The organism is Stenotrophomonas sp. CFBP 13724, from assembly GCF_014841975.1.
In the GTDB taxonomy this organism is placed as follows: Bacteria; Pseudomonadota; Gammaproteobacteria; order Xanthomonadales; family Xanthomonadaceae; genus Stenotrophomonas; species Stenotrophomonas lacuserhaii.
Genome location: NZ_JACYUW010000001.1, coordinates 1,203,779 through 1,260,484 on the forward strand (window position 1 = coordinate 1,203,779; position 56,706 = coordinate 1,260,484).

The window sequence follows — 56,706 nt, forward strand, 5'->3', positions numbered from 1 at the left end:
CGTTGTAGTAATACGCGTTGTCCTGCGCCCGCATGGCGTCGAGCGCCTGGATGGCGGCGGCCTTTGCGGCCGCTTCGGTCAGTTCGCCACTGGCTGCCAGCTTCTGGTAGTGGCTGAGCACGCCTTCGGCCAGCTCCACCTGCACCGCCAGCGATTCCTTGCGGGTTTCGGTCAGGTCCAGGTACTGCATGCGCGCAGCGACGATGGACAGTGCGATGACGCCGATGGCGATCAGCAGGGTGAGCAGGTTGAGCTTGCGGCGAACCGGGAGGTTGTCGAAGTAGCGATGCCAGCGTTGCTTGAGCGTCATGGAGCGGGACCAGAACAGGGAAGGGGGCGCGGATCTGCCGCGTCATCCGTGTTATCGGCCGCGATGGCGGACAATTGAGCGGTGTAAAAGCGTGACGACCAACGGTCGTCACCCACAGGGGCGGCGGTCGTTGCATGACGGCCAGCGGCCGTCACTACCGCGACGGGCAAAAAAAAGACCGGGCACCAGGCCCGGCCTTATCCGAAGACGCAGTCGGATCAGAACTCCTGCCAGTCTCCATCGGCCAGCTCGGTCGCCGGCTGGCGGCTGGCCGGGCGGCGCGGTGCCGACGCGGTGGCCGTCGGTGCAGCCGCACGCGGACGTGCCGGTGCCGGGGTGTCGTGCTGCAGCTCGACCTCGTCCAGGGTGAACACCGACACCGCCTCGCTGAGGTGGCCGGCCTGTTCTTCCATGGCACGTGCGGCGGCGGTGGCTTCTTCCACCAGCGCGGCATTCTGCTGGGTGGTTTCGTCCATCTGCACAACGGTCTGGTTGACCTGTTCGATGCCGGCCGACTGCTCCTGCGATGCCGCGGAAATCTCGGCCATGATGTCGGTCACGCGCTGCACCGAGGCGACGATTTCGCCCATGGTGGCGCCGGCCTTGTGCACCAGTGCCGAACCATCGGCGACCTTGCCGACCGAGTCGTCGATCAGGCCCTTGATCTCCTTGGCCGCTGCGGCCGAACGCTGTGCCAGCGTGCGCACTTCACTGGCGACCACGGCGAAACCACGGCCCTGTTCACCGGCGCGTGCGGCTTCCACCGCGGCGTTCAGCGCCAGGATGTTGGTTTGGAACGCGATGCCGTCGATCACCGAGATGATCTCGGCGATCTTCTTCGAGGAGGTCTGGATGGCCGACATGGTGGTGACCACCTGGCCGACCACCTCGCCACCCTGCGAGGCCACGCCGGCCGCGCCGATCGCCAGCTGGTTGGCCTGGCGGGCGTGCTCGGCGTTCTGGCGCACGGTGGAGGTCAGCTCCTCCATCGAAGCGGCGGTCTCTTCCAGGTTGGCAGCCTGCTGCTCGGTACGGCGCGACAGGTCACTGTTGCCGCTGGCGATTTCACCGGCGGCCGAGTTGATGGCGCGGCTGGAATGCTTGATGCGGGTGACGATGCCGCTCAGCTGCTCGGCGGTTGCATTGGCATCGTCACGCATCTGCGCGAACACGCCCTGGTACTCGCCGTGCATGCGCGCGGTCAGGTCGCCGCGCGACAGTGCGTTGAGCAGCTGGGAGATCTGCTCGATGCTCGATGCGTTGGCATCCAGCAAGCCGTTGATCTGGTTGGCCAGCTGCAGGAAGAAGCCGTCCTTGCCTTCGCTGTCCACGCGGTCGGTGAGGTCGCCGGCGGCGGCGCGGGCGATGACCCGGGCCACTTCGGCTTCAACGGCGGCTTCCGGGGTGCGGTCGCGCCATTCGGTCACATGGCCGACCGTTTCTCCTGCTTCGTTGCGAATGGTGGAGATGACCTGGGCGAACTGTGCCTGGCCGTACTGCACTTCGCGGCGGGCCACGCCGTTGCGCTCCAGCTCGGACAGCACGGCCGCATCGGCCTTGCCGCCCACTTCCAGTTCGGCGACCGGGCGGCCGACCAGCGGCGCTTCGGCGTCGAATTCCGGCAGGTCCTTGCGCACTTCCGCGGCGTGCTCGACCAGCGACTGCGCCAGCGCACGGTTGGCATAGACGATCTGCTGGTTGGCATCGCTGAGGAACACGCCGGTGGAGCTGTAATCCAAGGCGGTACGGATACGCAGGTTTTCGCTGGCGACGGCCTGGTCGCGTTCGATGCGTTCGCGCAGATCGCGCTGCATGCGCTGCATGGCCTGCATCAGGTCGCCCACTTCATCCGAGCGCGAGGTGTCGATGTGGCCGTCCAGCTTGCCGCTGGCCACTTCGTTGGCCACGCTCACCGCGCCGCGTACGCTGCCGACCAGGGCGCGGGCAAACAGCCAGACCAGCACGAAGCCGATCGCGGCGCCGCCGAGCAGGGCGATGATGATCAGCGTCGCCGAGGTGGCATACGTGGATTCTGCCTGCTCGCGCGCCGCGCGGGCCAGACGGTTGTCTTCGGCGATCAGCGTTTCCAGTGCAGCGGCCGAAGCGCGGTGCTTGGTGCGCGTCTCACCGACGAAGGTATCGATTGCATCGTCGGGCAGCTGCAGTTCCAGCATTTCGCTGACCGAGTCGTAGGAGGCGAGCGCGCCGTTCCATTCCTTGACGAAGGTGTCGAACAGGGCCTTCTGCTGCGGATTGTCGACCAGCGCCGGGTAGGCTTTGATCGACGCATCCATCTGCTTGCGCAGGTCGGCTGCACGGGTGTGCGCCTCGGCCTTGACGTCGTCGCTGGCACGGATCAGCTGCTGGTAGGAGGAATTGCGGTACTCACCCAGCACGCCCCGCATCTCACCGGCCATGCGGATGCTTTCCATCCGCTTGCCGGCCAGGTCGGTGGTCACGTTGTTGAGCGAGTGCAGGCCACGGTAGGCCACGATGCCCTGAAGCAGCATCACCAGCAGCAGCACCCCGAAGGTGAGCAGCAGCTTGGGCATCAGTTTGAGGTTGTTGATCCAGGGCATGGGCGTTGCACTCTCCAAAGGCGGACGCGTCCGGGCCAGCATGGCCCGGGTGCAGCAGCCACGCCGGCCGTGCCGGCGTGGCGGGACGGGCCGGTCTTACTTGATGTCGGCCAGCTTCAGGCCAGCCGGCGAGCTGACTTCGATTTCAGCGCGCGAGGCGTCGCGCTCGATCCTGCCGATCACGCACACGGTCTTGCCTTCCAGCGATTCCAGCGGGAAGCTGAATTTGCCGCGGTTGGCGCCGGCGATGCGGGCCGAGAAAGTGTGGCGCGGGAAAGCGCCGCCCATGTACAGGAAGGTCGGCGAGCCTTCCGAGCCTTCGGCGAAGCGGGCCTTTTCGACCTTGCCGCAGACCATGCCTTCCTTGCCGACCTGGCGCGGGGCCATCTCCGGCGGAATCATGGCCGACTGGGCGGAGGCGGTCAGGGCGGTGGCGGCCAGCAGGGTGGCCGATGCAAAGGCGAACAGGGACTTCATCTACAGGTACTCCAGTAATGGGGATGGGGATCGGGTGGCCGGCCTGGTGCGTTCCGTCGCGGGCGGTCCTTGAATCCCCTATCGGCTGTTGCAGATGGAACTGAAGGATTTTGTTTCGATCCGCTGCAATCAGGCAGCGGCTTCTTCGGCCACGGCCGGTTGGCCCATGTCGGCGCTGTCGAGCAGGGTTTCGATATCCAGCAGGATCAGCATGCGATCGTCCTGGGTGCCGATGCCGGAAATGAAGCGGGTATCCACTGCGGCGCCGAACTCAGGGGTCGGGCGGATCTGCTCGGCCGCCAGCGGGATCACGTCGGAGACGCTGTCCACCACGATGCCGACCACGCGGTCTTCCACGTTCAGCACGATCATCACGGTGAAGGCGTCGTAGCGCGCGTTCTCCAGGCGCAGCTTCAGGCGCAGGTCGATGACCGGCACGATGGTGCCGCGCAGGTTGATCACGCCCTTGATGTAGTCCGGTGCATCCGGCACGCGGGTGACCGCATCGTAGCCGCGGATTTCCTGCACCTTGAGGATGTCCACGCCGTAGTGCTCGTCGCCGAGGGTGAAGCTGAGGAACTCGCCGCCGGTATCGGCGTGGGCCTGGTTCTTGTCGTTCATCGAGGGTGTCCTGGGTGCCGTGATTCGCGGTCTCAGGCTCGATATCGGCGGATCCGGGCGGGACTTTAGCAAAAGCGCGCGCGAGCAAGCTCGCGCCTACGACAAGGCGGCGCGCGCGGGTACGCCGCTACAGTTCGCCGTTCTTGCGGGCGCTGCGCTGGCGGTCGATGCGGAATATGTAGCGCTGGATGGCGCTGTCGGCACCGCGTGGCAGGCGGTCGAAGCGCAGGCCCACGCGGGTGACTTCGCTGCCGTTGGGAAGCTTCTGCATGCGCTCGTTGCAGGCGATCAGGCTGACCTGCAGGTCCGGCCCGTCGGGCAGGCTCAGCTCGGCGTCGTAGCGCTTCTGCAGGCCGAACACGGCGTACTCGGCGGGCAGGGTGACCGCCAGTCCGCCGCCGCTGATGTCCACCACCCGCATCGCGAGCCGCTCCGGGCGTCCGTCCACCGCCGGCAGTACCAGCTGCGGGGAGTCGGTGATCGGCGTCTCCAGCCGATACATCTCGCGCCGTTGCAGGTGCACCATCTCTTCCGGCAGGGTGGTCCGGAAGGCGACGTGGCGGCCGTTGTCGAGGCGCTCGATGTGGTCCACGCGGAAGCGCACCAGCACCCGGTCCAGCTGGGCAAAGCACAGCAGGTGGCCGGCTGCTTCGGCGGCACGGTTGGATGCCTCCTGCGGGCTTCCGTCGAGCAGCAGCTGGTCCTGGTCCTCGTCCAGTTCCAGCACCGCGGTGGGGAAGCTCTGGTCGCGTCCGCCGATGTGCGCGTTGATCAACGAGCGCTGGTCGATCAGCTGCCTGAGCAGCTGGCGGATCTGCAGCGGATTTCGCACCAGGAAGCGTTCATCGGCGCTGTCGTCGTGCGCGGAGGGGGGATCCTGTGCTGCATCGTGGCTGCCTGCGGACATCGGTTCTGCGTTCGAGTGCGGGAAAAACCGTGACGTAGGACACGGTGGCCTTCCAGCATATCGGCATCGGTGCAATTTCCTGAACCCCATGACACCGCCTTGCTGCAAGGCGCAGTCAGATCATGCAGCGGTAGCGCCGAGCCATGCTCGGCGAGCGCAGCGGCGGGGGTTGACGGTCAGCGGCCGTCACTACCGGCGGGCGGCGTTACCCAGCCAGCTCCCGCAGCCGTCGCAGCACGGCGGTGTCGCTGCCATCGTCATGCAGCCGGAAGCGCGCCACGGCCTCGGCAAGCCCTGCTGCCTGGGATCCCATGGCGTGGGTGGCCTCGGTGGACGCTTCGACCAGGGCCGCGTTCTGGCGGGTGTTGGCGTCCATCTGGGTGATGCTGTGGCTGACCTGTTCGATGCCCGCGCTCTGCTCCTGCGAAGCCGCAGCGATCTCGGCCATGATCTGGTTGACCTGCTGCACCGACTGCACGATCTCGCGCATGGTCGAGCCGGCGCGCTGCACCAGCGCCGAACCGTGCGCGACCTTGTCCACCGAGTCGTCGATCAGCCCCTTGATCTGCTTGGCCGCTTCGGCCGAACGCTGGGCCAGCACGCGCACTTCGGAAGCCACCACGGCGAAGCCACGGCCCTGTTCACCCGCACGTGCCGCTTCGACGGCGGCATTCAGCGCCAGGATGTTGGTCTGGAAGGAAATGCCGTCGATCACCGAAATGATTTCAGCGATACGACGCGAGGCATGTTCGATGTCACTCATGGTGGTGACCACGCTGCCGACCACCTCGCCACCGGAGGCCGCCACCTCGGCCGCGCCGCTGGCCACGCGGTTGGCGGTGCGTGCGTGTTCTGCGTTCTGGCGTACCGTGGCGGTCAGTTCCTCCATGGTGGCGGCGGTTTCTTCCAGGCTCGCCGCCTGTTGCTCGGTGCGGCTGGCCAGGTGCCCGTTGCCCTGGGCCAGGCCGGCGGCGGTGCCATTGATGTGGGTGGACGCGTCCTGGATGCTGCCGACGATGCGGGTCAGCTGGGCGATGGTCGCGTTGGCATCGTCGCGGATGCGGCCGAACACCCCGTGGAAATCCCCTTCCATGCGTGCCGTGAGGTCGCCCTGGGACAGCGCCGACAGCAGCGCGGAAATCTGTTCGATGCTGGTGGCGTTGGCATCCATCAGGCCGTTGAGCTGCTGGGCCAGCTGCAGGAAGAACCCCTCCTTGCCCTCACAGGCCACGCGGCCGCTGAAGTCACCGTTGGCGGCGGCCTGCACGATGCGTTCCAGCTCGGCTTCGACCTGGGCTTCCAGCGTGCGATCGGCCCACTCCACGACGAAGCCCTGGCGCTCGCCCTGGTCGCTGACGATCGGGTTGACGATCAGTCGCAAGAGGCGGCCACCGACGCTGATCTGTGCGCGGTACGTAGTGGCCAGCGTATCCAGCAGCTTGGCCTGGTGGGCTGGGTTGCGGTGGAAGATGTCGATGTTGCGGCCGATCAGGTTGTTCGCATCGAACTGCGGCAGGTCACGGCGCAGGTCTGATTCGGCGGCGGCCAGCATCTGCTGCAACGGCCGGTTGACGAACACGATGTTGCGTTCACGGTCGGCGATCATCACGTTGGTGGTGACATCGTCCAGTGCGGTGCGGATGCGCAGGGTGTCACCGAGTGCAGCCTGTTCGCGATCGCGGCGCTGCAGTAGCGCTGCACTGGTCTGCACCAGCGTGCGCGCCAGCGAGTCCGCCGGAAACTGTTCGGCATGGATGCCGGCGGGCAACGGTTGGTGGGCGGCCACGCCACGGGCCAGGGCCGCCAGCTGCCGCGGATCGTGCCCAAGCAGGAGCAGTTGGCGGCGCATCTGGATGGCCATCACCGAAAGCAGTGCGGTTTCCACCACCACGTAGCTGGCGTGCAGGGCGAGGATGCCGATGCCGCTGCCTGCGCTGAACACCGGGTAGGGCAGGCCGCGCTGTTGCAGGTAGAAGAACAGCACGTGGTGCACGGCAATCGCCGCAGCGGCCACCACCAGGGGCAGCCAGTCGCGGTAGTACAGCAGCAGTGCGATCAGCACGATCACGGTGAAATGGGTTTCCAGCAGGCCGTTGGTCTGATGGATCAGCGTGGCCGCCTGCACCATCCACGCCAGCGCCACGGTGCAGCGCGACAGTCGCGTGCCCGGCAGCAGGTGCACCTGCGCGGCGACCAGCAGCAGGGTGGGCAGGCTGATGGCCAGGAATGGGGTCCAGCTGCCGGCACGCAGCGCCAGCGCCATCGACACCAGCGCCAGCAGCGCGGTGACGGCCAGGAACAGGCGATCGGCCTCGGCCGTCAATGCCTGCAGGAAGGGAAGTTTTTCGTGACCCACGAGCGAATCAACGGTGCTTGGCGATGCGGACATGCGCAATGCTCCTTCTGGCATGAACAGCGGCTTGGAGATTCAACGGCGGTCGGTGGGGGCGACGCACAGGGGAATGGGAGAATCAGCGGTCTGGTACCACAGCGCCGGTGCGGCCCAGCCCATCCAAAGGCCGAGCAACAGCAGGCCGATCAGCGCGCGGGGGAGGCGCTGTCGGGGCACGGCGACGTCAGCGGAAGCGTCCATCGGAAGACCGGGCGGTGTGGTGAGAGCAGTAACGGCGCTGCCCGAACGAACTTGACCGGCGCGTGATCGGAGTGTGACGGTGCGCACGGATTGTCCCGAAATCACGGCGTTCGGCTGGCGCTGGGCCGGGCGGTGGGGCTGGTCGGGGGACGGCAAAAGCCGCATCCTGCGGGCCTCGTTTCGCGCCATCCATGGCGCTCAACGCCCCCGCCCAGCCCCACCACCCGGCCCTTGACAGGTTTCGGGGCCGCAGACGCAAAGCGGTAGCGCCGACCCATGGTCGGCGGATATCCATCAGCTCAGCTGACAAATTCCGCCGACCATGGGTCGGCGCTACCGAGGCGGTCCGCAGGGAGCCGGTCAGGACGACCGGCATACCCATGGTCGGCGGATATCCATCAGCGCAGCTGACAAATTCCGCCGACCATGGGTCGGCGCTACCAGAGCCGCATGTTCCCGGGCCGCCATGAACCTGACGAAGGCGGGGCGGGGTGGGTTGGCGGGGGCGTTGAGCGCCATGGATGGCGCGAAACGAGGCCCGCAGGAGCGGCTTTTGCCGTCCCCCGCGAACCTACCCCGCCCCGCCAGCCAGTGAACCGCTGTAGCGCTTAGAACTCCTGCCAGTCGCCGTCGCCGGCGATGACCGGCTGCCTCACCGTCGCGCGGCGGGTGGCCGGACGCGCGGTGGCCGCGGGCGCCTTGGTTACAGGCGGTGCCACTGTGGCACGTGCGGCGGGTACGGCGGGTGCGGCGGCGTTGGCCGACGCGCTTTCGGCCAGGCGGAACTGGGCCACTGCATCGGTCAGCTGCATCGCCTGTTCTTCCATCGAACGTGCCGCCGCGGTGGCTTCTTCCACCAGCGCCGCGTTCTGCTGGGTGGTTTCGTCCATCTGCACCACGGTCTGGTTGACCTGTTCGATGCCGGCGGACTGTTCCTGGGAAGCGGCGGAGATTTCGGCCATGATGTCGGTCACGCGCTGCACCGAGGCGACGATCTCGCCCATCGTCGCGCCGGCCTGGTGCACCAGCGTCGAGCCATCGGACACCTTGCTGACCGACTCATCGATCAGGCCCTTGATCTCCTTGGCCGCTGCGGCCGAACGCTGCGCCAAGGTGCGCACTTCGCTGGCGACCACGGCGAAGCCACGTCCCTGGTCACCGGCGCGCGCCGCTTCGACGGCGGCGTTCAGCGCCAAGATGTTGGTCTGGAAGGCGATGCCGTCGATCACCGAGATGATCTCGGCGATCTTCTTCGAAGACGCTTCGATCGCCGACATGGTGGTGACCACCTCGCTGACCACCGCGCCGCCCTGGCTGGCGACACCGGCTGCGCCGATCGCCAACTGGTTGGCCTGGCGCGCATGCTCGGCATTCTGGCGCACGGTGGAGGTCAGTTCCTCCATCGATGCCGCGGTTTCTTCCAGGTTGGCGGCCTGCTGTTCAGTACGGCGCGACAGATCGTTGTTGCCAGCGGCGATTTCACTGGCGGCGCCGCGGATGCTCTGTGCCGATACCTGGATGCTGGACACGATGCTGGTCAGCTGGCCGACGGTGGTATTGGCATCGTCGCGCATCAGCGCGAACACGCCGTGGAATTCGCCATCCATGCGTGCGGTCAGGTCACCGGCGGCGATGGCCCGCAGCAGCTGCGACAGCTGCGACAGGTTGCCGTCGGCCACATGCATCATGGTGTTGAGCTGTTCGATCATCACCTTGAAATCATGCTGGAAACGCGCGGCATCGCCGCGCTGGCTGAAATCACCGACCGCCGCGGCCGATGCCAGCTGCTGGATCTGCGTGTTGATCGCCAGCAGGCTGGCCTTGGCCGCATCCATGGACTCATGCAGGAAGGCACGGCTGGCCGGCAGGCGGCGTGCGTCCGGTTCCAGGTTGCCGATGGCGTACTGGTTCAGCACGTCCACCGCATCGCGCAGTGCGTCGAGGTGTTCGAAAATGACCGTATTGATGCCATGCGCCAGCTCGCCATACACGCCGGGGAAGTCTTCCGGGATACGGTGGCTGATGTCCGGGCCGGCGTGCATTTCCACCATCTGCTGGGTCTGGCTGGAGAAGCGGCGCAGCGTGGCGGTCATCTCCGTTGTGGCGGCCAGCATGCGGCCGGCTTCATCATTGCTGGTGGCCTGGGTGGTGACGGTCAGGTCGCCGCGTGCCACGGCCTGGATGGCCTGCACGGCCTTGCCCAGCGGCACGGTGATGGCGCGCGAGATGATCACCGCCAGCGTGGCTGCAACCAGCGACAACAGCAGCATCGCGGCGATGATGGCGATCAGGCTGGTGTGGTGGGTGGCATTGGCGTTGGCGATGCCCTGGTCCATCAGCTTGCCGCTGTAAGCGCTGAGGGCCTTGAGGTCTTCGAACAGGGCGCGCCGCAGTGGTCGCGACTGCTCATCGGAAATCTGCTGCGCCAGTACCGCATCGCCGCTGCCGCCGGCCGCGCGCAGCTGTTCGTTGGCGGCCAGATACGCAGCGACCGCTGCCTTGACCTTCGCATACAGGGCGCGCTCGGTGGCATCGGCCGGCAGTGCAGCGTAGGCATCCAGTTCCTGATGCACCACCTTGGCGGCAGCGTCCATGCGCTTGTTGTAATCAGCCACCTTTTCCGGCTTGTCCAGCATCGTCAGCTGGGCCATTTCATAGGTGCGGAACTCACCCAGCTGCGAGCGCACTTCGCCCAGGTGCTGCACCGAGGGAATGGCATTGCTGGCCATGCCACGCAGCTGCTGGTTGGCCTCGGACAGGCGCAGCAGGGCGAAGCCGCCCAGCACGAGGGTCATCAAGGTGGTCAAGGTGAATCCCACCGCCAGCTTGCGGGCGATGGGAAGATCGGCAAACCACTTCATGCGGGTGCTCCAGGGCAGGGCAGGGCGCAGCGGACATGCCGCTGGGCGATGTTGGAAAGGACTCGGGACGCGGCGTCGTGGGGGATCATCACGCCGTCTTTACAGATAGCGGCGCGGCTGCGCGGATCTGTAGCACGATCTGTGCGTCAGCAGCAGTTGCCCGGTAGCGCCGAGCCACGCTCGGCGAGCGCGCAGCGCGGCGTGCATCAGGCGTCGTGATTGCGGGCAGAAAAGCCGCCGAGCATGGCTCGGCGCTACCTCGATTGCGGATCAGGCGGCCTGCGGCACGCGCAGCGAGCGCACCAACCCGCCGATGTCCACGATCAGCGCCACCCGGCCATCGCCGAGGATGGTGGCGCCGGACACACCGCCGATGCGGCGGTAGTTGTTCTCGATGTTCTTCACTACGACCTGCTGCTGGCCGACCAGTTCGTCCACTTCCAGCGCGATCTTCTGGCCATCGCCTTCCACCACCACCACCAGCGATTCGTCGCTGTGGCGCTGGCCGTAGCCGTAGTATTCGCTCAGCGACAGGATCGGCAGGTACTCGCCGCGTACGCGCAGCACACGGCCTTCGCCGGCCATCGTGCGGATGTCGCTGGCCTGCGGCTGCAGCGCCTCCAGCACGTACGCCAGGGGCAGGATCAGGGTTTCGCCGGCCACCGAGACGGTCATGCCGTCGAGGATCGCCAGCGTCAACGGCAGGCGGATCAGCGTGCGCGTGCCCATGCCGGCGCGGCTCTCGATCTGCACTTCGCCGCCCAGCGCCTGGATGTTGCGGCGGACCACGTCCATGCCCACGCCGCGGCCGGACAGGTCGGTCACCGCATCGGCGGTGGAGAAACCCGGCTGGAAGATCAGGTCCCAGACCTGCGCATCGGTGGGGTTCTCCGGCACGGCCAGGCCGCGTTCGGCCGCCTTGGCCAGGATCCGTTCGCGGTTCAGGCCGTGGCCGTCGTCGCTTACTTCGATGACGATGTGGCCGCCCTGGTGGGAGGCCGCCAGGGTGATGGTGCCGGTCTCGTCCTTGCCCGAGTTGCGGCGGAACTCCGGCATTTCCAGGCCGTGGTCGATGGAGTTGCGGACCAGGTGGACCAGTGGATCGGCGATCTTTTCGATCAGGCCCTTGTCCAGTTCGGTGCCTTCGCCGATGGTCTTCAGGCGCACCTGCTTGCCGAGGCGGGTGGACAGGTCGCGGACCAGGCGCGGGAAGCGGCGGAACACCGCATCCACCGGCAGCATGCGCACGCCGATCACCGCTTCCTGCAGGTCACGCGTGTTGCGCTCCAGCAGATCCAGGCCGGCGAACAGACGTTCGGCATGGGCCGGGTCGATATGATTGGACACCTGCTTGAGCATGGCCTGGGTGATGACCAGCTCGCCGACCAGGTTGATCAGCGCATCGACCTTGTCCACGCTGACGCGGATCGAGGATTCGGCTTCCTGCGCCGGGGTCGCAGCGGCCGTGGCGGGCGCTGCGGTGGCAGGTGCTGCAGCCGCAGCCGGCGCGGCCTCGACGTCAGCCGGTGCGGTGGTGGCCAGACTGGGCGGTGCGACCGGACGGATGTCCAGCTCGCAGTCGTCGACCACCCAGGCGAAGGTATCTTCGATCTGGCTACGCTTGATCTTGCCGATCAGCCCGAGATCCCACGCCAGGTGGGCTTCGAACGGATCGAGCTGCTCGAAGCCGGGCAGCCGCTCGAGGCGTGCCTGCACCTGCAGCGGGCCGAGGTGTTCCAGTTCGCGGATGATGCGCAGCGGATCATTGCCGCTCATGAACATCGACGGTGCCGGGGTGAAGCCGATCTGCCACGCTTCCGGCTCCGCTTCGGCCGCGACCGGGGCGGCTGCGCTTGCTGCCGCCGGGGCCTGGCCGGACAGGATCGATTCCAGTCGCGCCTTCATCGCCGCGACCGCGGCCGGGTCGGCCTGCACGCCGTGTTCGGCTTCGCGGAGCAGGGCGCGCAGCACGTCCACCGAGGCCAGCATGGCGTCCACGGCATTGGCTTCCAGCGCGCGCTTGCCGGCGCGCAGCTCATCCAGCAGCGTTTCCAGTACGTGGGTCAGCGCGGCGATGGCATCGAAGCCGAAGGTGCCGGCGCCGCCCTTGATCGAATGCGCCGCACGGAACACCGAGTTGATGATCTCTGCATCGTGCTGGCCGGATTCCAGGGTCAGCAGTCCAGCTTCCATGGCGTCCAGCCCTTCGCGGCTTTCCTCGAAGAAGGTGGCGTGGAAACGTTGCAGGTCCATGCTCATGTCAGGTGTGTTCCAAGGGCGGGCGCGGGGGATGGGATGGCGTGGGCGGTCAGCCCAGGACCTTCTGCACGGTAGCGATCAGCTGTTCGGGATTGAACGGCTTGACCAGCCAGCCGGTAGCGCCGGCGGCCTTGCCTTCGGACTTCTTGTCGGCGGCCGATTCGGTGGTCAGCATCAGCATCGGGGTGAACTTGTATTCGGCCAGCTGGCGCAGTTCGCGGATCAGCGAGATGCCATCCATGTTCGGCATGTTGACGTCGGTGACCACCGCGTTGAAGCGCTGGCCCTTGGCACGGCCCAGCGCGACGGCGCCGTCCTCGGCTTCTTCGACGGAAAAGCCGGCCGAGGTGAGGGCGAAGGAAACCATCTGGCGCATCGACGCCGAGTCGTCCACCACCAAGATACGTGCGCTCATGCCGCGTTCTCCACAGATTTCAGGTTGTCATGGGATACAGCCAGGCCCAGGGCCTGGGTGACGCCGAGCAATCGCGCGGCGTCGGTGAAGGTTGCGGTGCTGCCGCTGAATTCCGTCTGCAATCCGGCACCGCGCCGGCCCTGTACGAACGCGCACAGGACCTGCATGGTGGCGGTGTGGATACGGCCCACCCGGCTGGCGTCGAGGGTCAGCGGGTCGGCCGCGGCCAGCAACGGGGCCAGGCGGTTCTTCAGCTCGGTGCTGCTCTCGATGCCGAGATCTTCACCCAGGTCCACAGTGCTCATTGTTGCTCCGGACAAACGGTTCCAGACTTCATAGCGGCAATATCCGGGGAAGCTTTAGGGTTGGGTTTTTTGTTTCGCGTCCTGGGGCAGAAGCAGAAGCCTGGGGCGAAGGGGGGCGGGCAGGGTCAGGCAGGACACGCCGCAAGTACGTCCGTGTAGGCTTGTGTTCGGCTCCTGCCTCACACAGTCCTGCCTGACCCTGCCCGCCCCCCTTGCTGACAGTCCGCGCTTGGGGTGGGGAGCAAGAGCAGGAACGAGAGCGAGGCGAATGCTGTCTGGCGGTCAGTTCAGCAGCTGGGTGGCGTCCAGGAGGATCATCGGTTGCTGGTGGAGGCGGGCTACGCCTCGGAAGATGTCGTTGCTGATGCGGCAGATGCGGGCGGTGTCGGGGGGTTCTATCTGGGAGTCGCTGAGGTTGGTGACGTCTTCCACGGCGCTCACGCGCAGGCCCATGATCTCGCCATTTTCTTCCAGCACCACGATGCGGGTAAGGGCGTCTTCGCCGGCGGGGGCGCCGCCGAGGTGGATGCCCAGGTCCATCACCGGGACCACCTGGCCGCGCAGGTTCATGATGCCCAGCATCGCCGGGGCGGTACCGCGCAGGGGCAGCAGCGGCACCGGCAGCACTACTTCCTGCACCTTCAGCAGTTCCAGTGCATAGGCCTGGCTGCCGCAGCGCAGCCGCAGCCAGCGCGAGCTGCGCTCGGTGGCGCGTCGCTGCGGGGATGATGCGTAACCGCTCTGCCGGGCCTGTTCCTGCAATTCCTGCCAGGTGCTGGGCGGATTTTCATTCGGCTGCGCCAGCGCGGGGGTCGCGCGGGCCACGGTGCGCGGCGGCAACGCGGGCGCCGCAGGCGCGGCGGGCGGCGCGGGGGCGAGCAGGGCGGCGATGGGATCGGCAGCGGCAGCGAAGGCGGCTTCCAGCGAGGGGCTGTCCGCGTTGGTGAGCACCGCGCTGACGTCCTCGCCGGTCTCGTAGATCACTTCGTCTGGCAGGTCGTCCCAGGTCGGCTCCGGTTCCGGTCCAGCAGCAGGCAGCGGCGCATCGGCGGCGGCATCAAAGGCGGCCTGCAGGCTGGCTTCGTCCATCAATGCCGGGTCTTCGCTGCTGGCCGGCCCGGTCTCGTAGACCACCTCGTCGGGCAGGTCGTCCCAGGTCGGCTCGCGTTCGGCGGGGGGCTCGGCTGCGGTCCCGGCAGCGGGGATCGCGACCGGCTCGGCGAGCGTCGTGGTGGCCTCGCCCAGCAGCTGTTCCAGGTAATCGTCCAGCACGGTTTCGTTGTTCATGCGGCCTGCTCCAGTGCGCGCGCATCGTCGGCCAGGATCCAGTCCAGCGCACGGCGATAGGCGGCCAGGCCGCGGCCCGGATAGTCGTCCCCTTCCACCGGCGCCATCAACGTGGCGGCGTTGCTCATCCGCGTGTCCACCGGGATCGCATCCTCCCAGACCCGCGTGCCATGGTTGTCCTGCATCTGCCGCAGGCTTTCGTTGCCGGCGCGGGTGCGGCGGTCGAACAGGGTCGGCAGGATGGACATCGGCAGCGGGCGGCGACGCGAGCGTTCAACCATTTCACCGGTGCGGACCATGCCGTCCAGCCCGTGCAGCGCCAGTGGTTCGGCCTGGGTGGGGATGATCAGGCGATCGGCCGCGGCCAGTGCATTGATCATCAGCAGGCCGAGGGTGGGCGCACAGTCGAGCAGGATGTAATCGTGACGCCCGGCGTGGCGTGCCAGCGCATTCTGCAGCGACAGTCCCAGCCCAGGCTGGTTGGCGCTGCGGCGTTCCAGCGTGGCCAGTGCCGACTGCGCGCAGACGTGGTCCAGCCCGGGGATGCGGCTGGCATGGCACAGCGTGGCCAGTTCGGCCGGCGGTGCGGCGAACAGTTCCAGCACGCCGGCCGGCGGCGGATCCAGCGGGATGCCGAACGAGCGGGTCAGTGAAGCATGCGGGTCAAGATCGATCAGCAGCACACGGTGGCCCAGGGCGGCCAGTTGCCGGCCCAGCGCCAGGGTGGTGGTCGTCTTGCCGACGCCGCCCTTCTGGTTGGCGATTGCCCAGATGCGCATCGGTCTACTCCTTCATGGCGGGGGTGACGGCGGCGCCGATCGGGCTGCCGGCCGCTGCAGGCGCACGTGGCGCCTGCGGGGTGGGGGGTAAGGAAATCGGGGTGATCGGCGCGGGCGCAACACTGCCGGTGGAGGCGTTGAGCCGCTCGCTGATCGGGTCAACGCCGTGCGTGGTATCGGCCAGGATGATCACCATCACGCGCCGGTTGCGGTTGCGTCCGACGGCGCTGGTGTTGTCCTCGCGCGGGCGGAATTCGCCATAGCCGACCATCGCCAGGCGGGCCGGCTGCAGGCCCTGGTCGGCGAACAGGTGCACCACGCTGGCGGCACGCGCGGCTGACAGTTCCCAGTTGGAAGGGAACTGCGCGGTGGCGATCGGCACGTTGTCGGTATGGCCTTCCACGCGCACGCTGTTGGGCACATCGCGCAGCACCCCGGCCAGCGTGGACAGGGTGTCACGCGCCTGTACGTCCAGCACCGAGGCACCGGTCGGGAACAGGATATCGCTGTTGATCTCCACCTCGATCCACAGCTCGGTACGGCGCACGGTGATCATGCCGCGGTCGATCAGCGGCGCCAGCGTGGCGGTTAGCCGGTCGGCGATCGCGTTGAGCTGGCGCTCGGCCTGCTTCAGCTGTTCCTGGTCACGGAAGGACACCGGTGAGCGCATCTGTGATGCCATTGCCGGCAGCAAGGACGGATCGTTGGCCGGCGCAGGTGCAGACGGACCGACGCGGCTGCCAGCGTTGATCACCGACGGCGCATCCCAGCCGCCGCCCTTGACCTGGTTGCTGCCGACCTGCACGGGGTTGAGGGTGCGCGGGGCCGAACCGAAGGCCGTGCTCAGCGCGGCGGCGACCACTCGGTATTTGCCTTCGTTGACCGATGAGATCGCATACATCACCACGAAGAAGGCAAGCAGCAGCGTCATCAGGTCGGCGTACGGAATCGCCCAGGCCTCATGGTTGGCATGCTCTTCGTGGTGCTTGCGGCGGGCCATGTCAGTGCAGGAACCCGCTCAGGTTGGATTCGATGTTGCGCGGATTCTCGCCCAGCGCGATCGAGATCAGGCCTTCGATGGCCATTTCGCGGTCTCGGGTGGTGTGCGCGATGACGCTCTTGAGCTTGGCCGATACCGGCAGGAACAGCAGGTTCGCCGAGGCAATGCCGTAGATGGTGGCGGTGAACGCCGCGGCGATGCCATGGCCGAGCTTGCTGGGGTCGGCCAGGTTCTTCATCACCGCGATCAGCCCCAGCACCGCGCCGATGATGCCCAGCGTCGGCGCATAGATGCCCATCGCCTCGAACACCTTGGAGGCGGCCAGGTCCTTGTGCTCCTGGCTGCTCAGTTCGATCTCCAGCATGTGCCGGATGGTTTCCGGCTCCACCCCGTCCACCAGCAGTTGCAGCCCCTTGCGCAGGAACGGATCGGACTGTGCTTCCACCTGCGCTTCCAGGCCCAGCAGGCCCTGGCGACGGGCGATGTTGCTCCATTCCACGATCTGGGTGATCAGTTGGCGGCGGTCGCTCTGCGGCGGGCGGATCACCCAGCGCACGATGGTGAAGGCATGCTTGAACACCGCCGGGGCGGTATGCAGCAGGATCGAGGCGAGGGTTCCCACGATCACGATCACGAACGCAGCCGGCGACCACAGCGACGCCAGGCCAGCGCCCTTGAGGATGCTGCCCCCGACCAGTGATGCCAAGGCGAGGAAGAGTCCTATGAGGCTGAGTCTGTCCATGGATCGGTTATCGGCCCGTAGCGGTGTGACTTGAGCTGGCGGCCGGCAGCGTGCCGACCGGCGTCACAGTTTTTGATCAGTCGTGCGAGCTGCGAAGCCCGTCGACATCGAGGATCAGCGCCATCCGACCGTCGCCGATCAGGGTGGCGCCGGCATAGCCGCGCAGTCCGCGCAGTGCTTTCGGCAAGGGCTTGATGACTACTTCTTCGCGGCCGCGCACCTGGTCCACGACCAGCCCGAAGCGTGCTTCGCCCGCCTGCAGCACCACGATGGTCAGCAGATTGGACTGCATCGGCTCCACGTCCAGCCACTGGCGCAGGTCCACCAGGGCCAGGGTGTGCGAGCGACGATCAAGCACCGCCCGGCCATCGAACCAGCCCAGCGAGGTCGCCGGCGCATGCAGCACCTCCAGCACGCGGGCCAGCGGCAAGGCGTAGACATCCTCGCCGGCCTGCACCAGCAGGGTCGGCAGGATCGCCAGGGTGAGCGGCACGCGGATCATGAAGCGGCTGCCACGGCCCAGCTCGGACTGGATCTGGATCTGTCCACTCAGCTCGCGGATGCGCGACTGCACCACGTCCATGCCAACGCCGCGACCGGAAATGTCGGTGACCTGGGCCTTGGTGGAGAAGCCGGGCAGGAACACCAGGTGCAGGCATTCTTCGCTGCTTAGGCGGGCAGCGGCCTCAGGATCGATCAGACCCTTCTCGCGGGCCTTGGCGCGCAGCTTTTCCGGATCAATGCCGGCGCCGTCATCCTGTACTTCGATGCTGACATAGTCGCCTTCCTGCTGCGCTGAAAGCCGCACGTGGCCGCTGCGCGGCTTGCCCTGGGCTTCGCGCAGGTCCGGCATTTCCACGCCGTGGTCGATGGCATTGCGCACCAGGTGCACCAGCGGGTCGGCCAGTGCTTCCACCAGGTTCCGGTCCAGCTCGGTTTCCGCGCCGACCAGCTCCAGTTCCACTTCCTTGCTCAGCGAGCGGGCGACGTCGCGGGCGACCTTGGGGAAGCGCGAGAACACCTTGCCCACCGGCTGCATGCGGGTACGCATCACCGCCGACTGCAGCCGCGCGGTGGCGATGTCCAGGGTGGAGACGGCGCGGTCGAGTTCTTCATCACGCAGGCGCGCGCGCAGCGTCTTGAGCCGGTTGCGTGAGAGCACCAGCTCGCCGATCAGGTTGACGATGGCGTCCAGCCGCTTGGTGTCCACGCGCACGGTCTGCTCGGCTTCGGCCAGCGGCTTGGCCGGCTTGGGCGGGGCGGCGGCACTGGCTGCCGGTGCACGGGCGGCGGGCGGGGCGGGCTTGGCGGGAACGGGCGCAGGAGTCACCGGAGAAACGGCCTGGGCGCCGGGCACGGCACCGCCGTGCAGCTGGTCGAGCAGGGCTTCGAACTCGTCTTCGCTGATCATCGCATCGGCGGCCTTGGGTGCCACCGCGGTCGGTGCGCCGCCACCATGCAGCTGGTCAAGCAGGGCTTCGAATTCGTCATCGCTGATCAGCGATGGATCGCCGCTTGCAGCCGCGGTCGTGCTGGCCGGAGCCGCGCCGACATCGAACTGGGCGATCAGCTCCGGTGGCGCATGGCCGGGCTCTTCGCCGGCCGAAACCGAATCCAGCATCGCCTGCAGGTAGTCCAGCGACTGCTGGCCGGCATCGAAATGGTGCGGCTGCAGCGTGGCCTGGCCGGCACGCACCAGGCCGAGGGTTTCTTCCGCGGCGTGGCACAGTTCGACCATGGCGGTGATGCCAAGGAAGCCGGCGCCGCCTTTCAGCGTGTGGTAACCGCGGAACACCGCGTTGAGCTGCGGGCTGTCCTGCGGGTCCTGTTCCAGGGTGACCAGCTGCTCGCCGAGACGATCAAGGATTTCCTGCGCCTCGATGATGAAGTCGGCAGCGATGTCGTCGGCGATTCCACTCATCTTCAGAGCCCCAGGTCGGACAGCAGGTCGTCGGCATCGTGCTGGGACACCGCATGGCGGTCCACGCCGTGCACCGCAGGACCGGCCAGTGCCGGCTCATGACGACCCTGCTGACGCTGCGCCTGCAGTTCCGGCGGCAGGCCCAGTGCCCCGAAGCCTTCATGCACGCGGCGCACGATGCCGACCACGCGGCGGATGATCTGCCCGGTCAGGTCCTGGTAGCTCTGGGTCAGGGCGATCTCGGTCAGGTTGTGGCGGATGCGCTCCAGCGCCTGCTGCTGCTCCAGCAGCGGCAAGGCCTCTTCACCCAGGCGGGCGGTGAGTGCACGGCATTCTTCGGTCAGGTCCAGGGTGCGGTGGGTGGCCTGTTCGGTCATCGTCACCACGTGATCCAGGCGGGCGCAGGCGTCGTCCAGCTCACCGGCATCGGTGGTGACGGTGGGCAGTTCGCCCAGTGCCTGGCCAAGCTCGCGCGCCAGCCGTGACAGGCCGGCCATCATGGGCTGGGTACGTGCGGCGGCGAGGGCATCGATCTGCACGCGCCAGCCGGTTTCATCGCCCGCTTCCAGCGCGGCAAGCGCTTCCTGCAGCCGCTGCACCAGCCAAGCCTTGTCCATCGCTGCATCCATGACAGCGGCCATCAGGCGCTCGCCGCCAGGCGTTCGAAGATCTTGCCGAGCTTTTCCTGCAGGGTCAGTGCAGTGAACGGCTTGATGATGTAACCGTTGACGCCGGCCTGGGCCGCTTCGATGATCTGTTCGCGCTTGGCTTCGGCGGTGACCATCAGCACCGGCAGGGTCTTCAGGCGTGCATCTGCCCGGATCGCCTTGAGCAGCTCGATACCGGTCATCACCGGCATGTTCCAGTCGGTCACCACGAAATCGAACGACTGGCTCTGCAGCATCGCCAGTGCGGCATGCCCATCTTCAGCTTCGGCGGTGTTGGTGAAGCCGAGGTCGCCGAGCAGGTTCTTGACGATGCGACGCATGGTCGAAAAGTCGTCGACGATCAGGATGCGCATGTTCTTGTTCAAAGCTTGATTCCTCTTGGGTACTTACGCTTCCAGGCCCGCGTCAACGGCCTCGAAGGTTTTCAGTCGGCCACGCAGGCGCAATACCGCCTGGCCATGGATCTGGCAGACCCGCGACTCGCTCACGCCGAGCACTGCGCCGATCTCTTTAAGGTTGAGTTCCTGTTCGTAATACAGCGACAGCACCAGCTGCTCACGCTCGGGCAGGTGGCCGATGGCCTTGCCCAGTTCGCTGCCGAACTGGCTGCGTTCGAGTACCTGCTGCGGGGTCGGACCGCCCTGGGCGATGGTGTCCAGCTCGCCCTGGTCTTCGATCCGTGACTCCAGGCTCAGCACCTGGCCGCGCGAGGCATCTTCCATCAGCCGCAGGTAGTCCGGCAGCGGGATGTCCATCGCCGCGGCGACTTCGGTGGCCGATGCCGCGCGGCCGCTGGCCTGTTCCAGCCGGCGGATGGTCGCGGCGGCGTCACGCGCACGGCGATGCACCGATCGCGGTACCCAGTCACCACGGCGGATTTCGTCGATCATCGAGCCGCGGATGCGGATCGAGGCATAGGTTTCGAACGATGCGCCCTGGTCGGCGTCATAGCTGCGCGAGGCTTCGATCAGCCCCATCATGCCGGCCTGGATCAGGTCATCGACCTCCACGCTGGCCGGCAGCCGGGCGGCCAGGTGATGGGCGATGCGCCGCACCAGGTCCGAATGCTGGTTGATGCATTCGGTAGCCGCGGTGCGCTGTACTTCGCGGTACTGCGCTGCGCCTTTCATGCCACCACCCCGCGCTGCTTGAGGATGCGTTCCAGGAAGAACTCCACGCCACCGCGCGGCTCGGTGGGCGCCTGCCAGCGTGCGGTACGGCGGGCGATCTCGTTGATCGCCAGCGCCGAGGGGCTGGACGGGTAGGCTTTCACCACCGGCTGCTGGCGCTGCACCGAAAGGCGCAGCCAGTCGTCCTGCGGCACGCAGCCGAGGTAGTTCAGCGAAACATCGGCGAGGAACTTTTCGCAGACCCGGCTCAGCTTTTCGTACAGCACGCGGCCTTCGTTGGAGTCGCGCACCATGTTGGCCACCACCTGGATCCGGTCCACGCCGCGTTCGCGCGACAACACCTTGATCAGGGCGTAGGCATCGGTGATCGACGCCGGCTCGTCACAGACCACCACCACGGTGTCCTGGGCAGCCTGGCAGAACGTCAGCACGCCATCGGTGATGCCGGCGGCGGTGTCTACCACCATGACATCCAGGTCGCGCTCCAGTTCGGAGAACACATTGACCAGGCCGACATGTTCGGCCGGGGCCAGTTCGGCCATGTGCCGGCGACCGGACGCGGCCGGTACCACCAGCACGCCGTTGGGGCCTTCGATGATCACCTCTTCCAGCGTGCAGCGCCCGGCGATCAGGTCGGCCAGGGTGAACTCCGGCTTCAGGCCCAGGATCACGTCGATGTTGGCCAGGCCCAGGTCGGCGTCCAGCAGCAGCGTGCGTTTGCCCATGCCCGCGAGCGCCACGGCCATGTTGGCCGAAACGTTCGTTTTGCCCACGCCGCCCTTGCCGCCGGTGACGGCGATGGTGCGGACCGGGCCCAGCGGCTGGCTGCGGGTGGCCGACAACGGAAAGGCGGTGGTCAGCTTGGCGTATTCACGCGACGGCATGGTTCAACTCCGGGTTGCAGGGCATATCGGCCGCGCGGCGCAAATCTTCAAGGCGAAGTACAAGATTGGCTGCACTGGCCCGGTGCAGGTCTTCGGGGACGTCCTGGCCGTCGGTCACCCAGGTGATCGGCAGGCGGTGGTCGACGGCCACCGACAGGGCGGTGCCGAAGCGGCCGGTTTCATCCAGCTTGCTCAGCACCACGCCCTGCAGGTTGGCCGCACTGAAGCGGCGCACCACTTCGTCCATGTCGCCGAAACTGGTGTTGGCCGGCAGCACCAGCAGGGTGCTCACCTGGGGGGCGGCGCGCAGCCACTGCAGCTGCGAGGCCAGGGTGCGGTCGCGCGGGCCGACGCCGGCGGTGTCGATCAGCACCAGCTTGTAATCCTTCAGGCGCTCCAGCAGCTGGTCCAGGTCGGTACCGCTGTTGGCTTCATGCACGGCGATGCCGAGCTGGCGGCCGAAGCCGTACAACTGCTCGCGGGCACCGATGCGGGCGGTATCGGTGGTGACCAGCGCGACGTCGCGCGGGGCGTGGGCTTCTGCAAAGCGCGAGGCCAGCTTGGCGATGGTGGTGGTCTTGCCGGCACCGGTGGGGCCGACCAGCGCGATCACCCCGCCGGCTTCCAGCGGGTCGACCGGGGAAATCGGCAGCTTGCGCGACAGCAGGCCCAGCATCAGGCCGCGACCGCGGTGCGCTTCGGTATCCAGCGGGATCTGCAGCACCACGTCGCGGGCGATCCCGGCGTCGAAGCCGTATTCGTCCATCAGGTCCAGCGCGGTGGCACGCACCGGGTTGCCGCGCAGGCGTTCATCGGTGAAGCGGTGCATCTCGCGTTCGATGACCTGGCGCATGCCGGCCACTTCATTGCGCAGGTGGCGCATCTCTTCGTCGTCGCGGGCGATGACGGTGAGGGTAGGCGGCGCAACCACCGGCGGCGCCGGCGGCACGATTTCGGCCAGCTGGAGGGCGGGAACGGATGCGGATTCCGCTGAGCAGGGCTCGGCGCTGACGGCCAGGGGTAGCGCCGACCCATGGTCGGCGAGCGAAGCGGGCCGTGGACGGGTAGATTCCACCGAGCATGGCTCGGCGCTACCGACAGCGGAGACCGCCGCCTGCAGTGGGTCGCGGTCACTCAGCTCCGGCACCTGTGCGGCGAAGGCCATCGGCAGCGGCGGCGGCAGCACCGCCGGGGCGCGCAGGACCGGCGCCGGAACGCGCGGTTCAACGGCCATGGCCGGCACTGCGACATCGAAGGTTTCATCCTCCACCCAGGCGCGCGGCAGCGCAGCGGCAGGGCGGCTGGGCGACACCCGCGGCGCGTCGGCCGGCGGCTGCACGAAGGGGGCGAAGATCTGCTCGGGCAGCGACGGTTCGTTGACGGCGGGCGGCGACGGGAATCGGGCGAGGCCACCGGCGGCACGCGCCAGGGTGGCAGCGAAGCCTTCGCTGCCGCGACGCGGCACGCCTTCATCAGCGCTGTTGAGGGTGCGACCGGTGGCGCCGACCGCCGCACGCGCCAGCGCGGCGACGGCCGAGGTGGTGGCCGCAACCGGCTCGACGTCCTGTTCCGGGGTGCGGCGGCGGGTCATCGCCGCGATCATCGCATCGGCCGCGGTGCGCGGGCGCGGTGCCGGCGCAGGTGCCGGTGTGCTGTCCTTGCGTGCGGTTTCCAGCGCACGCTGCACCACGCTTTCGTCGTAGTGCGCGGCGGCCACGATTTCCACGCCTTCTTCGATCCGCCGGTTGGACAGGATCACCGCATCGGGGCCGTGTTCCTTGCGTACCAGGTTCATGGCCGAGCGCATGTCGGCGGCGACGAATCGTTTGATTTTCATGCTGGGGTACCGGGACGGATTCGTTTCAGGGGCAGGGGATCGCGGGTGGTCGGTGGTCAGCACGGTGCGGGGTCCCCTTCGGTAATGGGTGGTTCAAGACGTTGCAATGGCGCTGCTGCCGGCTTTCCGCCACCGGGTGGAACCGCGTCTCAGCTGATGGTGCCTACCAGCTTCAAGCGCTTGTCCTCCGGGACTTCGCTGTAGGCCAGCACCGACAGCGCAGGAACACTGTGGCGGACCAGTCGTGCCAACGCGGCACGGACCGGGCCGGGTACCAGCACCACGGCGGGCTCGTTGCGGGCTTCCTGCTTGCTGACACAGTCGGCAAGGCTCTGGTGCAGCCGTTCGGCGAGTCCGGGTTCCAGCGCAGCGCCGTTGCCCTGCGTGGACTCCTGCAAGACGCGTTCCAATTGTGGGTTGAGGGTGAACACCGGCAGCTCGGCGGACATCCCGGCGATCTCCTGCACGATGAACCGCCCCAGCGTGTTGCGTACCGCCGCGGTGAGCGTGGCCGGGTCCTGGCTGGACGGCGCGGTCTCCACCAGCGCTTCGGCGATCTTGCGCAGCTGGCGCACCGGGATCCGTTCGACCAGCAGGTTCTGCAGCACGCGCACCACGATCGACAGCGGCAGCGCCTTGGGGGTCAGGTCTTCCACCAGCTTGGGCGCGCTCTTGGCCAGGTTGGCCAGCAGCTGCTGCACTTCTTCGTGGCCGAGCAGTTCCGGGGCGTGTTCGCGGATCAGGTGCGAAAGATGGGTGGCGACCACGGTGGCCGGATCGACCACGGTGTAGCCCATCGTTTCAGCGTGGGCGCGCTGGTGCGGCTGGATCCAGGTGGCATCCAGCCCGAAGGCCGGATCCTTGCCGGCGATGCCGTCCAGCTGGCCCAGCGCGCTGCCCGGGTCGAGCGCAAGCTCGCGGTCCGGATGGATTTCGGCGGTGGCCACGGGCACGCCGTGGATCAGCAGCCGGTAAGCGGTGGCGGGCAGTTCCAGGTTGTCGCGGATGTGTACGGAAGGAATCAGGAAGCCGATGTCCTGGGTCAGCTTGCGGCGCACGCCCTTGATGCGCGCCATCAGCTCGCCCCCCTGCGCGGCGTCCACCAGCGGGATCAGCCGGTAGCCGACTTCCAGTCCCAGCGGATCGACCGGGCGCAGCTCGTCCCAGGTCAGTTCGGCGGTCGGTGCCGGGGCCGCCGGACGACCGAGCGCATCCATCGGTGGGGCGGCCGGTGCAGTGGTCGCCGGGTCCAAGGCCGCCTGGCTCTTCTTCCAGGCTTTCCAGGCCAGGAACCCGAGGATCGCGGCCAGCGTCAGGAAGGCGACGTTGGGCATGCCCGGCACCAGGCCGACCACGCCGATGATGCCGGCGGTGATCGCCAGTGCGCGGTACTGGCCGAACACCTGGCCCATCATGGCCTGGCTCATGTCCTGCGAACGCGAGGCGCGGGTGACCAGCATCGCTACCGCGCTGGACACCAGCAGGGCCGGCAGCTGCGCCACCAGGCCGTCACCGATGGACAGCAGGGTGTAGGTGGCGGCGGCATCGCCGAAGGCCATGCTGTGCTGGAGCATGCCCACGGCCAGGCCGCCGATCAGGTTGATGAAGAGGATCAGGATGCCGGCGATCGCATCGCCGCGGATGAACTTGCTGGCACCGTCCATCGCGCCGTAGAAGTCCGCTTCCTCGCGCACTTCCTCGCGGCGCAGCTTGGCTTCCTCGCGCGTCAACAATCCGGCATTGAGGTCGGCATCGATGGCCATCTGCTTGCCGGGCATCGCATCGAGGATGAAGCGCGCGGTCACTTCGGAAACGCGTCCGGCACCCTTGGTGATCACCACGAAATTGATGATGGTCAGGATCGCGAACACCACGATGCCCACGGCGTAGTTGCCGCCGATGACGAACTCACCGAAGGCGGCGATCACCTTGCCGGCGGCTTCGTGGCCGTTCTGGCCGTTGAGCAGGATCACCCGGGTGGAGGCCACGTTCAGCGCCAGCCGCAGCATGGTGGTGACCAGCAGCACGATCGGGAAGATGGTGAAGTCCAGCGGCCGCTTCACGTACACCACCGCCAGCAGCACCATCATCGAAATGGCGATGTTGAAGGTGAACAGCGCATCCAGCACCGGCGCGGCCAGGGGCACCACGACCATCGCCAGCAGGGCCATGACGATCAACGGCGCGCCAAGGCCCTGGCGGATCATCGCCAGCACGCTGCGGGTGTTGAGGCCGCCGGCCTGAGCGCTCATCGGCGGGCTCCGTCAGCCGGCGCGCCAGGCGGGTGTTCGGCCACGTCCACGTAGGGCTGGGCCGGCATCGGGCCGCCGCGCCAGTTGCGCAGCTGGTAGACATAGGACAGCACCTGGGCAACGGCCGAATACAGTCTCACGGGAATTTCCTTTCCGAGTTCCCCTTCCCTATACAAGGCGCGTGCCAACGGCGGTGCGGAGACGATGGCCACCTTGTTGCCTTCGGCGATCTTGCGGATGTGCAGGGCGGTTTCATCCACGCCCAGCGCCACCACGGTGGGCGCGCCCATCTTGCCGCCTTCGTACTTCAATGCCACCGCGTAGTGGGTCGGGTTGACCAGCACCACGTCGGCGGTGGGCACCGCTTCCATCATCCGGCGGTTGGCCATCTGGTGCTGCATCTGGCGGATGCGTCCCTTCACTTCCGGGCTGCCTTCGCTCTCCTTCATTTCCCGGCGCAGCTCTTCGCGGGTCATCTTCAGCTTGCGCATCCAGTTCCAGCGCTGGTACGGCGCGTCGATGGCCGCCAGCAGCAGCATCGCCACCGCCGTGCCCAGCAGCAGCTTCAGGGTGAAGCCCAGGCCGCGCACGATGGCGCTCTCCAGCGGCAGGTGCAGCAGGCCGCGCAACAGGTCCATGCCGCCCCACATCACGATGCCGGCGCCCACGCCGACGAAGGCCACGCGCAGCAGCGACTTGGTGAACTCGGCGATGGCTTCCGGGCCGTACAGCCGCTTGAGGCCGGAGGCCGGGTTCAACCGGGTGAAGTCCGGCATCATCGCCTTGGCCGACCAGCGCATGCCGCCCATCGCCACCGGGGCCAGGAAGCTGGCCAGCAGGCAGACGATCAGCAGCGGGGCGGTCACCAGCAGCAGCCGCAGGAACAGGTCGCCGACATGGCCGAACAGCTCCATGGGGTGCTGGCGCAGGGAAAGGTCCGGCTTCAGTGCCTGCTTCATCCAGTCGATGGCGCCGGCGGCCAGGCTGCCGCCGGTGGCCATCACCGCCAGCACGCCACCGCCGAACACCGCGGCGGTGGCCAGTTCACGCGAACGCGGCGTGTTGCCTTGTTCGCGGGCCTCGCGCAGGCGTTTTTCTGTTGGTTGTTCGGTCTTTTCGCCGCCGTCTTCGTTCTCGGACATCGCGCGCAGGTCTCAGTGGATCACCGCCTGGCTGCAAGATCCGTGCCTGCCGGTCGCGATTCAGCGCACCACCGCGCCGGCTGCCTCGAAGGCGGCATCGAACAGGCGCTGCACCGGCGGGCCCATTTCGCCGGCCAATACCGCCAGCAGCGCCAGCCCCAGCAGCAGCGACACCGGCAGGCCGAGCTGGATCGGGTTGAGCGCGGGTGCGGCACGGGCCAGTGCACCGAAGGCCAGGTTCACCGCCAGCATCGCCACGATCAACGGCAGCGCCAATCCCACGCCGCCGCGCAGCACGGTCAGCAGGAAAGTAGGCGCGATGCCGACCAGCGCGGCAGGATCGGGCAGGGTGGTGCCGATGGGCAGCGCGCGATAGCTGTCCACCAGCAGCGAAATCAGTGCCAGGTGGCCATTGGCGGTGAAGAACAGCAGGCCGAACATCAGGTAGAACCACTGCCCGATCACGCCCGAGCTGCCGCCGCGCATGGGGTCGGCCATCTGCGCGAAAGACAGTCCGGTGCCTTGGGCAATGAGCTCGCCGGCCAGCGCACCGGCCTCGAACACCAGCCGCAGCATGAAGCCGATGGTGATGCCGATGACCAGCTCGCGGAAGATGGTCAGCACGGTGGCGGCATCGAAGCCGACCCAGCTGGGGACCGGCGGCAGGATCGGCGCCAGTGCGATCGCCAGCGTGGCCGACAGCAGCAGCTTGATCCGTGACGGCACCGCGCGCGTGCCGATCAACGGCATCGCCATGATCATCGCGCCGAGCCGCAGCAGGGTCCACAGCGTGTCGCCGATCATCCCGAACGCCTGCAGGCCGTCCGATGCCATCTGGGTAGCCGGATCCATCGCCGCGTGCCTAGCCGATCAGGTGCGGGATGCGCTGGAACAGCAGGATGGTGAACTCCACCATGTGCCCCAGCAACAGGCTGCCCAGCGCGAACAGCACCGCGGTCAGCGCGGCCGCCTTGGCCACGAAGGCGATGGTGGGTTCATTGAGCTGGGTGGCGGCCTGCACCACGCCGACCACCACGCCGACCACCAGCACGGTCAACAGCAGCGGGCCGGCTACCCACAAGGTGGCGATCAGGCCGCCACGCATTTCGGTCAAGGCAAGTTCGGGAGACATCGCGGTTCCGTTGTGTGACGTTCTATGTAGCCTCGAGCTTGCTCGAGGGCTTTCTGCTTCAGGCAGGATTGAAGCTGGCCGCCAGCGTGCCGACGGTCAGCACCCAGCCGTCCACCAGCACGAACAGCAGGATCTTGAACGGGGCCGACACCAGCATCGGCGACAGCATCATCATGCCCATCGACATCAGTACGCTGGCTACGACCAGGTCGATGATCACGAACGGGATGAAGATCAGGAAGCCGATCTCGAAGGCGGTCTTCAGCTCGCTGGTGACGAACGAAGCGACCAGCACCGGGAACGGCACGGCATCCGGACTGGCGTAGGTGCCATGCCCGGCGATGCCGGCGAAGGTCATCAGGTCGGTCTCGCGGATCTGCGCCAGCATGAAGCCACGCAGGGGCTGTGTTGTCAGTGTCCAGGCGGTCTGGAAGTCGATCTGGCCATCCAGGTAGGGCGCCATGCCGGCGCTCCATGCCTTGTCCCAGGTGGGCAGCATGATCATCGCGGTGAGGAACAGCGCCAGCCCCAGCAGCACCTGGTTGGACGGCGTCTGGCCGGTGCCCAGCGCCTGTCGCAGCAGGGCCAGCACCACGATGATGCGGGTGAAGGCGGTCAGCACCAGCAGCATCGACGGGATCAGGGTGATCGCGGTCATCAGCAGCAGGGTCTGCAGCGGCAGGCTGACCGGCTGGCCACCGATGCGGCCGACGTTGACATCCGGCAGCGGGGTGCCCGGCGCGCCCGGCGCGGCGAACGCCAGTGCCGGCAGCAGCATCAACAGCAGGGTCAGCCAGGGCAGCCAATGGGCGGTGGCCGGCTTCGGCATGGCGGGCGTCTTGGACATCAGGCGCATCTCAGGAATCCTTGCGCAGCCGCTGCTGCAGCAGCTGGGCGAAATTGGGCAGGTTCTTCAGGTCGGGCACGCGCATCGGCGTCGGCGGTGGCAGCGGCTCGGCCAGCGTGTCCAGCTTGCTGATGCCGCCGGCGGTGACCCCGAGCAGCATCTGTTCGCCGTTGACTTCCAGCACCACCACGCGCTCCTTGGCACCGACGGCGATGCTGGCGACCAGCTTCAGCCCTTCGGCCTGGCGGAAGCTGCTGCCGGGCATGCGCTTGAGCAACCAGCCCAGGCCGACCACCAACGCCAGCACCAGCAGCAGCGCCAGCACCGCGCCGAACAGGCCCGGGGTGGACGGTGCATGCTGGCCGACCACCGGGGCGGCGGCCTTGCTGGCGGCCTGGCCGGTGGCAATGAGCAGGGACAGGCTCAACGCAGTCTCCGGATCCGTTCGCTGGGGCTGACCACGTCGGTCAGGCGCACGCCGAAGCGATCGTTGATCACCACCACTTCGCCATGCGCGATCAGGGTGCCGTTGACGAATACATCCAGCGATTCGCCCGCGCCGCGCTCCAGTTCCACCACCGAGCCCTGGTTGAGCTGCAGCAGATTGCGGATCGGCAGGCGGGCGCGGCCGACTTCCAGCGACAACGTCACCGGCACGTCCAGGATCACGTCCAGGTTGAGGTCGGCACCGGTCGCCTCTTCGGCCTGCAGGGCTTCGAACTGGGCGGCGATGGCTTCTTGGCGCTCGGTTTCATTCATTTCGGTTCTTCCTGGATGACCGGGACGCGTGGACGCGTGCCCGGCGGATGGGTTGCGGTGATCTTCACGGCGTTCATGCCGTTGGCCACGCCGAAGGTGCCGGTGAATACCGGGATCTCTTCGACGCAGATCGGCACGTGCTGCGGCAGCTCGATCGGGATGATGTCGCCGACCTTCATGCGGGTCAGCTCGCGCAGGCTCATGCGCTTGGTGGCCAGCACGCTGGACAGGGTGACTTCGGCCACGTTGAGCTGTTCGCGCAGGGTCTGGCCCCAGCTTTCGTCACGGTCGTTGCGGTCGCTCTGGATGCCGGCATCGAGCAGCTCGCGGATCGGCTCGAGCATCGAGTAGGGCAGGGTGACGTGGATGTCACCGCCACCGCCATCGAGTTCTACGTGCAGCCTGCACACCACCACGTATTCGCGCGGGGTGACGATGTTGGCGAAGTGCGGGTTGATCTCCGAGTTGATGTACTCGAACTCCACATCCATCACCGGTGCCCACGCTTCGCGCAGGTCGGCGAAGGTCTGTTTCAGCAGCAGGTGGATCACGCGCATTTCGGTGGCGGTGAACTCGCGGCCTTCGATGCGGGTCGGATAGCGTCCGTCGCCGCCGAAGAAGTTGTCGACGATGGCGAACACCAGGGTGGGTTCGAACACGATCAACCCGGTGCCGCGCAACGGCTTGAAGCGGATCAGGTTGAGGTTGGTCGGCACGTACAGCGTATGCATGTAGTCGTTGAACTTGACCAGTTCGATGCCGCGCACCGACAGCTCGGCCGAGCGCCGGATCAGGTTGAACAGACCGATCCGCCACAAGCGCGCAAAGCGCTCGTGGACCATTTCCAGGGTCGGCATGCGACCGCGGATGATGCGGTCCTGGCTGGCGAAGTCGTAGTTGCGGGCTTCGCCCGGAACCGCGCCGTCGTCGTCGGTCTCCACCGCGCCACTGTCCACGCCATGCAGCAGGGCATCGATTTCATCCTGTGACAGCAAGTCGTTCATCAGGCGCCCTTACTGGGTCACGAAACTGGTGAACAGCAGGTCGTCGGCGCACTTCTTGCCGGTCTCGGCCAGCAGCACCTTCTGTACTTCGGCCAGCGAGGCGGCCTGCAGCTTTTCCTTGCCGGCGCGGTCGGCGATCTGGTCCGGGGTGACCTGCGAGAACAGCATCAGCAGGCGGGCGCGCAGGGCGGGGGAATGGGTCTTGATCGATTCCAGCGCGGCGCTGTCGCGGGTCATCAGCTGCACTTCCACCTGCAGGTAGCGCGGGCCGTCGACCGGGCCGTTGAGGTTGACCACGAACGGCGGTTCCAGGCCGAAGTACTGGGCCGGCGCCGGCGGCGTCTTCGGCTTGGCCTGCGTGGCGGGGCTGCCGTCGGCGGCATGCGGGGGCTGGGTGAAGTACCACACGCCGCCGCCAGCGGCGGCAGCGGCGACGACCGCGATCAGGGCGATCACGAGCACGGGACGGCGCGAGGGAGCGGCCTTGTCCTTGTCGGTGGATTTCTTGGTTTTATCTGCGGCTGCGGCCACGTGTGGAGCTCCTGGAGGTTGCCTCCGGGCACATGCAAGCGGCGTGCCGCAATGGTGGGCGGCGAACGGCTGGGCCCCTCGTGGTGGGGCGCGTTTTTGTTGCTTTTCTGGGTTGGGCGGGGCGGGAGGGGGTTGGCGGGGGACGCCGTGAATCCGTCCATGGAGGCTCGGCGCCGCATCCATGCGGCTTTAACGCCCCCGCCAACCCCCTCCCGCCCCGCCCCGACAGCCCGCGCGCGCGCCCGCCACGTTGAAAAGGGAAATAAAGGCAGGGGTCAGAGTCCTTTCGCTACGCGAAAGGACTCTGACCCCGTCCGGCGCTCCTGCTTCTGCTCTTCTTTTTTTCTTTTCCGTGGCGGGCGCACGCAAGATGTGACAGGGCCGGGTGGTGGGGCTGGGCGGGGGCGTTGAGCGCCATGGATGGCGCGAAACGAGGCCCGCAGGAGCGGCTCTTGCCGTCCCCCGACCAGCCCCACCGCCCGGCCCAATCCCAGTGAACTGCACCAAACGTCCCACCACGAGGGGCTCAGCCGTTCGCTGGCCTCTGACGGTTTATTGGCGGCGGCAAACCGTCACGCGTGTACGTCCAGCAGCCCCCGCTGGCGGATCAACTGGGCGCTGGAGAGCGTCACCTCGGCTGTGCCGGGTTCGCCATCGCCGCTGGCGGGGAAGCTGCCGCCACGCGGGGACTGGCCGGAATCGCCCTGCTGTTGCTGGCCGACATCGGCATGGGCGAGCTGGAAACCCTGCTCGCCGAGCAGTTCACGCAGCCGCGGCAGGGTGCTTTCCAGCGCATGGCGCACCTCGACATGCGGGCTGCTGAAGCTGGCGTGGACCTTGTCGCCGTCCATCTGCAGGCGCACGTCGATCGTGCCCATGTCGTCGGGGCTGATGCGGATGTGGGCGTGGCCGATCTTCTGTTCGGCCAGCCAGCCGACGCGTGCGCTGATGGCTTCATCGAAGCCTTCCTGCCCGAAAACCGGGGTGGGGGTCGGGTCAAGCGCCCGCGCCAGGGTGATATCAGCGGCCGAACGGGTGGCTTGCAGTGCACCGGGGGCGTGCAGCAGCGGGGCCGGGGCGGCTTCGTCGTTGGCTTCGCCCGGTTCGGTGCTCAGCGCGGCCAGCGCTGCCTCGATGTCGGCCGGCAATGCGTCCGCTGCAGCGCCGTCCGGCACCAGTGCGATGCCGCCCGCGGCGGCGGCCGCGCCGGCGTTCGTCAGTGCAGGCAATGCCGAGGCGGGAGCCGATGCCGGGGCGCCGTTTGTCGCTGGGGTAGCCGAAGTCGGCGCCGCTTCCGGTGCCACCGGTGCGGCGGACAGGAGCAGGCCGGCCAGTCCGGGCGGCGGCCACGCGGCGGCCACCTCGTCGGATGTTTCGGTATCGGCGTTGTCGGCAGGTGCACCCGGGCTGGCCGGGGTTGCCTCGGCGGCAGGGTCGGCGGCGGCCGCGTCTGCGTGCTCGCCAGGTGCCTGCGCATCCTTCCGGGGCGGGGCTGGATCGGTGGCCTGCGAGGACGGCGTGGCAGAGGGCTTGCCGCTCTCACCGCCCGTCAGCAGGCGGCCGAACCCGCTGTCGGGCGCTTCGCTGCCCGCAGGTGCAGTGCGTGCGGACGTGCCGTTGCCGGCGCCGGTGGCCATACCGCTCGCGAGGGGAGATGCCATCATGACTGGCCGCCGGATTCGCCGTCGCCGGCCTGCAACAGGCGTACGCGGCGGGCACCGAGGTCATCCATCTCGCGCTGGGTGCGTTTTTCAATGACCTGCTGCTCCTGCGCGCGATAGCTTGCTGCAAGCTGCTCGAGCACCTGTTTGTCACGGCTGGCCAGCAGCAGGCGCGCGCGCTCGGCTTCCACCTTTTCGCGGTTGCTGTCCACGGTCTGGCTCTGCTGGCTGACCGCGCTGTCCAGCCGGTCCAGGAAGGCGCGCCGGTTAAGCAGCTGCGCCGGGCTGGTGGCGGCCATCTGTGCGTTGGCATACTCCTCGGCATACCGGCGCAGTTCGTCCAGCCGCGACAGGTGGGTGTCGAGGGTGCGCTGGCGCTCGGCCAGGTCGTGGGCGACGGTGTCTTCCTTTTCCTGCGCGCGCTTGAGCAGCGGGTCGATGCGCTTGGATTGCATCATGCGGGATTCTCCGGTTCCACCAGGCGCTTCAATGCGGCCTGGCTGTGGGGAAGGTCGGCGGCCTTGGCCACGTCCTGGCCGAGGAATTCGACGATCTCCGGCCAGCGCTCCAGTGCTTCGTCGGTGGCCGCGTCGTTGCCACGCTGGTAAGCACCGATGGCGATCAGGTCGCGGTTGGAGGAGTACGCCGATACCAGCCGCTTCAGCTTGCGGATGCGCAGGCGCCACGGCTCGTCGGCGATCTCGGTGACCACGCGGCTGACCGACGCTTCCACGTCGATGGCCGGGTACAGGCCGCTGTCGGCGACCCGGCGCGAGAGCAGGATGTGGCCGTCCAGGATGGCGCGCGCCGCATCGGCAATGGGATCCTGCGGATCATCACCCTCGGTAAGCACGGTGTAGAACGCGGTGATCGAGCCGCGGCCCTTGGCGCCGTTGCCGGCACGCTCCACCAGCGCAGGCAGCTTGGCAAACACCGACGGCGGGTAGCCGCGGGTGGTGGGCGGCTCGCCGACCGACAAGCCGATTTCACGCTGCGCCTGGGCGAAACGGGTCAGCGAATCCATCAGCAGCAGGACATTCAGGCCCTGGTCGCGGTACCACTCGGCAATCGCCGTTGCGCGGTAGGCGCCGTGCAGGCGCGCCAGCGGCGGGCGGTCGGCCGGGGCGGCCACCACCACCGCGCGGCGCAGGCCTTCTTCGCCCAGCGTGGATTCGACGAAGTCGCGCACTTCGCGGCCACGTTCGCCGATCAGGCCGACCACGATCACGTCCGCCGAGGTGAAGCGGGTCATCATGCCGAGCAGGGTGGACTTGCCGACGCCGGAACCGGCGAACAGGCCGACGCGCTGGCCGCGCCCGATCGGCAGCAGCGCGTTGATCGCGCGCACGCCGACGTCCAGCGGCTGGGTGATCGGTTCGCGCGAGAGCGGATTCATCGAGACGCCGGCCATCCCGACCGAGCCTTCGGCACGGATCGGACCCTTGCCATCCAGCGGCACGCCATCGCTGTCGATGACGCGGCCCAGCAGGCCTTCACCCACGTCCACGCCGCCGCCGCGCCGCAACGAGGGCACGACGCGGGCGTTGGGCAGCAGGCCGTGCAGTTCGGCGCTGGGCATCAGGTAGGTGCGTTCGCCGGCGAAGCCGACCACCTCCGAATCGACCCAGCCGCCGTCCACTTCAACTTTGCAGCTGGCACCGAGCGGGGCTTCGCAGCCGACTGCTTCCAGGGTCAGGCCGACGGCACGCCGCAGCACGCCCTCGCGGATCAACCCACGGCCGTGCAGGGTGTCGAAATTCAGGGCGTCCAGCCGCGCACCCAGGCGCAGGTTGCGCGCACCGGTCCACTCCGGCGGCAGCGGCAGGTCCAGGGTATTCATGTGGCGCTCCCCACCTGGCGCATCACCTTGTCCAGCGCGCCGCGCAGGCGGGCTTCAAGTGTGCCGTCGATGCGCACGCTTTCGGCATGCACGCGCAGGTCGCCGCGGCTCAGCACCGCATCGGGCACCAAGCGCTGCTGCGGCGACAGGGTGAGCAGCGGCGACAATGCGGCGATGTCATCCGGGTGCAGGCGCACTTCGACGTCACGGCTGCTGGTGCCGACCGCATCCACGCCTTCGGCAACCAGCTGCGCCAGCAGTTCCGGATCGGTCTGGTACGCGCGGCCGACCAGGGTGCCGGCGATGCGCACGGCCAGTTCGCCCAGGGCCGCGACGGCCTCGTTTTCCAGCCGCACCAGCGGCCGGCTGAAGTTGTCCAGGATGCCTTCCATCTGCGCGACCACGCGGCGCACTTCGGCCTGCCCCTGGGCATAGCCTTCGGCATGGCCATGGGCGAACCCTTCTTTCTCGGCGGCGTCCTGGATGGCCTGGATTTCTTCCAGCGTGGGCGGCTGCAGGATCGGTTCGGGTTCGATCTCCGGTTCGTCGTGCAGGGCCTGCTCGTCGAGCAGCAGCTGCGTGGCGGCCAGCAGGTCGGGGGCATTCCAGCGGATGGCGGTGTTGTTCACAGCATCGCCTCCGCGCTGCCGCCCAGGGTGACCGTGCCTTCATCAGCCATGCGCTTGACGATGGCCAGGATCTCGCGCTGCGCACCTTCCACGTCGGACAGGCGCACCGGACCGCGGGCCTCCATGTCTTCCAGCAGGATCTCCGCGGCGCGCTGGGACATGTTGCGGGTGATCTTGTCGCGCACCCGGATGTCGGCGCCGCGTAGGGCCAGGCCCAACCGCTCGCCACTGACTTCGCGCAGCACCAGCTGCATTTCGCGGTCGTCCAGGTCCACCAGGTCGTCGAACACGAACATCATTTCCTGGATGCGGCCGCTCAGCGACGCATCCACGCGCGCGATCTCGCCCAGGATCACCTGGTCCTGCCCGCTGTCCATGAAGTTGAGGATGTTGGCCGCCACCTGCACGCCGCCGATGTTGGACGACTTCAGGTTCTGGTTGCCGGCGAACTGGCGTTCCATGATTTCGTTCAACTCGTTCAGCGCGTTCGGCGGGATGCCGTCGAGCGTGGCGATGCGCAGCAGCACGTCCACGCGGGTGCGCTCGGGCAGCAGCTTCAGCGCGTCGGCGGCCTGGTCGGTTTCCAGGTGGGCCATTACGATGGCGATGATCTGCGGGTGTTCGTTGCGCACCAGGTCGGCCACTGCGCGCGGATCCATCCACTTCAGCGCGTCCAGTCCGGTGGTGTTGCGGCCGAGCAGGATGCGGTCGATCAGGCTGTTGGCCTTCTCGCTGCCCAGCGCCTGCACCAGCATGTTGCGGATGTAGTCGTCCGATCCCACGCCCAGCGAGGTCTTGGACATCAGTTCGTTGTTGAAGCTGTCCATCACCCCTTCGACCTGTTCGCGGGTGACGTTGCTCATGGTCGCCATGGCGATGCCGATCTTCTGCACCTCCTTCGGCTCCATGTGGCGCAGCACGTCGGCTGCCTCCTGTTCGCCGAGCGACAGCAGCAGGATGGCGGCACGCTGCACGCCGTTGAGCTGGGCCTCACTCATGGGCCACCCAGCCCTTGACCACCTGGGCCACCCGCTTGGAGTCGGTCTTCACTGATTCGCGTGCCATCCGCAGTCGTTCTTCGTAAGAGTCCACCGGCAGTGCCAGCGGTACGCCACCCAGGCTGGCGCGGTCGCGCTCCAGGGCCGGCAGGTCCATGTCATCGTCCACCAGCTGCACATCGGCGGTCAGCGGATCCTGGCCGAGCTGCGCCGGCTTCGGGCCGTTGCCGCTGATCGCACGCAGGGCGGGGCGCAGCACGCCGAACAGCAGCGCCAGCACCACGATGGCGCCCAGCAGCAGGCGCAGTCCATCCTGCACCCACGGCAGTTCCCACCAGTTCGGGCCTTCCACCGGGGTCACTTCGCGCACGAACGGGGCATTCATCACCGACACGGTGTCGCCGCGCTCGGCGTTGAAGCCGACCGCCTGCTTGACCAGGCCTTCGATGCGGGTCAGTTCGGCCGCCGACAGCGCCTGTTCGGTCATCTTGCCGTTGGCGCCGGGGCGCGGCACGTTGTCCAGCAATACCGCCACCGAAACGCGTTCGATGCGGCCACCCGGCTGCCGGGTGTGCTGCAGGGTGCGGTCCAGTTCGTAGTTGCGCGTGGCATTGCGCGAGGTCTCCGTCGGTGCGGCCGCGGTGGCCGCCGGCGCCGGCTGGCCGGGCGGGGCATTGCTGGCCGCCCCCGGCACACCCTGCGGGCCGGCGGTGCTGGTGGAGTTCTCGCTGGTCTGTTCGCTGCGTACCTTGGCCGGCTCGCCGTTGTACAGCTCGCGCGCCTCTTCGGTGGTGGAGAAGTCCATCGCCACGGTCACTTCCGGCTTGACCCGGCCGGGGCCGGTCATCGGTTCCAGCAGTTCGCGGATGCGCTGGTTGAACGAGGTTTCCTGGCGGCGCACCTGTTCGAACTGGGCGGCATTGAGCGCCGCTTCGCTGTTCGGATCGGAAACGCTGAGCATGCGGCCGCTCTGGTCGACCACGGTGACCCGCTCTGGGGTCAGATCCGGGATGCTGGCGGCCACCATGTGCACGATGGCATCGACCTGGCCGCGCTCCAGCTGCTGGCCACCACGCAGTTCAAGCACCACCGAGGCACTGGCCACGTCGCGCTGGCGGGTGAACGCGCTGGGCTTGGGAATGGCCAGGTGGACGCGGGAATCGCGCACCGGGCGCAGCGTGTTGATGGTGCGCGACAGTTCGGTTTCCAGCGAGTGCTGGTAGCGCGCGCTTTCCACGAACTGGCTGACACCAAAGCCCGGGTCGCGCTCCATCAGTTCGAAGCCCAGCCGGCCGTTGTCGGTCAGGCCGGAGCCGGCCAGCTTCAGGCGCGCATCGTGCAGGTTCTTCTCCGGCACGGTGATGCCACCGGTGGCGGCATCCAGCTCGAACGGAATCTGGGCGGCCCGCAGCAGATCGGTTGCCTCGGCGGTCGCCTTCTGGTCCAGGCCGGTGTACAGGGGCACCATGCCCGGCTTCTGCGACCAGAAGAACACGGCCAGGCCGGCGGCCACGGCCACTGCGATCATCGCCATCAGGCCCAGGCGGCGGGCGATCTGCAGGCTCTGCAGGCGATCAAACCACTGCCCGGCCTTCTCGCCGTTCAGTGCTTCCTTGGAAAGGGTCAAAGCCATCGCAGGTGATCCTTACAGCGGCATGTTCATCACGTCCTGGTAAGCCTGGACGAGACGGTTGCGGACTTCCACGGTGGCGCGGAAGGCGATCTGGGACTGCTGCGAAGCGACCATGACCTTGGCCAGGTCTGCGCCCGGGACGCCGAGTTCGAAGTCACGGGCGAGGGCGCCGGACTTGGCCTGTGCCTCGTTCACCCCGGACAGGGCGCCACGCAGGGTGTCGCTGAAACTGGCAGGCGTGGGCGCGCCGATGGTGCCCGGGGCTCCGGTCGGGATCGCATTGGTACGCGGCATCTCCCCCAGCGGACTGGCCAGCGGCTGCGAGGCCTGCGTCTGGAAGCTGCGGATCTGCGAAAGGATCGAGGTGACGGAGTGGGTCATGTGGCGCGATTCCATGGAGCGGGAACGAGGAGGCTTGCCCCGGTGCTCATGCAAGTGCCGTGCCGGAATCGCTGAGTGGTTCAGCTGCCATGCGGGCAGGGGATGACGGAAACCCGGCGCCGGGTTTCCGCCTCGGCAGTGCCCGATCAGCGCGGCTGCAGGGTCCAGGTGCCACCGTTCTGGCGGCGTCGGGGCTCGATGGGGCCATCGAACTGGGTGAACACGAAGCGGCCCTGCAGGTCGGTGTGGCAGCTCAGCATCAACTGATAGTGGCTGTCGCCGGCTTGGAAGGCTTCGTGCATGTCGATGACCGCCATGTTGTCGGCGATGCGCCGATAGGTATAGCTGCCATGGACGCGCAGGCGCGTGCCGAGCACGCTGAGCAGGTAACGGTTGCCCGAGAAATCCACGCGGACCATGCGCCCGGCGTTCGGATTGTCCGGGGCCCAGATGGGGTCGCTGAGATTGGTGAAGCGGCGGCCGTCGACATGCTCGGGCAGGCGGCAGCCGGGCCCGGCGGTGTAGGGGCTGGCGTGGGCGGCAGGCAGCAGGCTGGAGGCCAGCAGGATGCAGGCGAGGGTACGCATGGAGGTGCTCCGGCAGGACGGAGCTTCCAGCGTGGGCCACGAGCGGAGGCGTGGCTTCAAGAAAAGCCCCAATCGGCGCGTGGGCGCTTATCGGTAGTGACGGCCGCCGGCCGTCAGCCCTTTGCGCTGGGTAGGCGACGACCGTTGGTCGTCACACCGTTGCCGTTACCGCTGTGCTCGCCGAGCGCGGCTCGGCGCTACCAGGAGGAAGTCGCGCCTGGCCAATCAGCCGGTCATTTCCGGCTGGTCGCGTTCAATACCGTACTTGCGCAGCTTTTCCACCAGCGTCGTGCGACGCAGGCCGAGCAGCTGGGCGGCATGCGCCACCACGCCCTGGGTACGTTCCAGCGCCTCGTGGATCAGCGCCAGTTCGATGGTGGCCATGTGGTTGCGCAGGTCCAGCCCGTCATCCGGCAGGCCGGCCGGCGGTGCCGGCGGGGCGTGGCCCTGGCCGGGGGCATGGAAGGAGAAGCTCCGCAGGTCCAGCCGGTCATCGCCGGACGCCGGGGCGTCCACCACGGGGGCGGCCGCTACCGCCGGCACCGGCAGGTCGGCGCGATAACGCACCGGCAGGTCCTGCACGCGCACGGTGCCACCGGGATGCAGCACGGCCAGCCGCTCGACCAGGTTGGTCAGTTCGCGCACGTTGCCAGGCCAGGCATAGGTGGTCAGTGCCTGCAGCGCTTCGGGCGCGAAGCGGACTTCGCCACGGCCGGTGCGCGCCAGCTGGCCAGCGATGTTCTCGGCCAGCATCGGCAGGTCTTCGATGCGTTCGCGCAGCGCCGGTACGTCGATCGGAAACACGTTGAGCCGGTAGAACAGGTCCTCGCGGAACTTGCCATCGGCGATGCGGCTTTCCAGATCGCGGTGGGTGGCGGCGATGACGCGCACGTTGCAGCGGATCGTCTCGTTGCCTCCGACGCGCTCGAAGCTGCGTTCCTGCAGCACGCGCAGCAACTTGACCTGCATCGGCAGGCTCATGTCCCCGATCTCATCCAGCAGCAGGGTGCCGCCCTCGGCCATTTCGAAACGGCCCTTGCGCGTAGTCAGCGCACCGGTGAAGGCGCCTTTTTCGTGACCGAACAACTCGCTTTCCAGCAGGTCAGGCGGAATCGCGCCGCAGTTGATCGCAACGAACGGCCCGTCGCGCCGCGGTGAGCGCTGGTGGATCGCGCGCGACACCACTTCCTTGCCGGTGCCGGACTCGCCCAGTACCAGCACGGTGGTGTCGAACGCCGATACCTGTTCGATCATCTGGCGCAGTGCGATCACCGCCGGCCCGGTGCCGGTGGGGCCTTGTTCCTGCACCGCGCCGGCCTGGTGTTCGGCATCCAGCCGCTTCAGGCTGGCGCGACGCAGCAGCGCTTCCATCTGGGCGTGGCGCAGCGGCGCCTCCAGCGGCCAGATGTTGGCCTCATGCATGCCGTGCCGGCGCGCGAACGCCTGTGCATCGCCGTCGATCAACAGCACCGGCGGCGGCAGGCTGCTCTGGCCCAGCCACTGGAACAACGCGCTGCTGGCTTCGTTGTCGTCCAGCGCACCGACGATCACCGCCATCCAGTCGTTCTGGCGATAGCGGCCGGTGGAGAAATCCGCCGCGTCGGAAACCCAGCGCGGGTTGAAATCCATGAACTCCAGCAGGGCGACGGTGTGCTCGGCGCGGACGGCGTCATTGTCCAGCAGCAGGATCCGTGACTCGCTCATTTCAGTTTCCCTTCAACCCTTCCAGGATCGGCATGACTTCCTGGATATAGGACAGCTTGCTGACGAAATTGTCGGCGCCGGCGCGCAGCGCGTGCTCGCGGTGTTCGGCATCGTCGAAGTGGCTGGCGATCACGATGTACGGGGCATCGTCCTGCGACTTGATCAGGCGGGTAGCCTGCAGGCCGCCCATTTCCGGCATCGCCAGGTCCATCAGCACCACCTGCGGACGCAGGCTTTCCGAGCGCTCGATGGCTTCCAGTCCGTTGCCGGCGCTGCCGACCACGGCCAGCCAGTCGACCTTGCGGAAGTGGCGCATGGCGGCGTTGATGAAACCCTCGTGGTCATCAACCAGCAACACGGTGAGCTTGTCCATTCCAGTTCTTCCTCAGCCCACCCGGGCCATCAGCGGTTGCCGGACCACCGGCCGACGGCGCTCGCGCGCCGGGGCGATATCCAGTTGTTCCCGGTATTTTGCAACGGTCCGGCGTGCAATGTTCACTCCCTGGCGCGCCAGCAGCCCGGCGATGGCCTCATCGGCCAGCGGCCGCCCCGCCTGTTCAGATTCGATCAGCCGGCGCACCATGGCTTTCACGGCCGCCCCGGAGACGCTGGCCCCTTCCAGCCGCACGGCGAAGAAGTGCTTGAGTTCGAAGGTACCACGCGGGGTCTGCAGGTATTTGCCGGTGGTGATGCGCGAAACGGTGGATTCGTGCATGCCGATGGTATCGGCCACCTCCTTCAGGGTCAGCGGGGCCATGGCCTCATCGCCGCGGGTCAGGAAGGCGGCCTGGCGCTCGACGATCACCCGCGCGGTGCGCAGCAGGGTGTCGTGGCGCATCGACAGGCCACGGGTCAGCCAGCGCGCCTCGGCGAGCATCTCGCGCATGGCCGGGCTGGCATCGGGGCAGTCGGCCAGGGCCTGTTCGTAGTCCCGGTTGATGCCCACCCGGCGGCTGCTGCGGCTGTTCAGCGCCACGCGCCACTGGCCGTCGGCGTGCCAGGCGCTGACGTCGGGCACCACCACCGCGTTACGCTCGGGCAGCAGGCTGTCACCGGGCCGCGGCTGCAGGGACAGGATCAGCCGCACCGCTTCGTGCACGTCGGCTTCTTCACTGCCATGGGCCGCAGCCAGGGCGGGGTAATCGTGGCTGGCCAGCAGCTCCAGCGATCCGGCCAGGATGCGCCGTGCCAGGTAGCGGGCGGCCACGGCGCCGGGCAGGGCGTCCAACTGGGCCTGCAGGCATTCACCCAGGTGCTGTGCGGCCATGCCTGCCGGGTCGCCCTGCAGCAGGCGCTGGCGGATGGCTTCCAGTTCTTCGGCCTGCACGTCCAGCCGGGCGCTGCCCAGCAGGTGCAGCTGCGCCAGCGGAGACTGCAGGTAGCCCGCATCGTCGCAATGTTCCAGCCAGAAGGCGGCGATGCCCAGTGCGCGCTCGTCCAGCTCCAGTGCCAGGCCCTGCAGGATGCGCAGGTGCGGATCGCTGGACTGGCCGGCGGCGATGCGCGCCATGCGATCGTCGTCACCGTCCTGCCAGCTGGCGCCGGGGATGTCCCACATGCCGCTCTCGGGCAGTTCGTCGAAGGCGGCCGCATCGGTGGCCGCGTCCACCGCGCTGCCTGCCTCGGCCACGCTGTCGCGGACTTCTTCGATTTCCAGCAGCGGGTTGTTGTCCAGGGCGCGCTGGATTTCCTGCTCCAGCTGCAGGCCATCGAGCTGCAGCAGCCGGATCGACTGCAACAACTGTGGCGTCAGGTGGAGGTTCTGGCCCAGCTGGACATTGAGTGCGGCTTTCATCTGCATTCCCCTGCGCCATCCCCGACGCGTTATGGAACACATCTTGCTTGTTGGCCGGGGTAGGGGAAATCGGGGGGTTCCTGAGCGCGCTAGGGCCGCCCCTGACCCGTGGTCAGGAAAATCCCTACATCGCAACGGGTTTCCGTCACGGCGCCAGGTGCAAGTGCCTGATCCGCAGTAGCGGTCCGGCCTGCCGCCGCAGGAATCTCGACCCGAGGCGGCCGCGGCGCCGGAAAAGCGTCGTCGTCCGCTATTCCAGATCGCTCTGGTGGCGCGCGGCCAGCAGCACCAGGTCGTTGGCGCGACGGCAGCCCAGCGATTCCATCATCCGGGCGCGATGGGTCTCCACGGTCTTGACGCTGATCCCGAGGTCGGCCGCCATTTCCTTGTTGCTCTGACCGCTCCCTATCCGGCGCAGGATCTCACGCTGGCGCGGGGACAGCGCCGCGACGCCCACCGGCTTCTCCCGCCCCAGCATCGGGGCGAGCATCTTTGCCGAAATCTGTGGGCTCAGGAACACTTGGCCGGCATGCGCCGCGCGCAGTGCCAGTTCCAGTTCGCCCGGCGCGGCATCCTTGACCACGAAACCTACTGCGCCGCGATCCAGCGCATCGCGCACATGGGCGACGTCGTCATGCATGGTCATCATCACCACGCGCGATCCAGGGGCATGCAGGCGGATATCGCTGAGTGCTTCCAGGCCGGTGCGCCCGGGCAGGGAAAGATCCATCAGCACCACATCCGGTGCATGGTGCAGCGCTTGCTGGAGCGCCTGTTCAGCATTGCTGGCTTCGGCCACCAGCTGGACATCGGCGAATCCCTGCAGCAGTCGCCCAAGGCCGGCGCGGACTAGGGTGTGGTCGTCGACGATCAGAACGCGCAAGGTGAGCAACTACAGGCAGGGAAGGGACCACCATAGCGGACCGGGACCGGGCAGCCAATAGCGACAGGCGCGTACAGCGACGGCCATCCCGTATTGCGCCTCAGCGGTAGCGTCGGGCGTCGGCGATCTGGCGGCGGTGCAGGCGGAACAGGTGGCGTTCCAACGCCATTTCCAGCCCGTCACCGAGCTCATCGAAACGCAGCCACAGGTAGTGGCCGCCGGCGCCATTGGCCGCTTCGGCCAACACCTGCACGGGCAGGTCCACGTGGTCGGGCAGCCAGTCGCTGGGCTGCAGGCGTACCGTGCCCGCGCTGCCCGCAACCGCGCCGCTGCGCGGGCCCAGCTGCAGCCGGATGCCGCGCCGTGACCAGCGCAGCGGACGCAGGGGCAGGGCATCGGCCTGCTGGCGTACCAGCCGGCCGACCAGCAGCAGCACCAGGTCGAGCTTGGCTTCGATGCGCTGCTGGCCGGGGCTGGCTTCGCCGCGGTCGTCTTTGTCCTCGCCGCGGCTGTCTTCCACCAGGCCGATGCTGCGCAGCAGCTGCTCGGCCGCGCTGGCGCGCACGCTGCCGCTGCCGCGCAGGAAGTCCGCGGGCAGGTCCACGTCGCAGCTCAGCGTTTCATCGAACAGCTCGCTTTCTGCTGGGTGGTGGATCGAGGGCGCGGCGGGCGTATTCATGCCAGCGATTCTGCCTTCAGGTAGGCATGCGCAGCGCGAAGGGAGCGCTTGCCGTGGTTGATGTGGGCAGCGGCTTCATCGCGCAGCTGCACCATGCGGCCCATCACCCGCTGCTGGTGGGCGAGCAGGGCACGGATCGCCTCGTCGGTGGGGCGTTCGATGCTCAGTGAAAGTGCGGCCACCGCCTGCAGGTGCTCGCCCATCAGGCGTTCGCTGTGGCCATGGTCGTCGCCGGGCAGGCTGGCCTCCAGCGTTTCAAGCGCCGCGTGCAGCGGCTGCAGCGCCTGGTCGCTCATGGTGCGCCTGCGCCGCCAGCGTGGCGCTGCTCGTTCGGGATCGCATTCCAGGCCGAATCGATTTCGACCATCAGGCCGAGCGCCTCCTGCAGTGCGACCGGGTCGTTGTGCAGGTTCGCTTCGGTCAGCCGCACGATCACGAACTCGTACAGCGAGGACAGGTTGCCGGCGATTTCACCGCCTGCTTCGTGGTCCAGCGAACCGTCAAGGTGGCCGACGATCGAGCACGCCTCGCCGATCGCCTTGCCCTTGCGCGCCTGGTCGTTACGCTGCAGCGCCGCTTCGGCGCTGCGGATGCGCTCGCACGCGCCGGCCAGCAGCAGCGCCACCAGTTTGTGCGGATCCGCATCCACCACCGAAGTGCTGACGCCGACCTTGCGGTACTGCTCGGCGAACTGCCGGTTTGTGCCGTACATGTTTGGTTTCTCCTGGGGTGCCGGTTGCCTGGTTCCGCCCGTGGCGGAGTGCAGCCGGTACCGGTGTTTCATGGATATCGGCCATCAGGCCGATCAACTTGAGCGGGCTGGCGCGGGCGCCGGATCAGCTCTTGGAGCTGTTGTTGGCCAGCTGCTGGGACAGCGTATTGCTGGCGGTCTGCATCTGGGTGACCAGGCCTTCCATCGCGGTGAACTGCTTGGTGTAGCGGTCGGATACTTTTTCCATGCGCGCGTCCAGGTCATCCAGCTGCTTTTCCAGCGCCTTGATTTCCTTGTTGAGCGAATTGGTGCGCTGGGTGATGGTGCCGGTGGTGCTGTCCAGGTTGCTCTTCAGCAGGGCGGTCATCGACTTGCCGATGCTGCCTTCGGCACCAAACAGTGACTTGGCCGCCTCCGGGTTCTGCGCCATCGCCGTATCCAGCTTGGCCGCATCCAGGCTCAGCGTGCCATCGGCGGCGATGGTCAGGCCCATCGTTTTCATGTCGTTGACGTTGGCGCTCAGCGAACTGCGCAGCTGCTGCTGCAGGCCGCGCACCATGGCATCGCCGGTCAGCGTGGCGGCGGTTCCGGTTTCGGCGTTGTAGGCGCTGGAGCTCTTCAACGTGCTCTGGATGGAGTTGTAAGCGCTGATGAACGCGTTGAGGTTGGTCTTCAGCGTGCTGTTGTCCGGGGTCAACGTCAGCGTCTGCTTCTTGCCTTCTTCGGCCTTGGTCAGCGTCAGCGTGATGCCGGGGACCAGGTCGGTGACGGTGTTCGAACTGGAGGTACGGGTGAAGCCATCCACCACCACCACCGCATCCTTGGCGGCGACCATCTCGGTCATCTTCGAGGTGCCGGCGGCATCATGGACCAGGTCGCCCAGGCCACCGTTGCCACCGCTGGTGCTGACCGTCAGTGCGCCTTTGGTCCCGGAATCCACGGCGGTCAGCACCAGATGCTGGCCATCATCGGCGGTCACCACGGCCGCCGTCACGCCTTTGCCGCCGGCAGCGGAATTGATCGCCGCGGCCACCTCGGTCAGCTTGGCGCCGGCCGGGATCGTGACGCTGATGTTCTTTTCGCCGTAGCCGATGTTCAGCGTGCCGTCGCCGATCACCGCGTCCTTCTCGTAGGCCTTGGAGCTCAGCTTCTGGTTCTGCGCGAGCGAGCGCACTTCCACCTCATGCGTGCCGGCGGCCGGCTTGCCGGCGGTGCTGGCGGTATCGATGACGGCGGTGAAGTTAGATTCGGTCGGCGTGCTGGCCTTGATGCCTGGATTGGCCACGCCCTTGACCAGCGTGTTCAGCGCGGTCTGCAGGCTGGTCATGCCACTCTTGATGGTGCCCAGCGACGAAAGCTTGGCGCTGGCGGCGACGCCGGCGTTGTTGATCTGGTTTTCCTTCGGCGCGCGCTCGTTGGCGACAAGCTGGGAGACCAGGCTGGGGATGTCGAGGCCGGAACCGATGGTGCCGAGGGACATGGAAGGATCCTTGTGCTGTGACGGCACGAGCCGATGCCATGCATCTGCTATCGGCCGTATTTGGGCGAGCTTGAGCGCTGCTGCGCTGGCTGCTTTGATGCAAGCCCCGTGCCACGGTCCGATGATGACGGCCGCTGACCGTCAGCCCTTCCAACAATCACGCAAACGAAAAGGGGGCTTTCGCCCCCTTTCCGGTCTCACGTACTGCTTGATCCGTGGATCAGCCCAGCAGGCTCAGCACGCTCTGGCTGGACTGGTTGGCCTGGGCCAGCATCGCCGTACCGGCCTGCTGCAGGATCTGGTTGCGGGTCAGTTCGGCGGTTTCCGAAGCGTAATCCACGTCGCGGATACGGCTGCGGGCGGCCGACATGTTCTCCGAAGAGGTGTTCAGGTTGGCAACGACCGAGGTGAAGCGGTTCTGGATCGCGCCGAGGTCGGCACGCGAGGAGTTGACCGAGTTCAGCGCAGCGTCCATCGCCAGGATCGCGTTGTCTGCACCACCGACCGAGGAGATGTCCAGATCGGCGAAGCCGGTCTTGGCGCCACCTGCGGCGTAGTTGGTGGTTTCCGCAGCGGTCAGGCCGGTCTGCGCGGTCAGCGCATCGGCATCGGTGCCATCGGCGACGGCGATTTCGAAGTTGCCTTCCTTGCCGGTCAGCTGCAGCTTGCCTTCGACCAGCGAAGCGCTGACGCCGGTTTCGTGGGTCTTGGCGTTGACCGCGTTGACCATCTGCGTGGCGCGGTCACCTGCGGTCTTGGCGGCATCCAGGGAAATGGTGGCCGAGCCGGTGCTGCCGGTCAGGGTGAACGATGCGGCGGTGAAGGAAGCAGCGGTGGCCTCGGTACCGTTGGTATGTGCAGCGGCAAAGCCTGCAGTCGCGAAGCTACCAGCGGTGTTGAAGGTGCTCGCCACGGCCACCGTCAGGTCGGTGCCGTCCGCCTTGCTGAAGGCCAGATTGTCGCCGGCCGCAGTGCCGCTGACAGTGATGCCGGCGTTGGTCAGTGCGGTGCGAACTTCATCGGTGGCAAGTGCAGCGTCGATCGCTGCGTCGTCCACGGTGACGGGGTTGCCGCCAGTCTGCGTGCGGGACAGCACTTCGACGCCACCGACAGTCAGCGAGAACGCTTGGCCGTCAGCATTGGACACTGCGCTGGTGAACGCACCCGAGGTGCCGGTGGTGGTAGCCACTGCCGCAGCAGCGCCGCCGTTCGGAACCGCACCGCTGACCGAAGCATTGGTCGAGGCGCTGGTCCAGCTGCCGAGCTTGCTGATGTTGGCGTTGGCGATCTGCGAGATGTTGATCGTCTCGCCCTGGTTGGCGCCGATCTGGAAGGCCTGGTTGGTGAACTTGCCGTCCAGCAGGTTGGTGCCGTTGAAGTTGGTCTGCTCGGCGACGCGCTGGATTTCCTGCTTCAGCAGCTGCACTTCCGAGTTCAGCGCCTGGCGGTCCGAATCGGAGTTGGTCGCGCTGCGGGACTGCACGGCCAGCTCACGCATGCGCTGCAGGTTGTTGCCGATTTCGCCCAGGGCGCCTTCAGCGGTCTGCGCCAGCGAGATGCCGTCGTTGGCATTGCGGGCAGCCTGGTTGGCGCCACGGATCTGGGTGCTGAAGCGCTCGGAGATGGCCAGGCCGGCGGCGTCGTCCTTGGCGCTGTTGATGCGCAGGCCCGAGGACAGGCGCTGGATGGTGGTGGCCAGGTTGGTGCCGCTGGTGCTCAGGTTGCGCTGGGCGTTGAGCGACATGGTGTTGGTGTTGATGACTTGTGCCATGGTGCGGTTTTCCTTTTTGGCAGTGGGTCCGGCAGTTCAGCCTGGCCGGTATTAGGGGCAGTGGATTGGCGCCCCCGTGGGGGTGTGCTGCCGCTGCTGAAAACAATAACGGCACTGCCTGCCCAGCCTTTAGCCACAAGTCAATTATTTTTTCGTGAGGGCGCCGCACACGGTGGCTTCCCGTTGGCTTTCCGGTAGCGCCGAGCCGTGCTCGGCGGCTTCTTGCCGGCAATACACATCAAAAGGCCCCGCCAGTGATCTGGCGGGGCCTCGGGGCGTGCGCGCGTGGATGGATCACGCCGAGCATGGCTCGGCGCTACCGGACACCTGCTTACGACTGCAGCAGGCTCAGCACGTTCTGCGGCACCTGGTTGGCCTGGGCCAGCATCGCCGTGCCGGCCTGCTGCAGGATCTGCGAGCGGGTCAGTTCGGCGGTTTCCTGGGCGTAATCCACGTCGCGGATGCGGCTGCGCGCAGCGGACATGTTTTCCGAGGACGTGGTCAGGTTGGCGATGGTGGAGCTGAAGCGGTTCTGGATCGCGCCGAGGTCGGCACGCGCCGAATTGACCGACTGCAGTGCCGCATCCATGGCCAGGATCGCGTTGTCCGCATCAGCCTGCGAGGAGATGTCCAGCGCAGCGAAACCGACCTGGGCCGAGCCGGCAGTGAACGAGCGGCCATTGACCGAGCTGTCACCAGCGGTGAAGCCCGTGGCGCCTGCGAGTTCGTCGGCGGTGAGGCTGCCCCCGATCTCGAAATTGCCGGTCTTCGATTCCAGCTGCACCTTGCCATCGATGATCGAGGCGGTGACGCCGGTTTCGTGACTCTTCGCATTCACCGCGTTGACCATCATGGTGTTGCGCTCGGCCGTGTCCTTGGACGCGCCCACTACGATGTCGACGGTGCCGGTGCCATCGGCGGTGGACAGGGTCAGCTGGCCGGCCGTGATGGCGCCGAAGCTGGCCGCGACAGCGGCAGTGCCGTTGTCCTGGGAGCCTACAAAGCCGGCCCCTTGGAAACCGTCCGCGCCGGCGCCAGTCATGCCGATGGTGAACTCGCCCCCATCGGCGCGCGAGAACGCCAGCGTGCCGGCGGCAACCGTGCCGGTCGAGGTGAAGCCGGCGGCCGCCAGATCAGCGGAGCGGTCAGACAACGCCTGGGTGATCTGCGCCTCGGTGACCGTTGCACCTTCTGCCGCAGTGAGGATCTCCACGCCGCCGACGGAGAGCGAGAACCCGCCTGCGGCTGCGGTGACCTCCTCGAACAGTCCCGAGACAGCCGACGCGTTCGGCACCGCCGCAGCCGCACCACCGGTGGCCACGGCGCTGGTCAGGCTGGCCGCAGTGGACGCACTGGTCCAGCTGCCCAGCTTGTTGGTATTGGCGTTGGCGATCTGCGAGATGTTGATCGTCTGGCCCTGGTCGGCGCCGATCTGGAAGGCCTGGTTGGTGAAGCTGCCATCCAGCAGGCTGGTGCCGTTGAAGTTGGTCTGCTCGGACACGCGCTGGATTTCCGACTTCAGCAACTGCACTTCGGCGTTCAGTGCCTGGCGATCGGAATCAGAGTTGGTGGCGTTGCGCGCCTGCACGGCCAGCTCGCGGATGCGCTGCAGGTTGTTGCCGATCTCGCCCAGTGCGCCTTCGGCGGTCTGCGCCAGCGAAATGCCGTCGTTGGCATTGCGCGCGGCCTGGTTGATGCCGCGGATCTGGGTGGTGAAGCGCTCGGAGATCGCCAGGCCCGCCGCGTCGTCCTTCGCACTGTTGATGCGCAGGCCCGATGACAGGCGCTGGATCGAGGTGGCCAGCGAGTTGCCGCTGGTGGAAAGGTTGCGCTGGGCGTTCAGCGACATCGTGTTGGTGTTGATGATCTGTGCCATGGGGCGTCTCCGTGGGTTGCTCGGGTCTGTTGGTAGAGGCGCGCTTGGGGCGCCCGGATGAAGGTCAGCGGATACTGTTGAACAGGGACATCGCCTGCATCTGGCTGAAGATCGTCTGCGCGGCCTGCAGGGCCGCGTTTTCGAGCTTGTACTGGCCGATGGCATCGGCGTAGTCCAGGTCGCGCAGGGTGGAAAGGGTGGTCTTTACGGTTACGGCGGTGGCGTCGCGTGCGCTGGCGGCGTCGTCGATGGCGGCCAGCTGCGCACCGCCCTTTGCGCGTGCATCGATCATGTTTTCCGAAGCACGCGTGATGTCACGCATGCTCGACTGCAGCAGGTTCTGCATGCCGGTGCGGTCGGCCGCAGTCTGCGGATCCGATGCCAGTGCACCGATCAGCGTGTCCATCGTGGCGAAGATGTCGCGCGAGCTGGAAGCCACCACGTCGAAGCTGTCACCGGCGGCCGGTGCGCCTTCAATGCGCAGGCGGACGCCGCCGACCACGATGTCTTCGCCCTTGGTGTGCGTGCCGGTGGCCACCACCGCGCCGGTATCGTCCAGCACCTCGTAGGCACCTTCGCCGGCGGCGGTGAAGCGAACGTTGAGCGCGCCGCCGTCCCAGTCCGCGCTGCCATCGCGGCTTACCGAGGTCAGCAGGCCGCTGCCGGTGTTGCCCGCGGCCGCACTGGCGTCCACCGTGCCGTCGCCAGTGCGGATTCGCATGAAGATCTCGCTGCCGGGCAGGGCATCGTTGACCAGTTGGCCGGGTGCCACTTCCACCTGGCGCTGGGTCTGGTCACCGACATAGCTGACCGTGCCGCCGGCCTTGAGGAAGGGCGCGTCCGAATCGTTGCTGCCGCCGAACAGGTAACGACCGCTGCCGTCCTTGCTGTTGGCCAGCGACAGCAGGCTCTCCTGGATGGTCTTCAGCTCACTGACGATGGCCTTGAGGTCGGTGTTGCCGGGCACCGGCGTGTTGGCCTGGATGCTCAGCTCGACCGCGCGGGTCATCAGTTCATTGGCCTGGGCCAGGGCGTTTTCCTGCAGGCCCAGGCGGTTCTGCGCGTTGTTGGCGTTCTTGCCGAGCTGCTCCAGCCCGGCCACCACGCGGTCCAGCCCGACGGCGGTGCCAGCAGCGACCGGATCGTCCTTGGCCGACACGATCTTGCTGCCGGTGGCGATCTGCTGTTCCAGATGGTTGATCTTGGACTGCTTGCCCAGCATCAGCGAAACCGACTGGCTGAACATCATCCCGGTGGAAATACGGTCATTCATCGCGAGACGGCTCCGAGGATGGTCTGGAACATGGTGTCGGCGGTGGAGATCAGCTGCGAAGCGGCCTGGTAGGCCTGCTGCAGGCGGAGCATGTCCGCTGCTTCTTCGTCCAGGTTCACCCCGGATACCGAATCCCGCGCGGCCTGCGCCTGGTCGGTGATCACCTGCTGCGCATCCAGCGAGTACTGCGCCGAACGTGCGGCCGCGCCGACCTGCGTAGTCAGCCCACCCAGCGCGCCATTGAGGGTGACGGTGCCGCTGTTGAAGGTCTTGGCGTCTTCCACCTTGGCCAGCGCCAGCGCGTTGCTGTTGTCCGACGAACCGGCACCGACCGGGGTGATGTTGAAGCTGTCGCCGGGCTTGGGCGCGCCATCGAGCACGAAGCTCCAGCCATTGGCGGTGATCGTCTGTCCAGCGGTGTAGGCGAACGGGCCAGCACCGTCGATGGTGTACTGGCCGGCGGCGGTGAAGACGATCGCGGCCGGGTTGCGCAGCGCGGCGTTGCCGGCGTCGGCCACCTTGACGTCGGTGAGCTTGCCGGTGCCGGTGTTTGCGGTGGCGGCCGCGCCCTTGATCGGCGCCGCCGCGGCCAGCCGCGACGGATCGGTGATCGCCACGCTCATGCTGCCGGCCACGTTGGCGGTCGGCTGCAGCAGGAAGCGGTCATTGGCCGCCGGGGTGCCACCGACCACCATCTGCACGCCGTTGATCACCAGCGGATCGGCCGCACTGCCGGTGCCCGTCAGTGGGATGGCCGCACCGGTATCGGCGCGATTGGCCTGCCACTGGGTACCGTCGAAGCGCAGCACGATGTTCTGCGCATCCAGCCTGGACAGGTCGCCGAAGCTGGCCTGGATCGTCGCACTGCCGGTGTTGGCGGTGTTCTCGGTAATGCGCGGGCTGCCGATGTTGAACAGGTCGGTGCCCATCTGCCCGTACAGATCCACGCCGTTGCGGTGGGTGTCGTTGAAGGTGGTCGCAAGGCCCACCGCCAGCTTGCCCAGTTCGGCCTGGGCCGGGGTCAGCACGGTTTCGCGGAACTCCATCAGCCCGCCCACCTGCCCGCCGAGTGCCTTCGAATCCAGCACTACCTTGGCGCCCTGCGTTTCCAGCGCCAGCTGCAGGCGCTCGGGCTGGTAGGCATCGGTAACCGTGGTGACCTTGCTGGCGGTGCTGCCGACCACCAGCGCCTGGCCGCCGGCGGTGTAGACGTTCATGAAGCCGCCGTCCTGGATCACCGCGTTGCCGCCGGTGTAACCGACCAGGTGGGCGATCAGCTGGTCACGGCGGTCCAGCAGGTCCGGTGCGGCATTGGCGGCGTTGCTGCCGATGGCGCCGTTGATCTGCGCCACTTCCGCAGCCAGCCGGTTGATCTCGGTGGCTGCCGCGCTGATGCCGTTGTTGACCTCGCTGTTGAGGCTGTCCAGGCTGGTATTGAGCTGGCGGAAGCGATTGGCCAGCGTGTTGGCGCTGTCCAGCACGTTCTGGCGGTCAGCGGTGGCCGACGCGTTGGAAGACAGTCCGCTGACCGAATCGAAGAAGTTCGACCACACACCGGCCACGTTGGTGGAGGCATCGGAGAACAGCGAATCGACGCGGTCGGCCATGGTCGACAACTGCTTCAGCCGGGCCAGTTCGCCGCTGCCATCGAGCAGGCGCGAGATCGCCAGCTGGTCGGCGACCCGGCGGATATCGGCGATGCGGGTGCCGTTGCCAACGGTGCCGTAGCCCATCTGCTGCGGATCGGCGGTGGCGAAATCCACGCGCTGCCGGCTGTAGCCAACGGTGTTGATGTTGGCCACGTTGTGGCTGGTGGTGGCCAGTGCGCGCTGGAAGGCGAGCAGGGCACTGGTACCGGTAGAAAGTACGCTGGTCATGGGGGTCCTCAGCGACGGGCGATGCCCAGCGCTGCCTGGGCAGTGCTGGCGAAGGTGCGACCCAACTGCGCGCCGGCATCGCCGATGGCGGCGACCGCGCGTTCGATGGTCGGGCCGCCAGCGATGCTGGCGATCTTGTTGGCATACGACGGGTCGGTCGCATAGCCGGCTTGCTGCAGGCCGCGCGCGAAGCCGCGCACGTCGGTGCCGGCTTCCAGTGCCTTCTGGTAGCGCGGGTTGCTCTTCAACAGGCGCACGTAGTCGGCGAAGCTTTCGGCCGGCGAGCTGTAGCTGCGGAAGCTGGCCGTTTCGTTGCGGCGTGCCCCGTTGACATATTCGTGGGTGCCCACGGTGGCGCGGTCGCCGCTCCAGCCGGTGGCCTTGATGCCGAACAGATTGTGCGAAGTACGGCCATCGCCGTGGGTGATCTGGCGCTTGCCCCAGCCGGTTTCCAGTGCGGCCTGCGCGACCAGCGCGCGCGCATCTACGCCGAGTTCCTTGGCGGCGGTCTGCGCGTGTGCCCAGATGCCCGCCACGAAGCCTTCCGGGGTATGCGAACCCAGGCGCGCAACGGCCGAACTGCTGGCCAGGGTATCGATCGCCGATGGGCCGGTGCCGCGGTTGGTCGATGTTGCCGCCCACTGGTCTTCGGCCGCGACCGGTGCCGGCGCGGCCAAGGGCTGCGCCGCATACGGATCGCTGCTGCCCAGCGCCTGGTGCATGCTGCTGCTGTCGCGCCCGGCAATCAGGTCCAGGGTCTGTTCCATCGGCTGCAACAGGCGCGGCGAGCTGCCCGCGGCCATCTGCTGCAGCATGCGCACGGCCTGGTCGGCGTCTTCCAGCGGCATCGCCGGCGCTTCAGCGGCGGGGGCGTTGAGCTGGTAGGCGCGGGTGGCTTCGGTGGCGTTGATCCGCCCATCCAGTGCCGGGCCTTCCGCCGCAGCGCCGGAAAGCTGGCGGCTGATCACCGCCGACAGGCCCAAGCCCTTGCCGCGGGTCATCGACTCGGCGATCTTCTGGTCGTACATCTCCCGGAACATGGTGTTTTCGCCCGGGAACAGTGCGTCACCGAAACTGGCATCGCGCATGCTCTTGACCAGCATCTGCGCGAACTGTCCTTCAAGCTGGCGCGCGACCTTGTCGACCTGGGCCGGATCATTGCGCTGCGAAGGATTGAGCTCGAAGGATGGCTGGATGCGCATGTCAGATCACCTCGAGCTCGGCGCTCAGCGCACCGGCCTGCTTGAGGGCTTCCAGGATGGCGATCAGGTCGCCCGGGGCGGCGCCCACGGCGTTTACCGCGTGCACGATTTCATCCAGCGAGGTGCCGCCGTTGAACTTGAACATGCGGCTGCCATCGTTGGTGGCGGTGATGGTGGACTGCGGGCTCACCACCGTCTGGCCGCCTGCCAGCGCATTGGGCTGGCTTACGTTGGTGCCTTCCTGGATGGTCACCGTCAGCGAGCCGTGCGAGATCGCGGCGGCGCCCACGCGGACCTGCTGGCCGATCACCACGGTGCCGGTGCGCGAGTTGACCACGACCTTGGCCGATGCCGCGCCCGGGGTCAGCTCCAGGCTCTCAATGCGTGCAAGCAGGCCGATGCGGGCGCCCGGATCTGTCGGTGCGTTGACCGCGACGGTGACCCCGTCGACGGCGCGGGCAGACCCCTCGCCGAAGGCGTTGTTGAGTGCGGCGACCATGCGCGAGACGGTGGTGAAGTCATTCTTGTGCAGGTTCAGGGTGATCTCGCCGGCCGCACCGAACACATCCGGCAGCGCCCGTTCGACGGTGGCGCCGTTGGGGATGCGGCCGACGCTGGGCACGTTGACCGACACCCGCGAGCCATCACGGCCCTGCGCGCCGAAACCACCGACGATCAGGTTGCCCTGGGCGATCGCGTAGACCTGGCCATCGGCGCCTTTCAGCGGGGCCATCAGCAGCGAACCACCGCGCAGCGACACCGCATTGCCGATCGAGGAGACGGTGATGTCGATCGGCTGGCCCGGCTTGGCGAATGGCGGCAGCTCGGCATGGATCGCCACGGCGGCGACGTTCTTAAGCTGCGGATTGACGTTCGCCGGAACATTGACGCCCAGTTCGCCGAGCAGGTTCTTCAGGCTCTGCACGGTGAACGGTGCCTGGCTGGTGCGGTCGCCGCTGCCATCCAGGCCGACCACCAGGCCGTAGCCGACCAGCGCGTTGCCACGCACGCCGCCGACCTGGGCCAGGTCCTTGATGCGTTCGGCATGCGCCGGCAACGCGGCGCCGGCAACGGCCAGGGCCGCGATCAACAGGCGGGCGGGGAGGGTGAGGAGGGTCATGGCAGGCATGCTCAGAACGGCGCCAGGCCGGAATTGAAGAAGCGGCTCAGCCAGCCCATGGCATTGGACTGCGCTACCGCGCCGCGACCGCCGTAGACGATGCGGGCATCGGCCACGCGGCTGGAGGGAATGGTGTTGTCCGGTGCGATGTCGGCCGCGCGCACGATGCCCTGCACCTGCACCAGCTCATCGCCCTGGTTGAGCCGCAGGTTCTTCTGGCCCTGCACCACCAGGTTGCCGTTGGGCAGGCGCTGCATCACCGTGACCGTCACGTTGCCCTGCAGGCGGTTGCTCTGTGCGCTGTTGCCACGGCCGGTGAAGTCACGCGAACCGTTGGCAGTGGCCGACAGGATGTCCTTGCCGCCCAGGGTCACCGGTGCGCCGAAAATGGTCGGCGTGCCGATGGCCAGTTCGGATTCCTTGCTGGTGGCAGTGTTCGCGCTCATCTGTGCCTGGGTGTTTTCCAGCAGGGTGATCGTCAGCAGGTCGCCGACATCGCGTGCGCGGCGGTCCGAATACAGCTGCAGCGACGGACCGGCGGCGTAGATCGCCCCGGCCGTTGCCTGCGCCTGCGGCGGCATCACCGGCTGCACGGGCGCCAGGGCCGGGTAGGGGCGCACGTCGCCGGCGATCACGCAGCCGCCCAGCAGCGCGATGGCGGCGGCAGCGAAGGTCAGGCGGGCGAGAGAAGCGGCTGGCAGCATGATGGCGGTCCGATCAGACGTTGTTGTTGAGGTAGCCGAGCATCGAGTCGGTGGTGGAAATGGCCTTGGCGTTCATTTCGTAGGCGCGCTGGGTTTCGATCATCGAGACCAGCTCTTCCACCACGTTGACGTTGCTGCCTTCCAGTGCGCCCTGGACCACGTTGCCCAGGCCGTTGAGGCCGGGATTGCCGTTCTGCGCCGGACCGGATGCGGTGGTCTCCAGGTACAGGTTCTCCCCGCGCGACTGCAGGCCGGCCGGGTTGATGAAGTCGGTCAGGGTCAGCGCGCCGATCTCCACCGTGGCCGCGTCATCGGCCATCTTCACGCTGACCGTGCCGTCGCTGCCGATGGTCAGCGTCTGTGCGCCTTCCGGGATCTGGATACCCGGCTGCACCGGGTAACCGCTGTTGGTGACCAGCTCGCCATCCTGGTTGACCTTGAACGAGCCGTCGCGGGTGTAGGCCGAGCTGCCGTCGGGCATGGACACTTCGAAGAAGCCGCGGCCGTTGACCATCACGTCCAGTGCGCGCCCGGTCTGCTGCTGGCTGCCCTGTTCGAAGTTCTTGGCGGTGGCCACCACGCGCACGCCGGTTCCCAGCTGCAGGCCGGTCGGCAACTGCGTCTGCGCCGACGTGGCACCGCCAGGCTGGCGCACCTGC

General features: G+C 67.4%; 53 protein-coding genes and 1 pseudogene (2 of these 54 only partly in view). All 54 read right to left on the bottom strand.

Annotated features, from left to right (window positions below; translation table 11 throughout):
• Positions 1-310, bottom strand: partial view of a methyl-accepting chemotaxis protein gene (locus IFT63_RS05170; protein WP_042611986.1) — the start only. The gene continues 1,949 nt to the left of window position 1, outside the view; 310 of the gene's 2,259 nt are visible here — the first part of the coding sequence; the start codon lies at positions 308-310; the stop codon falls past the left edge of the window.
• Between the two features lie 218 nt (positions 311-528).
• Positions 529-2,889 (bottom strand): methyl-accepting chemotaxis protein, encoded by a 2,361-nt coding sequence (locus tag IFT63_RS05175; protein ID WP_192083428.1) that lies wholly within the window; start codon positions 2,887-2,889, stop codon positions 529-531.
• Positions 2,890-2,985: 96 nt separating this feature from the next.
• Complete coding sequence (locus IFT63_RS05180; RefSeq protein ID WP_042611988.1) at positions 2,986-3,366, bottom strand: hypothetical protein; 381 nt, start codon at positions 3,364-3,366, stop codon at positions 2,986-2,988.
• A gap of 129 nt (positions 3,367-3,495) precedes the next feature.
• On the bottom strand, positions 3,496-3,987 hold the full coding sequence (locus IFT63_RS05185; protein ID WP_042611989.1) for a chemotaxis protein CheW: 492 nt from the start codon (positions 3,985-3,987) through the stop codon (positions 3,496-3,498).
• A gap of 127 nt (positions 3,988-4,114) precedes the next feature.
• Complete coding sequence (locus IFT63_RS05190) at positions 4,115-4,894, bottom strand: flagellar brake protein (RefSeq protein WP_192083429.1); 780 nt, start codon at positions 4,892-4,894, stop codon at positions 4,115-4,117.
• Between the two features lie 205 nt (positions 4,895-5,099).
• Positions 5,100-7,283 (bottom strand): methyl-accepting chemotaxis protein, encoded by a 2,184-nt coding sequence (locus tag IFT63_RS05195; RefSeq protein WP_192083430.1) that lies wholly within the window; start codon positions 7,281-7,283, stop codon positions 5,100-5,102.
• 39 nt (positions 7,284-7,322) lie between these two features.
• The gene (locus IFT63_RS05200) at positions 7,323-7,487 is read right to left on the bottom strand and encodes a hypothetical protein (RefSeq protein ID WP_192083431.1); all 165 of its coding nucleotides are present in this window, start codon (positions 7,485-7,487) and stop codon (positions 7,323-7,325) included.
• Positions 7,488-8,095: 608 nt separating this feature from the next.
• Positions 8,096-10,348 carry a methyl-accepting chemotaxis protein gene (locus tag IFT63_RS05205; RefSeq protein ID WP_192083432.1) on the bottom strand — a complete coding sequence of 751 codons (2,253 nt, stop codon included), beginning with the start codon at positions 10,346-10,348 and terminating at the stop codon, positions 8,096-8,098.
• A gap of 270 nt (positions 10,349-10,618) precedes the next feature.
• The gene (locus IFT63_RS05210) at positions 10,619-12,607 is read right to left on the bottom strand and encodes a chemotaxis protein CheA (RefSeq protein ID WP_192083433.1); all 1,989 of its coding nucleotides are present in this window, start codon (positions 12,605-12,607) and stop codon (positions 10,619-10,621) included.
• Positions 12,608-12,656: 49 nt separating this feature from the next.
• Positions 12,657-13,022: a response regulator gene (locus IFT63_RS05215; protein WP_042613857.1), complete on the bottom strand. Its 366-nt coding sequence runs from the start codon at positions 13,020-13,022 to the stop codon at positions 12,657-12,659.
• Positions 13,019-13,327 (bottom strand): STAS domain-containing protein, encoded by a 309-nt coding sequence (locus IFT63_RS05220; protein WP_192083434.1) that lies wholly within the window; start codon positions 13,325-13,327, stop codon positions 13,019-13,021. The genes IFT63_RS05215 and IFT63_RS05220 overlap by 4 nt, the downstream gene beginning before the upstream one ends.
• A 282-nt stretch (positions 13,328-13,609) precedes the next feature.
• Positions 13,610-14,614 (bottom strand): chemotaxis protein CheW, encoded by a 1,005-nt coding sequence (locus IFT63_RS05225; protein WP_192083435.1) that lies wholly within the window; start codon positions 14,612-14,614, stop codon positions 13,610-13,612.
• A complete protein-coding gene (locus tag IFT63_RS05230) occupies positions 14,611-15,393 on the bottom strand; it encodes a ParA family protein (RefSeq protein WP_101099698.1) in 783 nt (260 codons plus the stop codon). Before IFT63_RS05230 ends, IFT63_RS05225 begins: the two co-directional genes overlap by 4 nt.
• A 175-nt stretch (positions 15,394-15,568) precedes the next feature.
• A pseudogene (motD, locus tag IFT63_RS05235) lies at positions 15,569-16,393 on the bottom strand (flagellar motor protein MotD); the annotation flags it as partial.
• A 1-nt stretch (position 16,394) separates the two neighbouring features.
• On the bottom strand, positions 16,395-17,135 hold the full coding sequence (locus tag IFT63_RS05240; RefSeq protein ID WP_042613862.1) for a flagellar motor protein: 741 nt from the start codon (positions 17,133-17,135) through the stop codon (positions 16,395-16,397).
• Between the two features lie 76 nt (positions 17,136-17,211).
• The gene (locus IFT63_RS05245) at positions 17,212-19,056 is read right to left on the bottom strand and encodes a chemotaxis protein CheA (RefSeq protein WP_192083437.1); all 1,845 of its coding nucleotides are present in this window, start codon (positions 19,054-19,056) and stop codon (positions 17,212-17,214) included.
• Between the two features lie 2 nt (positions 19,057-19,058).
• Positions 19,059-19,697 (bottom strand): protein phosphatase CheZ, encoded by a 639-nt coding sequence (locus tag IFT63_RS05250; RefSeq protein WP_192083438.1) that lies wholly within the window; start codon positions 19,695-19,697, stop codon positions 19,059-19,061.
• Complete coding sequence (cheY, locus tag IFT63_RS05255; RefSeq protein ID WP_042613865.1) at positions 19,697-20,089, bottom strand: chemotaxis response regulator CheY; 393 nt, start codon at positions 20,087-20,089, stop codon at positions 19,697-19,699. Before cheY ends, IFT63_RS05250 begins: the two co-directional genes overlap by 1 nt.
• Before the next feature lie 21 nt (positions 20,090-20,110).
• Complete coding sequence (locus IFT63_RS05260) at positions 20,111-20,854, bottom strand: RNA polymerase sigma factor FliA (protein ID WP_042613866.1); 744 nt, start codon at positions 20,852-20,854, stop codon at positions 20,111-20,113.
• A complete protein-coding gene (locus IFT63_RS05265; RefSeq protein WP_042613867.1) occupies positions 20,851-21,738 on the bottom strand; it encodes a P-loop NTPase in 888 nt (295 codons plus the stop codon). Before IFT63_RS05265 ends, IFT63_RS05260 begins: the two co-directional genes overlap by 4 nt.
• Positions 21,725-23,575 carry an AAA family ATPase gene (locus IFT63_RS05270; protein ID WP_192083439.1) on the bottom strand — a complete coding sequence of 617 codons (1,851 nt, stop codon included), beginning with the start codon at positions 23,573-23,575 and terminating at the stop codon, positions 21,725-21,727. The genes IFT63_RS05265 and IFT63_RS05270 overlap by 14 nt, the downstream gene beginning before the upstream one ends.
• Positions 23,576-23,724: 149 nt before the next feature.
• A complete protein-coding gene (gene flhA, locus IFT63_RS05275) occupies positions 23,725-25,827 on the bottom strand; it encodes a flagellar biosynthesis protein FlhA (protein WP_192083440.1) in 2,103 nt (700 codons plus the stop codon).
• The gene (gene flhB, locus IFT63_RS05280; RefSeq protein WP_192083441.1) at positions 25,824-26,969 is read right to left on the bottom strand and encodes a flagellar biosynthesis protein FlhB; all 1,146 of its coding nucleotides are present in this window, start codon (positions 26,967-26,969) and stop codon (positions 25,824-25,826) included. The genes flhA and flhB overlap by 4 nt, the downstream gene beginning before the upstream one ends.
• 60 nt (positions 26,970-27,029) lie before the next feature.
• Positions 27,030-27,821, bottom strand: coding sequence for a flagellar biosynthetic protein FliR (gene fliR / locus IFT63_RS05285; protein ID WP_191768803.1), 792 nt, complete (start codon positions 27,819-27,821; stop codon positions 27,030-27,032).
• Positions 27,822-27,831: 10 nt separating this feature from the next.
• Positions 27,832-28,101 (bottom strand): flagellar biosynthetic protein FliQ, encoded by a 270-nt coding sequence (locus IFT63_RS05290; RefSeq protein ID WP_192083442.1) that lies wholly within the window; start codon positions 28,099-28,101, stop codon positions 27,832-27,834.
• 58 nt (positions 28,102-28,159) lie between these two features.
• On the bottom strand, positions 28,160-28,879 hold the full coding sequence (gene fliP / locus IFT63_RS05295; RefSeq protein WP_235306102.1) for a flagellar type III secretion system pore protein FliP: 720 nt from the start codon (positions 28,877-28,879) through the stop codon (positions 28,160-28,162).
• A 79-nt stretch (positions 28,880-28,958) separates the two neighbouring features.
• Positions 28,959-29,369: a flagellar biosynthetic protein FliO gene (fliO, locus tag IFT63_RS05300; RefSeq protein ID WP_192084145.1), complete on the bottom strand. Its 411-nt coding sequence runs from the start codon at positions 29,367-29,369 to the stop codon at positions 28,959-28,961.
• Between the two features lie 2 nt (positions 29,370-29,371).
• Positions 29,372-29,707 carry a flagellar motor switch protein FliN gene (gene fliN, locus IFT63_RS05305; protein ID WP_042615526.1) on the bottom strand — a complete coding sequence of 112 codons (336 nt, stop codon included), beginning with the start codon at positions 29,705-29,707 and terminating at the stop codon, positions 29,372-29,374.
• Positions 29,704-30,711, bottom strand: a complete 1,008-nt coding sequence (gene fliM / locus IFT63_RS05310; RefSeq protein WP_042615525.1) for a flagellar motor switch protein FliM — start codon at positions 30,709-30,711, stop codon at positions 29,704-29,706. Before fliM ends, fliN begins: the two co-directional genes overlap by 4 nt.
• A gap of 9 nt (positions 30,712-30,720) precedes the next feature.
• The gene (locus tag IFT63_RS05315; RefSeq protein WP_192083443.1) at positions 30,721-31,242 is read right to left on the bottom strand and encodes a flagellar basal body-associated FliL family protein; all 522 of its coding nucleotides are present in this window, start codon (positions 31,240-31,242) and stop codon (positions 30,721-30,723) included.
• 572 nt (positions 31,243-31,814) lie between these two features.
• Positions 31,815-32,879, bottom strand: a complete 1,065-nt coding sequence (locus IFT63_RS05320) for a flagellar hook-length control protein FliK (RefSeq protein WP_249404333.1) — start codon at positions 32,877-32,879, stop codon at positions 31,815-31,817.
• Positions 32,880-32,902: 23 nt separating this feature from the next.
• Positions 32,903-33,361: a flagellar export protein FliJ gene (gene fliJ / locus IFT63_RS05325; protein ID WP_192083444.1), complete on the bottom strand. Its 459-nt coding sequence runs from the start codon at positions 33,359-33,361 to the stop codon at positions 32,903-32,905.
• Entirely contained in the window at positions 33,358-34,743 is a 1,386-nt protein-coding gene (locus IFT63_RS05330) for a FliI/YscN family ATPase (protein WP_042615419.1), read from the bottom strand. Before IFT63_RS05330 ends, fliJ begins: the two co-directional genes overlap by 4 nt.
• Positions 34,740-35,318 (bottom strand): FliH/SctL family protein, encoded by a 579-nt coding sequence (locus IFT63_RS05335; protein ID WP_249404404.1) that lies wholly within the window; start codon positions 35,316-35,318, stop codon positions 34,740-34,742. The genes IFT63_RS05330 and IFT63_RS05335 overlap by 4 nt, the downstream gene beginning before the upstream one ends.
• 50 nt (positions 35,319-35,368) lie before the next feature.
• Positions 35,369-36,370 carry a flagellar motor switch protein FliG gene (fliG, locus tag IFT63_RS05340; protein ID WP_042615421.1) on the bottom strand — a complete coding sequence of 334 codons (1,002 nt, stop codon included), beginning with the start codon at positions 36,368-36,370 and terminating at the stop codon, positions 35,369-35,371.
• Positions 36,363-38,003, bottom strand: a complete 1,641-nt coding sequence (gene fliF, locus IFT63_RS05345; RefSeq protein ID WP_192083445.1) for a flagellar basal-body MS-ring/collar protein FliF — start codon at positions 38,001-38,003, stop codon at positions 36,363-36,365. The genes fliG and fliF overlap by 8 nt, the downstream gene beginning before the upstream one ends.
• A gap of 12 nt (positions 38,004-38,015) precedes the next feature.
• A complete protein-coding gene (gene fliE / locus IFT63_RS05350) occupies positions 38,016-38,384 on the bottom strand; it encodes a flagellar hook-basal body complex protein FliE (RefSeq protein WP_042615448.1) in 369 nt (122 codons plus the stop codon).
• 146 nt (positions 38,385-38,530) lie between these two features.
• Positions 38,531-38,971 carry a hypothetical protein gene (locus tag IFT63_RS05355; RefSeq protein WP_249404334.1) on the bottom strand — a complete coding sequence of 147 codons (441 nt, stop codon included), beginning with the start codon at positions 38,969-38,971 and terminating at the stop codon, positions 38,531-38,533.
• Between the two features lie 225 nt (positions 38,972-39,196).
• A complete protein-coding gene (locus tag IFT63_RS05360; RefSeq protein ID WP_042615424.1) occupies positions 39,197-40,675 on the bottom strand; it encodes a sigma-54 dependent transcriptional regulator in 1,479 nt (492 codons plus the stop codon).
• A 1-nt stretch (position 40,676) separates the two neighbouring features.
• Positions 40,677-41,048 (bottom strand): response regulator transcription factor, encoded by a 372-nt coding sequence (locus IFT63_RS05365; protein ID WP_057507695.1) that lies wholly within the window; start codon positions 41,046-41,048, stop codon positions 40,677-40,679.
• A 12-nt stretch (positions 41,049-41,060) separates the two neighbouring features.
• The gene (gene rpoN, locus IFT63_RS05370; protein ID WP_192084149.1) at positions 41,061-42,470 is read right to left on the bottom strand and encodes an RNA polymerase factor sigma-54; all 1,410 of its coding nucleotides are present in this window, start codon (positions 42,468-42,470) and stop codon (positions 41,061-41,063) included.
• A gap of 250 nt (positions 42,471-42,720) precedes the next feature.
• A complete protein-coding gene (locus tag IFT63_RS05375) occupies positions 42,721-43,353 on the bottom strand; it encodes a response regulator transcription factor (protein WP_192083446.1) in 633 nt (210 codons plus the stop codon).
• Between the two features lie 100 nt (positions 43,354-43,453).
• Positions 43,454-44,032 carry a PilZ domain-containing protein gene (locus IFT63_RS05380; RefSeq protein ID WP_192083447.1) on the bottom strand — a complete coding sequence of 193 codons (579 nt, stop codon included), beginning with the start codon at positions 44,030-44,032 and terminating at the stop codon, positions 43,454-43,456.
• Positions 44,029-44,328 (bottom strand): hypothetical protein, encoded by a 300-nt coding sequence (locus IFT63_RS05385; protein WP_192083448.1) that lies wholly within the window; start codon positions 44,326-44,328, stop codon positions 44,029-44,031. The genes IFT63_RS05380 and IFT63_RS05385 overlap by 4 nt, the downstream gene beginning before the upstream one ends.
• Positions 44,325-44,744: a flagellar export chaperone FliS gene (fliS, locus tag IFT63_RS05390; protein ID WP_042615428.1), complete on the bottom strand. Its 420-nt coding sequence runs from the start codon at positions 44,742-44,744 to the stop codon at positions 44,325-44,327. The genes IFT63_RS05385 and fliS overlap by 4 nt, the downstream gene beginning before the upstream one ends.
• Before the next feature lie 124 nt (positions 44,745-44,868).
• On the bottom strand, positions 44,869-46,224 hold the full coding sequence (fliD, locus tag IFT63_RS05395) for a flagellar filament capping protein FliD (RefSeq protein ID WP_042615429.1): 1,356 nt from the start codon (positions 46,222-46,224) through the stop codon (positions 44,869-44,871).
• Between the two features lie 220 nt (positions 46,225-46,444).
• Positions 46,445-47,995, bottom strand: a complete 1,551-nt coding sequence (locus IFT63_RS05400; RefSeq protein ID WP_192083449.1) for a flagellin — start codon at positions 47,993-47,995, stop codon at positions 46,445-46,447.
• Between the two features lie 331 nt (positions 47,996-48,326).
• Positions 48,327-49,871: a flagellin gene (locus tag IFT63_RS17645; RefSeq protein WP_192083450.1), complete on the bottom strand. Its 1,545-nt coding sequence runs from the start codon at positions 49,869-49,871 to the stop codon at positions 48,327-48,329.
• 64 nt (positions 49,872-49,935) lie between these two features.
• Positions 49,936-51,144, bottom strand: a complete 1,209-nt coding sequence (gene flgL, locus IFT63_RS05410; RefSeq protein WP_192083451.1) for a flagellar hook-associated protein FlgL — start codon at positions 51,142-51,144, stop codon at positions 49,936-49,938.
• Positions 51,141-53,021, bottom strand: a complete 1,881-nt coding sequence (flgK, locus tag IFT63_RS05415; protein ID WP_192083452.1) for a flagellar hook-associated protein FlgK — start codon at positions 53,019-53,021, stop codon at positions 51,141-51,143. The genes flgL and flgK overlap by 4 nt, the downstream gene beginning before the upstream one ends.
• Before the next feature lie 8 nt (positions 53,022-53,029).
• Positions 53,030-54,223 (bottom strand): flagellar assembly peptidoglycan hydrolase FlgJ, encoded by a 1,194-nt coding sequence (gene flgJ / locus IFT63_RS05420; protein WP_192083453.1) that lies wholly within the window; start codon positions 54,221-54,223, stop codon positions 53,030-53,032.
• Between the two features lies 1 nt (position 54,224).
• The gene (locus tag IFT63_RS05425; protein ID WP_080335266.1) at positions 54,225-55,343 is read right to left on the bottom strand and encodes a flagellar basal body P-ring protein FlgI; all 1,119 of its coding nucleotides are present in this window, start codon (positions 55,341-55,343) and stop codon (positions 54,225-54,227) included.
• Positions 55,344-55,354: 11 nt separating this feature from the next.
• Entirely contained in the window at positions 55,355-56,047 is a 693-nt protein-coding gene (gene flgH / locus IFT63_RS05430; protein ID WP_042615436.1) for a flagellar basal body L-ring protein FlgH, read from the bottom strand.
• A gap of 13 nt (positions 56,048-56,060) precedes the next feature.
• Positions 56,061-56,706: the 3' portion of a flagellar basal-body rod protein FlgG gene (gene flgG, locus IFT63_RS05435; protein WP_042615437.1), read on the bottom strand. It continues 140 nt past the right edge of the window; the window shows 646 of its 786 coding nt (coding positions 141-786); its start codon lies off the right edge, out of view; its stop codon occupies positions 56,061-56,063.

Excerpts from the sequence above, each read along its gene's own strand:
- IFT63_RS05175 (WP_192083428.1), bottom strand. The coding sequence starts at position 2,889 with ATGCCCTGGATCAACAACCTCAAACTGATGCCCAAGCTGCTGCTCACC.
- IFT63_RS05180 (WP_042611988.1), bottom strand. The coding sequence starts at position 3,366 with ATGAAGTCCCTGTTCGCCTTTGCATCGGCCACCCTGCTGGCCGCCACC.
- IFT63_RS05185 (WP_042611989.1), bottom strand. The coding sequence starts at position 3,987 with ATGAACGACAAGAACCAGGCCCACGCCGATACCGGCGGCGAGTTCCTC.
- IFT63_RS05190 (WP_192083429.1), bottom strand. The coding sequence starts at position 4,894 with ATGTCCGCAGGCAGCCACGATGCAGCACAGGATCCCCCCTCCGCGCAC.
- IFT63_RS05195 (WP_192083430.1), bottom strand. The coding sequence starts at position 7,283 with ATGTCCGCATCGCCAAGCACCGTTGATTCGCTCGTGGGTCACGAAAAA.
- IFT63_RS05200 (WP_192083431.1), bottom strand. The coding sequence starts at position 7,487 with ATGGACGCTTCCGCTGACGTCGCCGTGCCCCGACAGCGCCTCCCCCGC.
- IFT63_RS05205 (WP_192083432.1), bottom strand. The coding sequence starts at position 10,348 with ATGAAGTGGTTTGCCGATCTTCCCATCGCCCGCAAGCTGGCGGTGGGA.
- IFT63_RS05210 (WP_192083433.1), bottom strand. The coding sequence starts at position 12,607 with ATGAGCATGGACCTGCAACGTTTCCACGCCACCTTCTTCGAGGAAAGC.
- IFT63_RS05215 (WP_042613857.1), bottom strand. The coding sequence starts at position 13,022 with ATGAGCGCACGTATCTTGGTGGTGGACGACTCGGCGTCGATGCGCCAG.
- IFT63_RS05220 (WP_192083434.1), bottom strand. The coding sequence starts at position 13,327 with ATGAGCACTGTGGACCTGGGTGAAGATCTCGGCATCGAGAGCAGCACC.
- IFT63_RS05225 (WP_192083435.1), bottom strand. The coding sequence starts at position 14,614 with ATGAACAACGAAACCGTGCTGGACGATTACCTGGAACAGCTGCTGGGC.
- IFT63_RS05230 (WP_101099698.1), bottom strand. The coding sequence starts at position 15,393 with ATGCGCATCTGGGCAATCGCCAACCAGAAGGGCGGCGTCGGCAAGACG.
- IFT63_RS05240 (WP_042613862.1), bottom strand. The coding sequence starts at position 17,135 with ATGGACAGACTCAGCCTCATAGGACTCTTCCTCGCCTTGGCATCACTG.
- IFT63_RS05245 (WP_192083437.1), bottom strand. The coding sequence starts at position 19,056 with ATGAGTGGAATCGCCGACGACATCGCTGCCGACTTCATCATCGAGGCG.
- IFT63_RS05250 (WP_192083438.1), bottom strand. The coding sequence starts at position 19,697 with ATGGCCGCTGTCATGGATGCAGCGATGGACAAGGCTTGGCTGGTGCAG.
- IFT63_RS05260 (WP_042613866.1), bottom strand. The coding sequence starts at position 20,854 with ATGAAAGGCGCAGCGCAGTACCGCGAAGTACAGCGCACCGCGGCTACC.
- IFT63_RS05265 (WP_042613867.1), bottom strand. The coding sequence starts at position 21,738 with ATGCCGTCGCGTGAATACGCCAAGCTGACCACCGCCTTTCCGTTGTCG.
- IFT63_RS05270 (WP_192083439.1), bottom strand. The coding sequence starts at position 23,575 with ATGAAAATCAAACGATTCGTCGCCGCCGACATGCGCTCGGCCATGAAC.
- flhA (WP_192083440.1), bottom strand. The coding sequence starts at position 25,827 with ATGAGCGCTCAGGCCGGCGGCCTCAACACCCGCAGCGTGCTGGCGATG.
- flhB (WP_192083441.1), bottom strand. The coding sequence starts at position 26,969 with ATGTCCGAGAACGAAGACGGCGGCGAAAAGACCGAACAACCAACAGAA.
- fliR (WP_191768803.1), bottom strand. The coding sequence starts at position 27,821 with ATGGATCCGGCTACCCAGATGGCATCGGACGGCCTGCAGGCGTTCGGG.
- IFT63_RS05290 (WP_192083442.1), bottom strand. The coding sequence starts at position 28,101 with ATGTCTCCCGAACTTGCCTTGACCGAAATGCGTGGCGGCCTGATCGCC.
- fliP (WP_235306102.1), bottom strand. The coding sequence starts at position 28,879 with ATGCTGCTGCCGGCACTGGCGTTCGCCGCGCCGGGCGCGCCGGGCACC.
- fliN (WP_042615526.1), bottom strand. The coding sequence starts at position 29,707 with ATGAATGAAACCGAGCGCCAAGAAGCCATCGCCGCCCAGTTCGAAGCC.
- fliM (WP_042615525.1), bottom strand. The coding sequence starts at position 30,711 with ATGAACGACTTGCTGTCACAGGATGAAATCGATGCCCTGCTGCATGGC.
- IFT63_RS05320 (WP_249404333.1), bottom strand. The coding sequence starts at position 32,879 with ATGGCCACCGGCGCCGGCAACGGCACGTCCGCACGCACTGCACCTGCG.
- fliJ (WP_192083444.1), bottom strand. The coding sequence starts at position 33,361 with ATGATGCAATCCAAGCGCATCGACCCGCTGCTCAAGCGCGCGCAGGAA.
- IFT63_RS05330 (WP_042615419.1), bottom strand. The coding sequence starts at position 34,743 with ATGAATACCCTGGACCTGCCGCTGCCGCCGGAGTGGACCGGTGCGCGC.
- fliG (WP_042615421.1), bottom strand. The coding sequence starts at position 36,370 with ATGAGTGAGGCCCAGCTCAACGGCGTGCAGCGTGCCGCCATCCTGCTG.
- fliF (WP_192083445.1), bottom strand. The coding sequence starts at position 38,003 with ATGGCTTTGACCCTTTCCAAGGAAGCACTGAACGGCGAGAAGGCCGGG.
- fliE (WP_042615448.1), bottom strand. The coding sequence starts at position 38,384 with ATGACCCACTCCGTCACCTCGATCCTTTCGCAGATCCGCAGCTTCCAG.
- IFT63_RS05355 (WP_249404334.1), bottom strand. The coding sequence starts at position 38,971 with ATGCGTACCCTCGCCTGCATCCTGCTGGCCTCCAGCCTGCTGCCTGCC.
- IFT63_RS05360 (WP_042615424.1), bottom strand. The coding sequence starts at position 40,675 with ATGAGCGAGTCACGGATCCTGCTGCTGGACAATGACGCCGTCCGCGCC.
- IFT63_RS05365 (WP_057507695.1), bottom strand. The coding sequence starts at position 41,048 with ATGGACAAGCTCACCGTGTTGCTGGTTGATGACCACGAGGGTTTCATC.
- rpoN (WP_192084149.1), bottom strand. The coding sequence starts at position 42,470 with ATGAAAGCCGCACTCAATGTCCAGCTGGGCCAGAACCTCCACCTGACG.
- IFT63_RS05380 (WP_192083447.1), bottom strand. The coding sequence starts at position 44,032 with ATGAATACGCCCGCCGCGCCCTCGATCCACCACCCAGCAGAAAGCGAG.
- IFT63_RS05385 (WP_192083448.1), bottom strand. The coding sequence starts at position 44,328 with ATGAGCGACCAGGCGCTGCAGCCGCTGCACGCGGCGCTTGAAACGCTG.
- fliS (WP_042615428.1), bottom strand. The coding sequence starts at position 44,744 with ATGTACGGCACAAACCGGCAGTTCGCCGAGCAGTACCGCAAGGTCGGC.
- fliD (WP_042615429.1), bottom strand. The coding sequence starts at position 46,224 with ATGTCCCTCGGCACCATCGGTTCCGGCCTCGACATCCCCAGCCTGGTC.
- IFT63_RS05400 (WP_192083449.1), bottom strand. The coding sequence starts at position 47,995 with ATGGCACAAGTCATCAACACCAACACCATGTCGCTCAACGCCCAGCGC.
- IFT63_RS17645 (WP_192083450.1), bottom strand. The coding sequence starts at position 49,871 with ATGGCACAGATCATCAACACCAACACGATGTCGCTGAACGCCCAGCGC.
- flgL (WP_192083451.1), bottom strand. The coding sequence starts at position 51,144 with ATGAATGACCGTATTTCCACCGGGATGATGTTCAGCCAGTCGGTTTCG.
- flgK (WP_192083452.1), bottom strand. The coding sequence starts at position 53,021 with ATGACCAGCGTACTTTCTACCGGTACCAGTGCCCTGCTCGCCTTCCAG.
- flgJ (WP_192083453.1), bottom strand. The coding sequence starts at position 54,223 with ATGCGCATCCAGCCATCCTTCGAGCTCAATCCTTCGCAGCGCAATGAT.
- IFT63_RS05425 (WP_080335266.1), bottom strand. The coding sequence starts at position 55,343 with ATGACCCTCCTCACCCTCCCCGCCCGCCTGTTGATCGCGGCCCTGGCC.
- flgH (WP_042615436.1), bottom strand. The coding sequence starts at position 56,047 with ATGCTGCCAGCCGCTTCTCTCGCCCGCCTGACCTTCGCTGCCGCCGCC.